Annotated in this window: 50 protein-coding genes (2 of these 50 only partly in view); 23 read left to right on the plus strand and 27 right to left on the minus strand. The window is 69.0% G+C overall.

All coding sequences use genetic code 11. From position 1 onward, the window contains the following. The 3 genes from rsmA to AB3X08_RS17675 form a co-directional block, all read left to right on the plus strand. Positions 1-174, plus strand: partial view of a 16S rRNA (adenine(1518)-N(6)/adenine(1519)-N(6))-dimethyltransferase RsmA gene (gene rsmA, locus AB3X08_RS17665; RefSeq protein WP_369934065.1) — the end only. 621 nt of this gene lie to the left of the window's left edge; the window shows 174 of its 795 coding nt (coding positions 622-795); its start codon lies beyond the left edge, outside the window; the stop codon is at positions 172-174. A 214-nt stretch (positions 175-388) separates the two neighbouring features. Next, positions 389-772: a Co2+/Mg2+ efflux protein ApaG gene (apaG, locus tag AB3X08_RS17670; RefSeq protein WP_145705570.1), complete on the plus strand. Its 384-nt coding sequence runs from the start codon at positions 389-391 to the stop codon at positions 770-772. Positions 773-782: 10 nt separating this feature from the next. Beyond that, entirely contained in the window at positions 783-1,709 is a 927-nt protein-coding gene (locus AB3X08_RS17675) for a symmetrical bis(5'-nucleosyl)-tetraphosphatase (protein ID WP_369934066.1), read from the plus strand. Between the two features lie 266 nt (positions 1,710-1,975). Here the strand turns inward: AB3X08_RS17675 and AB3X08_RS17680 are convergent, their stop codons facing one another. The 8 genes from AB3X08_RS17680 to AB3X08_RS17715 form a co-directional block, all read right to left on the minus strand. Beyond that, positions 1,976-2,476, minus strand: coding sequence for a dihydrofolate reductase (locus AB3X08_RS17680; RefSeq protein ID WP_369938564.1), 501 nt, complete (start codon positions 2,474-2,476; stop codon positions 1,976-1,978). A 101-nt stretch (positions 2,477-2,577) separates the two neighbouring features. Then, positions 2,578-3,372 carry a thymidylate synthase gene (locus AB3X08_RS17685; RefSeq protein WP_369934067.1) on the minus strand — a complete coding sequence of 265 codons (795 nt, stop codon included), beginning with the start codon at positions 3,370-3,372 and terminating at the stop codon, positions 2,578-2,580. Beyond that, positions 3,369-4,250, minus strand: coding sequence for a prolipoprotein diacylglyceryl transferase (lgt, locus tag AB3X08_RS17690; RefSeq protein WP_369934068.1), 882 nt, complete (start codon positions 4,248-4,250; stop codon positions 3,369-3,371). Before lgt ends, AB3X08_RS17685 begins: the two co-directional genes overlap by 4 nt. 142 nt (positions 4,251-4,392) lie before the next feature. Continuing rightward, the gene (locus AB3X08_RS17695; RefSeq protein ID WP_369934069.1) at positions 4,393-4,884 is read right to left on the minus strand and encodes a TPM domain-containing protein; all 492 of its coding nucleotides are present in this window, start codon (positions 4,882-4,884) and stop codon (positions 4,393-4,395) included. Further along, positions 4,884-5,843, minus strand: a complete 960-nt coding sequence (locus AB3X08_RS17700) for a TPM domain-containing protein (protein WP_369934070.1) — start codon at positions 5,841-5,843, stop codon at positions 4,884-4,886. Before AB3X08_RS17700 ends, AB3X08_RS17695 begins: the two co-directional genes overlap by 1 nt. A gap of 184 nt (positions 5,844-6,027) precedes the next feature. Beyond that, on the minus strand, positions 6,028-6,675 hold the full coding sequence (locus AB3X08_RS17705) for a LemA family protein (protein WP_369934071.1): 648 nt from the start codon (positions 6,673-6,675) through the stop codon (positions 6,028-6,030). A 76-nt stretch (positions 6,676-6,751) separates the two neighbouring features. Next, positions 6,752-7,501: a TerC family protein gene (locus AB3X08_RS17710; protein WP_369934072.1), complete on the minus strand. Its 750-nt coding sequence runs from the start codon at positions 7,499-7,501 to the stop codon at positions 6,752-6,754. Positions 7,502-7,540: 39 nt separating this feature from the next. Further along, entirely contained in the window at positions 7,541-7,921 is a 381-nt protein-coding gene (locus AB3X08_RS17715) for a diacylglycerol kinase (protein WP_184413675.1), read from the minus strand. A gap of 202 nt (positions 7,922-8,123) precedes the next feature. Here AB3X08_RS17715 and AB3X08_RS17720 point away from each other — a divergent pair, with 202 nt between their 5' ends. From AB3X08_RS17720 to AB3X08_RS17745, 6 genes are all read left to right on the plus strand, one after another. Next, positions 8,124-8,834: an SGNH/GDSL hydrolase family protein gene (locus AB3X08_RS17720; protein WP_369934073.1), complete on the plus strand. Its 711-nt coding sequence runs from the start codon at positions 8,124-8,126 to the stop codon at positions 8,832-8,834. 81 nt (positions 8,835-8,915) lie between these two features. Further along, the gene (locus AB3X08_RS17725; RefSeq protein ID WP_369934074.1) at positions 8,916-9,602 is read left to right on the plus strand and encodes a response regulator transcription factor; all 687 of its coding nucleotides are present in this window, start codon (positions 8,916-8,918) and stop codon (positions 9,600-9,602) included. Continuing rightward, positions 9,580-11,052 (plus strand): HAMP domain-containing sensor histidine kinase, encoded by a 1,473-nt coding sequence (locus AB3X08_RS17730; protein ID WP_369934075.1) that lies wholly within the window; start codon positions 9,580-9,582, stop codon positions 11,050-11,052. The genes AB3X08_RS17725 and AB3X08_RS17730 overlap by 23 nt, the downstream gene beginning before the upstream one ends. 136 nt (positions 11,053-11,188) lie before the next feature. Further along, positions 11,189-14,401 (plus strand): efflux RND transporter permease subunit, encoded by a 3,213-nt coding sequence (locus AB3X08_RS17735; RefSeq protein WP_369934076.1) that lies wholly within the window; start codon positions 11,189-11,191, stop codon positions 14,399-14,401. Beyond that, the gene (locus tag AB3X08_RS17740; protein WP_369934077.1) at positions 14,391-15,563 is read left to right on the plus strand and encodes an efflux RND transporter periplasmic adaptor subunit; all 1,173 of its coding nucleotides are present in this window, start codon (positions 14,391-14,393) and stop codon (positions 15,561-15,563) included. The genes AB3X08_RS17735 and AB3X08_RS17740 overlap by 11 nt, the downstream gene beginning before the upstream one ends. Then, complete coding sequence (locus tag AB3X08_RS17745; protein WP_369934078.1) at positions 15,550-16,989, plus strand: efflux transporter outer membrane subunit; 1,440 nt, start codon at positions 15,550-15,552, stop codon at positions 16,987-16,989. Before AB3X08_RS17740 ends, AB3X08_RS17745 begins: the two co-directional genes overlap by 14 nt. Positions 16,990-17,093: 104 nt before the next feature. Here the strand turns inward: AB3X08_RS17745 and AB3X08_RS17750 are convergent, their stop codons facing one another. The 3 genes from AB3X08_RS17750 to AB3X08_RS17760 form a co-directional block, all read right to left on the minus strand. Further along, a complete protein-coding gene (locus AB3X08_RS17750) occupies positions 17,094-18,374 on the minus strand; it encodes a sensor histidine kinase (protein ID WP_369934079.1) in 1,281 nt (426 codons plus the stop codon). 107 nt (positions 18,375-18,481) lie between these two features. Continuing rightward, the gene (locus AB3X08_RS17755) at positions 18,482-19,195 is read right to left on the minus strand and encodes a response regulator transcription factor (protein ID WP_003481607.1); all 714 of its coding nucleotides are present in this window, start codon (positions 19,193-19,195) and stop codon (positions 18,482-18,484) included. Positions 19,196-19,287: 92 nt separating this feature from the next. Further along, positions 19,288-19,953, minus strand: coding sequence for an arylesterase (locus AB3X08_RS17760; RefSeq protein ID WP_369934080.1), 666 nt, complete (start codon positions 19,951-19,953; stop codon positions 19,288-19,290). A gap of 125 nt (positions 19,954-20,078) precedes the next feature. Between AB3X08_RS17760 and AB3X08_RS17765 the strand changes: the two genes are divergently transcribed. The 7 genes from AB3X08_RS17765 (at position 20,079) to AB3X08_RS17795 (ending at position 27,772) form a co-directional block, all read left to right on the plus strand. Then, positions 20,079-20,681, plus strand: a complete 603-nt coding sequence (locus AB3X08_RS17765; RefSeq protein WP_369934081.1) for an ABC transporter ATP-binding protein — start codon at positions 20,079-20,081, stop codon at positions 20,679-20,681. Continuing rightward, positions 20,678-23,161: an ABC transporter permease gene (locus tag AB3X08_RS17770; RefSeq protein WP_369934082.1), complete on the plus strand. Its 2,484-nt coding sequence runs from the start codon at positions 20,678-20,680 to the stop codon at positions 23,159-23,161. Before AB3X08_RS17765 ends, AB3X08_RS17770 begins: the two co-directional genes overlap by 4 nt. Before the next feature lie 264 nt (positions 23,162-23,425). Beyond that, positions 23,426-24,319, plus strand: coding sequence for a TauD/TfdA dioxygenase family protein (locus AB3X08_RS17775; protein WP_369934083.1), 894 nt, complete (start codon positions 23,426-23,428; stop codon positions 24,317-24,319). 66 nt (positions 24,320-24,385) lie between these two features. Further along, on the plus strand, positions 24,386-25,444 hold the full coding sequence (locus AB3X08_RS17780; protein ID WP_369934084.1) for an ABC transporter substrate-binding protein: 1,059 nt from the start codon (positions 24,386-24,388) through the stop codon (positions 25,442-25,444). Between the two features lies 1 nt (position 25,445). Next, a complete protein-coding gene (locus AB3X08_RS17785) occupies positions 25,446-26,330 on the plus strand; it encodes an ABC transporter ATP-binding protein (protein ID WP_369934085.1) in 885 nt (294 codons plus the stop codon). Beyond that, complete coding sequence (locus AB3X08_RS17790; RefSeq protein WP_369934086.1) at positions 26,327-27,196, plus strand: ABC transporter permease; 870 nt, start codon at positions 26,327-26,329, stop codon at positions 27,194-27,196. The genes AB3X08_RS17785 and AB3X08_RS17790 overlap by 4 nt, the downstream gene beginning before the upstream one ends. 144 nt (positions 27,197-27,340) lie before the next feature. Continuing rightward, positions 27,341-27,772, plus strand: coding sequence for an endonuclease (locus AB3X08_RS17795; protein ID WP_369934087.1), 432 nt, complete (start codon positions 27,341-27,343; stop codon positions 27,770-27,772). Between the two features lie 95 nt (positions 27,773-27,867). On the opposite strand, the gene AB3X08_RS17800 is transcribed toward AB3X08_RS17795, so the two are convergent. The 5 genes from AB3X08_RS17800 to AB3X08_RS17820 all read right to left on the minus strand — a co-directional run bounded on the left by AB3X08_RS17800 (position 27,868) and on the right by AB3X08_RS17820 (position 33,209). Further along, positions 27,868-28,797 (minus strand): DUF6607 family protein, encoded by a 930-nt coding sequence (locus tag AB3X08_RS17800; RefSeq protein WP_369934088.1) that lies wholly within the window; start codon positions 28,795-28,797, stop codon positions 27,868-27,870. Between the two features lie 47 nt (positions 28,798-28,844). Next, positions 28,845-29,441, minus strand: a complete 597-nt coding sequence (locus tag AB3X08_RS17805; protein ID WP_369934089.1) for a Hemin transport protein — start codon at positions 29,439-29,441, stop codon at positions 28,845-28,847. A 6-nt stretch (positions 29,442-29,447) separates the two neighbouring features. Beyond that, a complete protein-coding gene (locus AB3X08_RS17810; RefSeq protein WP_369934090.1) occupies positions 29,448-31,676 on the minus strand; it encodes a TonB-dependent hemoglobin/transferrin/lactoferrin family receptor in 2,229 nt (742 codons plus the stop codon). A 170-nt stretch (positions 31,677-31,846) separates the two neighbouring features. Continuing rightward, positions 31,847-32,047, minus strand: a complete 201-nt coding sequence (gene hemP / locus AB3X08_RS17815; RefSeq protein WP_009577197.1) for a hemin uptake protein HemP — start codon at positions 32,045-32,047, stop codon at positions 31,847-31,849. A 190-nt stretch (positions 32,048-32,237) separates the two neighbouring features. Beyond that, complete coding sequence (locus AB3X08_RS17820; protein ID WP_369934091.1) at positions 32,238-33,209, minus strand: aldo/keto reductase; 972 nt, start codon at positions 33,207-33,209, stop codon at positions 32,238-32,240. Positions 33,210-33,448: 239 nt separating this feature from the next. Between AB3X08_RS17820 and AB3X08_RS17825 the strand changes: the two genes are divergently transcribed. The 5 genes from AB3X08_RS17825 to AB3X08_RS17845 all read left to right on the plus strand — a co-directional run bounded on the left by AB3X08_RS17825 (position 33,449) and on the right by AB3X08_RS17845 (position 38,424). Then, positions 33,449-34,747, plus strand: coding sequence for a NupC/NupG family nucleoside CNT transporter (locus AB3X08_RS17825; protein WP_369934092.1), 1,299 nt, complete (start codon positions 33,449-33,451; stop codon positions 34,745-34,747). 46 nt (positions 34,748-34,793) lie between these two features. Next, on the plus strand, positions 34,794-35,747 hold the full coding sequence (locus AB3X08_RS17830; protein ID WP_369938565.1) for a ribokinase: 954 nt from the start codon (positions 34,794-34,796) through the stop codon (positions 35,745-35,747). A gap of 88 nt (positions 35,748-35,835) precedes the next feature. Next, entirely contained in the window at positions 35,836-36,441 is a 606-nt protein-coding gene (locus AB3X08_RS17835) for a DUF4893 domain-containing protein (protein ID WP_369934093.1), read from the plus strand. A 133-nt stretch (positions 36,442-36,574) separates the two neighbouring features. Further along, on the plus strand, positions 36,575-37,573 hold the full coding sequence (dusB, locus tag AB3X08_RS17840; protein WP_369938566.1) for a tRNA dihydrouridine synthase DusB: 999 nt from the start codon (positions 36,575-36,577) through the stop codon (positions 37,571-37,573). 23 nt (positions 37,574-37,596) lie between these two features. After that, positions 37,597-38,424, plus strand: a complete 828-nt coding sequence (locus tag AB3X08_RS17845; protein WP_369934094.1) for a class I SAM-dependent methyltransferase — start codon at positions 37,597-37,599, stop codon at positions 38,422-38,424. A 150-nt stretch (positions 38,425-38,574) separates the two neighbouring features. On the opposite strand, the gene AB3X08_RS17850 is transcribed toward AB3X08_RS17845, so the two are convergent. The 3 genes from AB3X08_RS17850 to AB3X08_RS17860 all read right to left on the minus strand — a co-directional run bounded on the left by AB3X08_RS17850 (position 38,575) and on the right by AB3X08_RS17860 (position 41,628). Beyond that, the gene (locus AB3X08_RS17850; protein WP_369934095.1) at positions 38,575-39,258 is read right to left on the minus strand and encodes a hypothetical protein; all 684 of its coding nucleotides are present in this window, start codon (positions 39,256-39,258) and stop codon (positions 38,575-38,577) included. Between the two features lie 348 nt (positions 39,259-39,606). Further along, positions 39,607-40,680: a metal-dependent hydrolase gene (locus AB3X08_RS17855; protein ID WP_369934096.1), complete on the minus strand. Its 1,074-nt coding sequence runs from the start codon at positions 40,678-40,680 to the stop codon at positions 39,607-39,609. A gap of 294 nt (positions 40,681-40,974) precedes the next feature. Continuing rightward, positions 40,975-41,628: a hypothetical protein gene (locus tag AB3X08_RS17860; protein ID WP_369934097.1), complete on the minus strand. Its 654-nt coding sequence runs from the start codon at positions 41,626-41,628 to the stop codon at positions 40,975-40,977. A 374-nt stretch (positions 41,629-42,002) separates the two neighbouring features. Between AB3X08_RS17860 and AB3X08_RS17865 the strand changes: the two genes are divergently transcribed. After that, entirely contained in the window at positions 42,003-42,389 is a 387-nt protein-coding gene (locus tag AB3X08_RS17865) for a hypothetical protein (RefSeq protein WP_369934098.1), read from the plus strand. Positions 42,390-42,412: 23 nt separating this feature from the next. On the opposite strand, the gene AB3X08_RS17870 is transcribed toward AB3X08_RS17865, so the two are convergent. From AB3X08_RS17870 to AB3X08_RS17880, 3 genes are all read right to left on the minus strand, one after another. Continuing rightward, a complete protein-coding gene (locus AB3X08_RS17870; RefSeq protein ID WP_369934099.1) occupies positions 42,413-44,791 on the minus strand; it encodes a tetratricopeptide repeat protein in 2,379 nt (792 codons plus the stop codon). Positions 44,792-44,997: 206 nt separating this feature from the next. Then, positions 44,998-45,822 (minus strand): UDP-2,3-diacylglucosamine diphosphatase, encoded by an 825-nt coding sequence (locus tag AB3X08_RS17875; protein WP_369934100.1) that lies wholly within the window; start codon positions 45,820-45,822, stop codon positions 44,998-45,000. Further along, the gene (locus AB3X08_RS17880) at positions 45,819-47,537 is read right to left on the minus strand and encodes a lysophospholipid acyltransferase family protein (protein WP_369934101.1); all 1,719 of its coding nucleotides are present in this window, start codon (positions 47,535-47,537) and stop codon (positions 45,819-45,821) included. The genes AB3X08_RS17875 and AB3X08_RS17880 overlap by 4 nt, the downstream gene beginning before the upstream one ends. A 205-nt stretch (positions 47,538-47,742) precedes the next feature. Here AB3X08_RS17880 and metK point away from each other — a divergent pair, with 205 nt between their 5' ends. Next, entirely contained in the window at positions 47,743-48,954 is a 1,212-nt protein-coding gene (gene metK / locus AB3X08_RS17885; RefSeq protein ID WP_369934102.1) for a methionine adenosyltransferase, read from the plus strand. A gap of 239 nt (positions 48,955-49,193) precedes the next feature. Here metK and AB3X08_RS17890 read toward each other — a convergent pair whose 3' ends face one another. From AB3X08_RS17890 to AB3X08_RS17910, 5 genes are all read right to left on the minus strand, one after another. Further along, positions 49,194-50,435, minus strand: coding sequence for a histidine-type phosphatase (locus AB3X08_RS17890; protein WP_369934103.1), 1,242 nt, complete (start codon positions 50,433-50,435; stop codon positions 49,194-49,196). Then, the gene (locus tag AB3X08_RS17895; RefSeq protein WP_369934104.1) at positions 50,432-50,608 is read right to left on the minus strand and encodes a hypothetical protein; all 177 of its coding nucleotides are present in this window, start codon (positions 50,606-50,608) and stop codon (positions 50,432-50,434) included. The genes AB3X08_RS17890 and AB3X08_RS17895 overlap by 4 nt, the downstream gene beginning before the upstream one ends. Positions 50,609-50,735: 127 nt before the next feature. Further along, positions 50,736-53,549, minus strand: a complete 2,814-nt coding sequence (locus tag AB3X08_RS17900; protein WP_369934105.1) for a TonB-dependent receptor — start codon at positions 53,547-53,549, stop codon at positions 50,736-50,738. A 509-nt stretch (positions 53,550-54,058) separates the two neighbouring features. After that, positions 54,059-55,030 (minus strand): IS110 family transposase, encoded by a 972-nt coding sequence (locus AB3X08_RS17905; protein ID WP_369934106.1) that lies wholly within the window; start codon positions 55,028-55,030, stop codon positions 54,059-54,061. A gap of 495 nt (positions 55,031-55,525) precedes the next feature. Further along, positions 55,526-56,869 carry the 3' portion of an esterase/lipase family protein gene (locus AB3X08_RS17910; RefSeq protein WP_369934107.1) on the minus strand. It continues 594 nt past the right edge of the window, so only the last 1,344 of its 1,938 coding nucleotides appear in the window; the start codon falls outside the window, past its right edge; its stop codon occupies positions 55,526-55,528.

The following is a 56,869-nucleotide window of genomic DNA, read 5'->3' on the forward strand; positions in this document are numbered from 1 at the left end:
TTCGCCGACGTGGTGCGCGCGGCGTTCGGGCAGCGTCGCAAGACCTTGCGCAATGCGTTGGGCGGGGTCTGCGATGCGGCCCAGTTCGAGGCCGCCGGGGTACGCCCCGATGCCCGCGCCGAGCAACTGGAGGTCGCCGACTTCGTGCGCCTGGCCAACGTCGCACAGGCCTGAATTTCCTGACCGCGCGTCGCAGCGCGGTCCGCATCTCTTCGCGCCACGCGGCCGCGAGGCACTCACACGAAGGCCGCAGCAACCGCGGATCGCACTGCGCGGCTGGCTGACGACACGCGCACAGCGTGCAGCGGCCGCAACGCGCGCTGCCTGCATGCGCTCGTGGACAGGCCAGCAGTCCATTCCTGTGCCGGCTTTGCTTACACTGTGAGGCATGAACGATGACGCCCCCTATCGGATCGAGGTCGAAGTGTCGCCCCGGTTCCTCGACGACCAATCGGCGCCGGAGGACGGACGCTACGCGTTCGCCTACACGATCCGCATCCACAACCGCGGCCGCGTCGCCGCGCGGCTGATCGCCCGACACTGGGAAATCACCGACGGCAACGGCCGCGTGGAGCGCGTGGACGGCGACGGCGTGGTCGGCGAACAGCCGCGGCTGCGTCCCGGCGAGGACTTCCGCTACACCTCCGGGCTGATGCTGGAAACCGAACACGGCACGATGCGCGGCCACTACGACATGGAAGCCGACGACGGCACCCATTTCGTCGCGCCGGTCGCACCGTTCGTGCTGACCGTGCCGCGGACCCTGCACTGATGGCGCCCGCATGAGCGTTTGGGCCATTGGCGACCTGCAGGGTTGCTACGACATCACCCAGCGGCTGCTGGAAAAGATCCGCTTCGACCCGGCGGTGGACCGGCTTTGGTTCTGCGGCGACCTGGTCAACCGCGGCGGCCAATCGCTGGAAACCCTGCGCCTGGTGCACTCGCTGCGCGAGTGCAGCGTGGTGGTGCTGGGCAACCACGACCTGTCGCTGCTGGCGATCGGCGAACGCAGCCCGGACGAGCAGCGCAAGGTCAATCCGGACCTGCAGCGCATCGTGCTGGCCGAGGACCGCGACGAACTGCTGACCTGGCTGCGCATGCAGAAACTGCTGCACGCCGACCGCGAGCTGGGCTGGATGATGATCCACGCCGGCCTGGCGCCGAAGTGGACCACCACCCTGGCCGAGAAGCATGCGCGCGAAGTCGAGCAGCAGCTGCACGGCAGCGGCTACCGCAAGCTGTTCCGCAACATGTACGGCGATCGCCCGGCCTGGTCGCCGGGGCTGACCGGCTACGACCGCTCGCGCGCGATCATCAACCTGTTCACCCGCGCCCGCTATTGCACCCCGCGCGGGCGCATCGCGATCGAGGAAAAAGGCACCCCGGGCACCCAGGCGCAGGGCCTGTATCCGTGGTTCGAGGTGCCGGGCCGCGCCGAGCGCGACCTGAAGATCGTCTGCGGCCACTGGTCCACGCTGGGCCTGACCATCACCCAGGGCGTGCACGCGATCGACACCGGCGCGGTCTGGGGCGGCAAGCTCACCGCGTTGCGCCTGGACAGCGAAGACCTGCAGGTGGTGCAGGTGCCGGGACGCCCGATCGAAGGGCCGCCGCCGGTGCCGCGCGCGCGGCCGCCGCGGCGCCGCTCGGGCGGCGGGCGCGGCACGGGTGGCGGCGCGGCTGCACCGCCCGCGCCCGCGCAGGACTGACAGCTGGGCGCGGCAGGCAGGCCTGCAGGAGTGCCGCCCATTTCCGATCCACATGCTGCTCTCTGTAGGAGCGGCTTCAGCCGCGACAGGCGCTACCGGTAGTGCCTGTCGCGGCTGAAGCCGCTCCTACAAAAAACAACACCCGGCTGCGGCATTGCGCCAGCCACAAATGCCTCGGGAGTGCCCCAACTGCAGCAATCCTAGCCGCGCAGAAGCTCCACGCTAATGGTCATCGGCACAGCCCCAGACGGCCCCAAACGAATCCGCTACGGCGCGCCGCGCCTGCGCCGGTAGTCGACGAATTCGAATGCCAGCGCATGCCTGGCATCGGCCGCGTGCGCCTGCCGCGCCACGACCTCCCACTGCGCCGGATCGAACGCCGGGAAATGCGCATCGGCGTGCTCGACCACGGTGTCCACATGGGTCAGGTACAGCATCTCGGCATGCGCCAGCGCCAACGCGAAGATGTCGCCGCCGCCGATCACAGCCAGCTCTTCGGCGCCGCCGGTCTGGGCCGTCTCGATCGCCGCCTGCAGCGAAGCGACCGCCTGCATGCCATCGAACGGCACCTGCCCCGAGCGCGTCATCACCAGGTTCAAGCGCCCCGGCAGCGCGCGCCCCAGCGACTGCGCGGTCTTGCGCCCCATCACTACCGGCTTGCCCAGGGTCAGCGCCTTGAAGCGCTTCAGGTCGTCCGGCAGGCGCCACGGCAGGTCGTTGTCGCGGCCGATGGCGTTGGCGCGATCCAGTGCAGCGATCAGGGTCAGCCGCGGCCTGGAACCTGGGATGTGGGACTCGGCCACATCCGTCCCCGCCGCCACTGCCGCGTTTTCCGATTTCCCGTTCCCCATTCCCGACTCCCCGCCGCTCACACCGCCACCGGCGCCTTGATCGCCGGATGCGGGTCGTAGCCCTCGATCGCGATGTCGTCGTAGCTGAAGGCGAACAGGTCGGTGACCGCGGGATTCAGGCGCAGCGTCGGCAACGGCCGCGGCGTGCGCGCCAGCTGTTCGCGCGCCTGTTCGAAGTGGTTCGAATACAGGTGCGCGTCGCCCAGCGTATGCACGAAATCGCCGACGCCCAGGCCGGTGGCCTGCGCCACCATGTGGGTCAACAGCGCGTAGCTGGCGATGTTGAACGGCACGCCGAGGAAGATGTCGCCGCTGCGCTGGTACAGCTGGCAGCTGAGCTTGCCGTCGACCACGTAGAACTGGAACAGGCTGTGGCACGGCATCAACGCCATCTGCGGCAGTTCCGCCACGTTCCAGGCGCTGATCACCAGGCGCCGCGAATCCGGATTGCGCTTGATCTCGTCCACCAGCCATTGCATCTGGTCGATCTCGCTGCCGTCGGCGCCGGTCCAGCGCCGCCACTGCTTGCCGTACACCGGGCCAAGCTCGCCCTGCGCGTCGGCCCATTCATCCCAGATGCTGACCTTGTTGTCCTTGAGGTAGGCGATGTTGGTCTCGCCCTTCAGGAACCACAGCAGCTCGTGCACGATCGAGCGCAGGTGCAGTTTCTTGGTGGTCACCAGCGGGAACCCGGCGTTGAGATCGAAGCGCATCTGCCAGCCGAACACGCTGCGCGTGCCGGTGCCGGTGCGGTCGGATTTCTCCGCGCCGTGCTCGAGCACGTGGCGCAGCAGGTCCAGGTAGGCCTTCATGGCTTGGCCTCCACGGCGACCGGCGCCGGCTGCAACACCGGCGCGCTGCGCGAGCGCCACAGCAGGAACAGGCCGAGCAGGATCAGCGGCGTGCTCAGGATCTGGCCCATGGTCAGCCAATGGAACGCCAGGTAGCCGATCGGCGCATCGGGCACGCGCACGAACTCCACCGCGAAACGGAACACGCCGTACAGCAACGCGAACAGGCCGGACACCGCATAGCGCCGGCGCGGCCGCAGCGAGAACGCCCACAGCAGCGCGAACATCACCAGGCCTTCCAGCACCGCCTCGTACAGCTGCGAGGGATGCCGCGCGAACTTGTCCAGCGCACCCGTGGCGTACTGCGCCTGGATCTGCGCCAGCGGCCAGTCCTGCAGCTCCGGCGTGCGCGGGAAGATCACGCCCCAGCCGGCGTTGGTGAACTTGCCCCACAGCTCGCCGCCGACGAAATTGCCGACGCGGCCGAAGCCCAGGCCCAGCGGCACCAGCGGCGCGACGAAATCCATGGTGTCGAAGAAATGCAGGCGCGACTTGCGCGACCACCAGGCCGCGGCGACCAGCACGCCGATCAAGCCGCCGTGGAAGCTCATGCCGCCGTCCCAGACCTTGAAGATCAGCAGCGGATTGGCGAGGAAATCGCCCAGCGCGTAGAACAGCATGTAGCCGATGCGCCCGCCGAGCACCACCCCGAGCATCGCGTAGAACAGCAGGTCGGAAAACCCGTCCATGTCCACGCCGGGCAGGCGGCCGGCGCGGATGCGCAGCCGGCCCAGCCACCACGCCGAGGCGAAGGCGGCCAGGTACATCAGCCCATACCAGTGCACCTTCACCGGGCCGAGCGAGAAGGCGATGGGATCGATCTGGTGGAGATAGGTCATGCGGGAACGTCGGCCGGAGGGCGGGGGTCGCCTATTCTGCCATCGGCGCCGGTCCTTCCCGTGGTCCTGGTCGACTTGCACTGCACCAGCTTCATCTGCCGCAGGCGTGACCGCATCGGAGCGGGTCTTGCCGCGGCGGCGCTCAATCCAGCAGTTGCGGCATGTTCGGCAGTTCGTTGGACTCGGTCTGGCCCGGCTGCGCGGGGAAATGCGTGGCCAGCAGGGCCGACACCGCCGCCACCCCGGCGATCACCGCCTGCTCGGGCTGGCCGGCGCGCATGTCGCGCTCGATCAGCGCGCAGACCTCGCGCCATTGCGCGGCATCGACGCGCCCGCGCAGGCCACGGTCGGCCACGATCTCGATCCGATGGTCGGCCAGCAGCAGATAGATCAGCACGCCGTTGTTGGCCTCGGTGTCCCAGGTGCGCAATTGCGCGAAGGCCTGCTCGGCGCGCATGCGCGGCGCCATGCCGCGCAGCAGCGCCGCCGGTGCCAGCGCCGATTCGACCGCGAACATCACCTGGCCGCGGTGCAGCCGTTCGCCGTCGGCGATCGCCGCGCCGATGCGCTCCAGGCTGGCGTTGGGAAACAGCGTGCGCGCCGCCGGCGCGAACAGATGGCGGAGCAGGCGCATCACCAGCTCCCCGAGGCGCCACCGCCTCCCGAACTGCCGCCACCACCACCCCAGCCGCCGCCGCCGAAACCGCCGCCGCCCCCTCCGAAACCACCACCACCACCGAAACCGCCGAAGCCGCCCCCGAAACCACCGCCGCCCCAACCGCCACCACCACCGCCGCCGACCGAGCGGCCCGGCGAGATGCCCGACAGCAGCCCCAGCACCAGCCCGATCGCGCCGGTCAGCACGGCGACGAACAGCGACAGGCTCAGCAACAGACCCACGCCGCCGCCGGCGAGCGCCGCCAGCATGCCGCGCAACAGCCGCGGCGCCCGTGCGAACAGCAGTTGCGCGACGAAGGCAGCGAACAGGCCGCCGAAGAACCCGAGCGGCAGCCTGCCGCCGGACCCCGATTCGGCCGCGTGCGTGCTCACCGGCGGCGGCAACTGTTCGCCGTCGATCAGCTTGACCAGCATCGCGGTGGCGTCGGCGATGCCGCCGCTGTAGTCGCCGGCGCGAAACCGCGGCGCCAGGTACTCCTGGATGATGCGGTTGGCGGTGGCGTCGGGAATCGCGCCTTCCAGGCCATAGCCGGGCTGGATGCGCACGCGCCGGTCGTTCTTGGCCACCACCAGCAGCACGCCGTCGTCCACGCCCTTGCGGCCGAGCTGCCACTGGTCGAACACCCGCTGGGTGTATTGCTCGACGCTCTCCGGCGCGGTGCTCGGCACCACCAGCACCTGCAGCTGACTTCCCTTGCGCTGTTGCAACTGCACCGCCTGACGGTCCAGTTCCAGGCGCTGCGCCGGCGTCAGCGTGCCGGTGGTGTCGATGACCGGCGCGTCCAGCGGCGGGATCGGCGCCTCGCTGGCCGCCTGTGCCCAGGCCAGCAGCGGCACCAGCGCCAGCAGCAGCACGCCGATCCAGGCACGCCGGCCGCGGCGCGCAGGCTGCTGACAGGTGATCGCATCGCTCATTGCAGACTCCTGCCGACGCACTCGCGCGGCGGCATCGAAGGAAGGAAACCGCGGCGGCGGCATGCGCCGCGACGCGGCCGGCCGCGCTGGACCGACAACGCGGCTGCAGCGCCTGTGCGCCGGCCCCGGGACAGGCCAGCGCGTCGCGACCGCATCGCCGGCGCCGCTGCGGACTGCAGCGCGCTTACTGCGCCGGTGCCGGCTGCGGCGACTGCTGAGGTTGCGTCTGGGACTGCGGCGGCGCCGGCTGGCCACCGAAATTCACCGCCGGCGCCTCGGAGATCTGCGCCTCGTTGGCCACGGAGAAGTTCGGTTTTTCCTTGTAGCCGAAGATCTTCGAGGTGATCACCTGCGGGAAGGAGAGGATGTAAGCGTTGTAATCCTCCACCGCCTTGATGTAGCGGCCGCGGGCCACGGTGATGCGGTTCTCGGTGCCTTCCAGTTGCGCCTGCAGGTCGCGGAACGACTGGTCGGACTTGAGGTTCGGATAGTTCTCGGTGACCACCAGCAGCCGCGACAGCGCACCGGACAGCTCGCCCTGCGCCTGCTGGAACTGCTGCAGCGAGGCCGCGTCGTCGGCATTGACCTGGACCTGGCCGACCCGCGCGCGCGCATTGGTCACGTCGGTCAGCACCTGCCGCTCCTGGTCGGCATAGCCCTTGACCGTATTGACCAGGTTCGGGATCAGGTCGGCGCGGCGCTTGTATTGGTTCAGCACCTCGGACCAGCCGGCTTTGACCGCCTGGTCCTTCTGCTGGATCGTGTTGTAGCCGCAGCCGGACAACAGCGCCACCAATGTGGCGAGGAACAACGAGCGGGACAACAGGCGCATGGCGCTCTCCGGGATGAAGACAGGGCGCAGCTTGCCACGCCCCCCGTGAAAACGCAGCCGCGCCGGGGTCAGCCGTTCACCACTTGCCGGCGCCGGGCACGTCGTGCGCAGCGGCGCGGCGGCGCATCAGCAGGTTCAGCCATTCCACCAGCACCGAGAAGCCCATCGCCGCGTAGATGTAGGGCTTGGGCACGTGCACGTCCAGCCCGTCCAGGATCAGCACCACGCCGATCATCAGGATGAAGGCCAGCGCCAGCATCTTCACCGTCGGATTGGCGTCGATGAAGCGGCCCAGCGGGTTGGCCGCCAGCAACATCACCGCCACCGCCAGCAGCACCGCCGCGATCATCACCGGAATGTGCTGGGCCATGCCGACCGCGGTGATCACCGAGTCCAGCGAGAACACGATGTCGATCACCGCGATCTGCGCGATCACCATCCAGAACACGCCCGAGGCCTTGCTGGTGGTGGGATCGGCGTCTTCGCCGCCGGTGATCATCTCGCGGATCTCCATCGTGCCCTTCACCAGCAGGAACACGCCGCCGACGATCAGCACCAGGTCGCGCACCGAGATGCCCATGCCGCCGACGCTGAACAGTTCGCCCTGCATCCGCGCCAGGAACGCCAGCGACACCAGCAGCGCGATACGGGTCAGGCACGCCACCGCGATGCCGAACTTGCGCGCGGCCGGGCGTTGCGCTTCCGGCAGCTTGCCCACCGCGATGGAGATGAACACCAGGTTGTCGATGCCCAGCACGATTTCCAACGCGCTCAGCGTCAGCAGCGTCAGCCAGGTGTTGGGATCGGCGAGAAACTCGAAAGCCATGGGGTCAAATCCTTCAACGGTAAAAAAGACGGGCGGACGTCACAGCACGCGCGGCAGCAGGATCAGGCCCCAGCACAGCACGACATTGACCAGCATCAGCAGCACCGCCGCCGAGCCCATGTCCTTGGCGCGGCCGGCCAGTTCGTGGTGCTCCGGGCCATACCGCTCGATCACCGCCTCGATCGCGGAATTGAGCAGTTCCACCGCCAGCACCAGCAGCAGCGAGCCGATCATCAGCGCCTGCTGCACCGGCCCTTGCCCCAGCCACAGCGCCAGCGGCGCCAGCAGCACGAACAGGCACGCTTCCAGCCGGAACGAGGACTCGTGCAGCCAGGCCGCGCGCAGCCCCTGGTACGACCAGCGCAGCGCCATCAGCATCCGGCGCGGTCCGCGCGGCAGGTGTCCGAATTGGTCGGCCATGGATCAGGCCCAGCCTGCGGAACGGGGACGCGACGGCAGCGGCCGGAAAAGAACGGTCATGGGCAATGGCGAAGCGGGCTAGGCCCCGATTTTGCCACAAGCCCCCGTTCGCCGCTGAAATGAACCGCCGCATGCGTCCGATTTGCCTGCCTCGCCGTGCGTGCGGCACCATCGCCGCTCTGTCGTGTCCAGGAGACGCACCATGTCCCGTTCGCCGCTGCGCACCGCGCTGCTCGCCACCTGCCTGTTCCTGCTGGGCCTGCATTCGGCCCTGGCGCTCACGCCGGCCGCCGCACCGAAGATTCCCGAACAGGTCTCCAATGCGGACTGGGAACAGGACATGCAGCGCTTCGCCCAGGCCGACGCCGCGCATCCGCCCAAGCCCGGCGGCGTGCTGTTCGTCGGCAGTTCCTCGATCCGCTTCTGGACCTCGCTGGCCAGCGATTTCCCCGGCACCGACACGCTCAACCGCGGCTTCGGCGGCTCGGAGATCCGCGACAGCACCTGGTATGCCGACCGCATCGTGGTGCCGTACCGGCCGCGCCTGGTGGTGTTCTACGCTGGCGACAACGACCTCAACAGCGGCCGCAGCCCGCAGCAGCTGCGCGACGACTTCAAGGCCTTCGTGGCGCGGGTGCGCCGCGACCTGCCGAATACCCGCATCGCCTACATCTCGATCAAGCCGAGCCCGGCGCGCGCGGCGCTGCTGCCGCAGGTGGCGCAAGCCAATGCGCTGATCCGCAAGGCCGCCGCCGGGCTGAAGCAGGTGGACTTCATCGACGTGTACACGCCGATGCTCGGCACCGACGGGCAACCGCGCGCCGCCCTGTTCGGCCCCGACCATCTGCACATGAATGCGGCCGGCTACGCGCTGTGGCGCGACATCGTGCGGCCCTATCTGCAGCGCAAGTAGGCAATCGCGCCCGCCCGGCCGCCCGAACGGCTACCCTTGGCGGGCGTTTTCCGTCGTTCCCCCAGCGTGGAGTTGCACAGGATGCCCAGGGCCCTGGTCATCGAAGACGATGAGGTGACCGCCCGCGACATCGTCGCGGAACTCGGCGCGCATGGCTTCACCGCGGTATGGATCGCCAACGGCCGCGACGGCCTGCAGCACGCGCTGGCCGACGGCTACGACATCATCACCCTGGACCGCATGCTGCCGGGCATGGACGGCATCGACGTCGTCTCCGAACTGCGCAAGCGCGCGGTGGAAACGCCGGTGCTGATGATCAGTGCGCTGTCGGAGGTGGACGAGCGCGTGCGCGGCCTGCGTGCCGGCGGCGACGACTACCTGACCAAGCCGTTTTCGCCCGACGAACTCGCCGCACGCGCCGAAGTGCTGCTGCGCCGCCGTCGCAGCGCGACCGCCACGCCGGAAACCCGCCTGCGCGTGGCCGACCTGGAACTGGACCTGGTCCGCCACAACGCCTTGCGCAACGGCCAGCCGCTGGCGCTGCTGCCCACCGAATTCCGCCTGCTCGAATTCCTGATGCGCAACGCCGGCCAGGTGGTGACCCGGCAGATGATCTTCGAGCACGTGTGGGGCTTCCATTTCGATCCCGGCACCAACGTGATCGATGTCCATCTCGGCCGCCTGCGCCGCAAGATCGACGGCAACGGCCAGCCGCCGCTCATCCGTACGATGCGCGGCTCGGGGTATGTGCTTGCGCCCGCTGACTGACGCCTGGCGTTCGGCCACCTCGCGGCTGATCCTCATCTATGGGGCGCTGTTCGCGGTCTGGTGCATCGTGCTGCTCGGCGTGGTGCAGTGGGAGTCCTCGCGCTACCTGTCGAACGTGATCGACCAGATGCTGGCCGCGCGCATCCATTACCTGGAGAACACCGACCCCGGGCGCCTGGCCGACACCGTGGCCGCGGCCAGTGCCATCGACATCCAGGGCTTCATGTGGGTGGGCCTGTTCGACGCCCAAGGACGCCGCATCGCCGGCAACATCGACGCGATCCCCCAGGGCATGGCCGAGGACGGGACGGTCAGCCCCATCGAGGCCAGCCTGATCGACGCCGGCCACGGCAGCCAGACCCGCGCGCGTGGCATCGCCCGGCAGTTGCCGGACGGCCGGCGCCTGGTGGTGGCCAAGGAAAGCAACGTCATCGACGGACTCAGCGGGATCATCGGTCGCGGGCTGCTGTGGGGCCTGTCGCTGACCCTGCTGCCCGGCGTGCTCGGCGGCATCCTCATCGCGCGCGGACCGGCGCGGCGCATCCGCGCCATCCAGCAGGCCATGGACCCCATCCGCGAAGGCGACCTCAGCGTGCGCCTGCCGGTGTCCCGCGGCGGCGACGAGGTGGACCTGCTCGCGGCCACGGTGAACCAGGCGCTCGGCGAGATCGAGCGCCTGCTCGGCGAGGTGAAGGGCGTCACCGACAACATCGCCCACGACCTGCGCACGCCGCTCACCCGCATGCGCACGCGCCTGTACCGCTTGCAGCAACAGTTCGCCGGCCGCCCCGAAGGCGAGCAACTGGACGATTGCGTCGGCGAGATCGACACCGTGCTGACCCGGTTCCGCGCGCTGCTGCGGGTCTCGGAGCTGGAAGACCGCCAGCGCAGCGCCTGCTTCGCGACGGTGGACCTCGGCGCCCTGCTGAACGGTGTCCATGAGTTCTACGCACCGCTGGCCGAGGACCGCGGACAGGCCTTCGCACTGGCGCTGGCGCCACTGCCGGCCGTGCGCGGCGACCCGCATCTGCTGTTCGAGGCACTGGCCAACCTGGTCGGCAACGCGATCAAATTCACGCCCGATGGCGGGACGATCCGCCTGATCGCGTTCACCGACCAGGCCGGCAACGCCCGCATCGACGTCGTCGACAGTGGACCCGGCATTCCGCCGGAAGAGCGCGAGGCCGTCTTCCGCCGGTTCTACCGCAGCGACCAGACGCGCTCCAAACCCGGTTGCGGACTGGGGCTGGCGATCGTCAACGCCATCGTGCGCCTGCATGGCTATGCGCTGCATGTGGGCGGCGACACGCATGGGGCGGTGTTCTCGGTGCTGTGTCCGGCCGCGGCCACGCCACCGGACGGGGGCGCGGCCGTGTCCGGCCGGCCCAAGCAGGCCAACCTCGGCGCGCCGGGCGAGAGCGCGCCGGAGGCGCGCCCAGCGGCGCCGTGATCGGCGCGCAAGCCCTTGCGTCATCGCGTTTTTTCCCCCGCCGCATGCGCGTCTAAATAAATCTTAACTACGCCCAGCGAAGGTCCGGGAGCAGAATTCGCCGCGATGCAACATTCGCGCACGGAATCCCTCCTTCATGATTGGCATCGTCCGGATCGCCCTGACGCGACCGTATACCTTCATCGTCCTCGCCCTGCTGATCCTGATCGTGGGGCCGCTGGCCGCGTTGCGCACGCCCACGGACATCTTTCCCGACATCAAGATCCCGGTGATCGCCGTGGTCTGGCAGTACAACGGCCTGCCGCCCGAGCAGATGGCCGGGCGCGTATCCTCGCCGTTCGAGCGCGTGCTCACCACCACGGTGAACGACGTCGAGCACATCGAGGCCAACTCGATCCAGGGCTTCGGCATCGTCAAGATCTTCTTCCAGCCGGGCGCGGACATCCGCACCGCCAACGCGCAGGTCACCGCCGTCGCGCAGACCATGCTGCGCCAGTTGCCGCAAGGCACCACGCCGCCGCTGATCCTCAACTACAACGCCTCCACGGTGCCGATCATCCAGCTGGCGCTGTCGGGCGAAGGCCTCACCGAACAGAACCTGGCCGACCTCGGCCTCAACATCATCCGTCCGCAGCTCACCTCGGTGGCCGGCGCGGCGATCCCGTATCCGTTCGGCGGCAAGACCCGCCAGGTGCAGATCGATATCGATCCGCCGGCGCTGCTGGCGCGCGGGCTGTCGGCGCAGGACGTGGCCAACGCCCTGGCCGCGCAGAACCTCATCACCCCGGTGGGGACGCAGAAGATCGGCAGGTACGAATACACGCTGCAACTGAACAACTCGCCGTCCGACATCGAGGAACTGGGCAACCTGCCGGTGAAGGTGGTCGACGGCGCCACGGTGTTCATCCGCGACGTGGCCCACGTGCGCGACGGTGCGCCGCCGCAGACCAACATCGTGCACGTCGGCGGCGACCGTTCGGTGCTGATGACGGTGCTGAAGAACGGCTCGGCGTCGACGCTGGCGATCATCGCCGGGGTCAAGCAGCGGGTGGCCGCGATGAAGGACGCCTTGCCGGCCGACCTCAAGATCGTGCCCATCGGCGACCAGTCGCTGTTCGTCAGCGGCGCCATCGAGGGTGTCGCGCGCGAGGGCGTGATCGCCGCCGCGCTGACCAGCCTGATGATCCTGTTGTTCCTCGGCAGCTGGCGTTCGACGCTGATCATCGCCACCTCGATCCCGCTGGCGATCCTCAGCTCGATCGCCGCGCTGTCGGCGATCGGCGAGACGCTGAACATCATGACCCTGGGCGGTCTCGCGCTGGCGGTGGGCATCCTCGTGGACGACGCCACGGTGACCATCGAGAACATCAACTGGCATCTGGAGCAGGGCAAGGACGTGGAGACCGCGATCCTGGACGGTGCGGCGCAGATCGTGACGCCGGCCTTCGTCTCGCTGTTGTGCATCTGCATCGTGTTCGTGCCGATGTTCTTCCTGCAGGGCGTCGCGCGCTTCCTGTTCGTGCCGATGGCCGAGGCGGTGATGTTCGCGATGATCGCCTCGTTCGTCCTGTCGCGCACGCTGGTGCCGACGCTGGCCAAATACCTGCTGCACCCGCATGCGGCGCATACCGACCTGCACGGCGACGGCCATGGCCAAGCGCCTTCGCGCAATCCGCTGGTGCGCTTCCAGCGCGGTTTCGAGAAACGTTTCGAAGCATTGCGGGCCGGCTACCACGGCTTGCTGGAAACCGCGCTGGTGCGGCGCAGGATCTTCGTGCCGGGCTTCGTGGCCTTCGTCGCGCTGTCGTTCCTGCTGGTGCCGATGCTGGGCCGCAACTTCTTTCCCTCGGTGGATTCGGGGCAGATCCTGATGCACGTGCGGGCGCCGGTCGGCACGCGGGTGGAGGAGACCGCACGCCTGTTCGCCAACGTGACCGGCGCGGTGCGCACGCTGATTCCGAAGGAGCAGCTCGGCAGCGTCGTCGACAACATCGGCCTGTCGTCCTCGGGCATCAACAACGCCTACAACAACACCGGCACCATCGGCTCGCAGGATGGCGACATCCAGATCACGCTCAACGAGGGCCATGCGCCCACCGCCGACTACGTGCGCAACCTGCGCCAGACCCTGCCGCGGCAGTTTCCCGGTGTGGTGTTCTCGTTCCCGCCGGCCGACATCATCAGCCAGATCCTGAACTTCGGGTCGCCGGCGCCGGTGGACCTGCAGATCCGCGGCCCGAACCTGGCGGCCAATTTCGCCTACGCCAACCGCCTGCTGCGCGAGATCCGCCGCGTGCCGGGCGTGGTGGACGCGCGCATCCAGCAGTCGCAGAGCAGCCCCGGTTTCAACGTGAACGTGGACCGCAGCCTTGCGCAACAAGTCGGCATCACCGAGCGCGACGTCACCAGCAGCCTGGGCGTGAACCTGGCCGGCTCCAGCCAGATCGCGCCGACCTTCTGGCTCAATCCGCAGAACGGCGTGTCGTATCCGATCGTGATGCAGACCCCGCAGTACAGCCTCGACAGCCTGCCCGGCCTGCAGAACGTGCCGATCAGCCCCAGCTCGGGCGGCGGCGGCGCGCAGATCCTCGGCGGGCTGGCGACGGTATCGCGAACCGCGACCAACGCGGTGGTCAGCCAGTACAACATCAATTCGATGGTGCAGATCTTCGCCGCCACCCAGGACCGCGACCTCGGCGCGGTCGCCGCCGATATCCAGAAGATCGTCGACGCCAACCAGAAGTTCCTGCCCAAGGCGTCCAGCACCGCGCTGCTCGGCCAGGTCCAGACGATGAACAGCGCGTTCTCCGGGCTGATCTTCGGCCTGCTCGGCGCGATCGTGCTGATCTACCTGTTGATCGTGGTGAACTTCCAGTCGTGGAGCGATCCGTTCGTGATCGTGACCGCATTGCCCGCGGCGATCGCCGGCATCGTGTGGATGCTGTTCGCCACGCATACCGCGCTGTCGGTGCCCGCGCTGACCGGCGCCATCATGTGCATGGGCGTGGCCACGGCCAACGCGATCCTGGTGGTGAGCTTCTGCCGCGAGCGCCTGGCTGAGCACGGCGACGCGGCCAAGGCCGCGCTCGAGGGCGGCTTCGTCCGCTTCCGTCCCGTGCTCATGACCGCCCTGGCGATGATCATCGGCATGGCGCCGATGGCGCTGGGCATGGGCGAAGGCGGCGAGCAGAACGCACCGCTGGGCCGCGCCGTCATCGGCGGCCTGATTTTCGCCACCACGGCCACGCTGTTCTTCGTGCCGATCGTCTTCAGCATGATCCACAGCCGTCGCGCCCATCCGTCATCCGCCCCGGCGAACGCCTCCGGAGAGTCCTTGCATGTCGCCTGATACCCCGCATCCCCGGCCACTGCGCCGCCTCCGCCTGGTCGGCGTCATCGCGCTGATCGTGATCCTGGCCATCGTCGTCGCAGGCGTCGCCACGCGCGTCAACGACGCACGCACGCTGCGCGTGTGGACCGACGACCAGGCCATGCCGACCGTGCAACTGGTGACGCCGGAAGCGGGCCAGGGCGACAACGCACTCAATCTCCCGGGCCGCCTGCAGGCGTATGCGCGCGCACCGATCTACGCCCGCACCAGCGGCTACCTGAAATGGTGGAAGGCCGACATCGGCAGCAAGGTGAAGGCCGGCGACGTGCTCGCCGAGATCGAAACCCCCGACCTGGACCAGCAACTGCTGCAGGCCAGGGCCGACCTGGCCAGCGCCCGCGCCAACGCGGCGCTGGCGCAGACCACCGCCAAGCGCTGGCAGGCCATGGGCAATTCCGACTCGGTGTCCAGGCAGGAAGTGGACGAGAAGAGCGGCGACTATGCGGCCAAGCGCGCGCTCGAACAGGCCGCGCAGGCCAATGTCGAACGCATCCAGGCACTGAAGGGCTTCGCCAAGCTGGTGGCGCCGTTCGACGGCACCGTCACCGCGCGCGAGACCGATGTCGGCGCGCTGGTCAACGCCGGCGGCGGCGGCCAGGAACTGTTCGTGGTGTCGGACACGCGCAAGCTGCGCATGTACGTGAACGTGCCGCAGAACTATGCGCCATCGGTGCGTGCCGGCACCCACGTGACGCTGACGGTGCCGGAGTATCCGGGCCAGAGCTTCGCCGGCGTCGTCGACAGGTCGTCGGAGGCGATCAACGCCGCATCCGGCACCACGCTTGTGCAGGTGGCCGTGGACAACCAGGACGGCAAGCTGCTGCCTGGCGGCTATGCCAGCGTCACCTTCGCGCTTGCGGCCAACGCCACGCTGCTGCGCGTGCCGGCCAGCGCGCTGGTGTTCGACGACAAGGGCCTGCGCGTGGCGGTGGTCGATGCGCACGACAAGGTGGCGTTCAAGACCGTGACCATCGCCCGCGACTTCGGCAAGACGGTGCAGCTCGGCTCGGGCGTCGCCGCCGGCGACCGCCTGATCGAAAGCCCGCCGGATGGCCTGGCCGAAGGCGACCGCGTGCGCATCAGTGCGCCCAAGCCGGCAGGCGACCATGCAAAGGTCTGATCGCCGACGCGCACGGCTCGCCGCGACCGCGGCGCTGGCGGCGCTGGGCCTGGCGGCCTGCTCGCTTGCGCCCACTTACCGGGCGCCCGAGGTGCCGGTGGCGGCGCAGTACAGCGATACCGATTCGCCGTGGGTGCAAGCGCAACCCGCCGATGGCATCGACCGCGACGGCTGGTGGAAGGTCTATGGCGACGAACGGCTCGACCAGTTGCAGGCGCGCCTGCTGGCGAACAACGCCACGCTGGCCGCCGCGCTCGCCCATTACCAGCAGGCCGAGGCGTTCGCCAAGCAGGCCCGTGCCGGCTACTTCCCGACCCTGGGCCTGGACGGCAGCGCGGTGCGCAACCGCCAATCGGACACGCGCCCGCTGCGCGGCGCCACCTCGCCGGCCTACTACGACGCGTACACCATCGGTGCCCAGTTCGACTACGAAGTGGACCTGTGGGGCCGCGTGCGCGACACCGTCGCCGCTGGTCAAGCGCAGCAGGCCGCTTCCGCTGCAGATCTCGCCCAGGCGCGGCTGAGCCTGCAGGCGCAGCTTGCCGACAGCTACCTGCAGCTCAACGGCGACGACCGCCAGATCCAGGCGTTGAGCGAGAGCATCGACGCGTTCGACAAGGCCCTGCAGCTCACCCAGTCGCGTCATGCCGGGGGGATCGCCTCGGCCCTGGACGTGGCGCGCGCGCAGACGCAGTTGTCCAACGCCAGGTCGCAACGCACCCAGGCGCAGGCGCAACGCGCGCTGGTGCTGCATGCCATCGCGGCGCTGGTCGGCGATTCCGCGTCCAGCTTCCAGCTCGCGGCCGACACCGCGCAGGTGCCGGTGCCGACGATCCCGCTGCAGGTGCCTTCGACGCTGTTGCAGCGTCGCCCAGACATCGCCGCCGCGGAGCGGCGCACCGCAGCGGCGAACGCGCAGGTCGGCATCGCGCGCGCCGCGTTCTTCCCGCAACTGACCATCGACGGGCAAGGCGGTTGGCAGAGCGATCGCTGGGGCGGCATCGCCACCGCGCCCAACCGGTTCTGGGCCATCGGCCCCAGCCTGCTGCTGAACGTGTTCGATGGAGGCCGCCGCAAGGCGGGGGTGAAAGCGGCGCAGGCCGCGACCGCCGAGGCCGGCGCGAAGTACCGCGAGGTGGTGCTCACTGCCTTTGCCCAGGTCGAGGACAACCTCACCCTGCTGCGCGACCTGGGCACGGCGCTGACCGATCAGCGCGCGGCGGCCGATGCCGCGCAGCGTTCGGTCCAGTTGTCGCTCAATCATTACCGCGAGGGCGCCGTCGGCTACCTCGATGTGGTGCAGGCGCAGACGGCCGAACTCGATGCGCGGCGCAGCGTCATCGATCTGGAGACCCGGCAGTTGCGCGCCAGCGTCGCGCTGATCCGCGCGTTGGGGGGCGGATGGGAGGCCGGCGAGAAAACCTGACGGGGCGTCGATCGCGACCGGGGCATCCGCACCTGGCGTCGGTGTGAGCCTGAAGCGGCGATCGTCTCAGCCAGCGCGCTGACGGTGGCTCGCGCCACCGCCGCTCACTTGGCCGGATCGAAGCGCACGGTGGCGGTGGTCCCGCCGCCTTCGGCGCTTTCCAGCCCGATCCGCCAGCCGAAGCGCTCGCACAGCCGGCGCACGATCGACAGGCCCAGCCCGGTGCCCTGCGGGCGGTCGGGTTCGGCGCGGAAGAACGGCTCGAACGCGCGCTGCAGCGCTTCGCTGGACATGCCGATGCCGGTATCGCGGATGCTGATCCGGTCGTTGCCGATCTCGACCTCGATCGTGCCGGCATCGGTATAGCTGCAGGCGTTGCGCAGCAGATTGCTGACCACCACGTGCAGCACCCGCGGCGGCGCGTGCAGGCGGGCGGGCGCGAGCACGCTGACGGTCAGCGTCACCGGCTTGCCGGTCAACAGTTCGCGTGCGTTCTCGGCCTCGTACTCGACCACCTCGGCGACGTCGAAGGTCTCGCTCTGCGGCACCACGTCCGCCTCGCGCGCCAGGATCAGGAAGGCGTCGATCACCGCCTCCATGTCGCGGCCGGCGCGCTGGATGCGCTGCAGGCTGCGGCCCAGCCGCGGCGGCAGGTCGGGATCGGTCATCGCGATGTCGCTGGCGACGCGGATCACCGTCAGCGGCGTGCGCAGCTCGTGGCTGGCGTCGCGGGTGAAGTTGCGCTCGCGCGAGACGTGGTCGGTGACGCGCAAGGCCAGCGCATGCAGCGCGGCGGCCAGCTGCCGCGATTCGCCCTGCACGTCGGCAGGCAGGTTCTCCGGCGCCAGGTCGGCGGTGGATGGATGCCGCGGATCCCATTGCGACACGCGCCGCGCCAGCCAGTTCACCGGCGACAACAGGCGCCGCGAGGCGCGATGGGTCAGCCATCCGACCGCCACCACCGCGATCAGCGTCAACAGCGCCGGCACGATGCCGAACCAGAACGCCAGACGCTGCGCCTGCGCGCGCAGGAACACCAGGTACAGGCGCCCAGCCTTGGTCTCGTCGACCAGCACCATCTCGCCGCCGGGGCGGTGTTCGTGCAAGCCGGGCGCGAGGCCGCGCAGACTCGCCGGCAACGCCGCATCCGTTTGCCCGGCCGGCAGCAGATAACCGCGCAAGGTGTGGCTGTTCGGCGGCGGCTGCGAGGGAAATTGCGCGTGCAGGCGCCAGTAATGCTCGGCTTCCTGGCGCATCACCGATCCGACCAGCGAGTGCTGCACCACCGCCACGACCACATAGCTGCCCAAGGCCACGATGCAGCCAGCGAACAGGATCCGGGCGATCAGGGCAAGGCGGATTTTGCGCGGCAACCCGTGCGGCATTACTGCTTCCGTTTTTTTTGCCGCGATTATAGAAAGGCGAATCGCGTATCCGCCGTGCAGGCAGGCCCCGTTTCCGGGGTCTGCCTGCTAACGGAAACCGGTACCGCTCAGCTCATCGGCTGGGCGATGTCGGCGATGCGGTAGCCGGCGCTCTGCACGGTGTGCAGCAGCGGCCGGTCGAACGGCTTGTCGATGATCTTGCGCAGGTTGTACAGATGGCTGCGCAGGGTGTCCGAATCGGGCAGGCCGTTGCCCCAGATCTCGCGCTCGATCTCCTGGCGGGTGACCACGCGCGGCGATTCGCGCATCAGGATGGTCAGCAGGCGCAGGCCGATCGGCGACAGCTGCAGCTCGGTGCCGGCGCGGGTGGCACGCATGCTCACCGGATCCAGCACCAGGTCGGCCACCTTCAGCACTTCCGAGCCGACCTGGCGGCGTTCGCGGCGGATCAGCGCACGCAGCCGCGCTTCCAGTTCCTGGATCGCGAACGGCTTGGTCAGGTAATCGTCGGCGCCGAAGCCCAGGCCGGTGAGCTTGTCGTCGAGCGTGTCGCGCGCGGTCAGCATCAGCACCGGCGTGGACTTGCGTGCGTCGTTGCGCAAACGGCGACACACTTCGATGCCGTCCAGGCGTGGCAGCATCAGGTCCAGCACCACCACGTCGTAACTGTTCTCCGCCGCCAGGCGATACCCATCCAGGCCGTCGCAGGCGTAATCCACTTCGAATCCGCGGCCTTCCAGGTATTCGCCAATCATTTCGGAAATGTTGCGGTTGTCCTCGACGACCAGAACGAGTCCGGAGGTTTCCTTGGTCTGACGCATAGAGCTTCCTCAGTCTTCAGCTTTGTGAAACATGCCGGAAGCCGGGTGGTGACCGCGTGAAGAACGCTTCATGTGCCTGAGCGGCATAAAAATCACCCACCGATCAAGGGTTTGAGCTTGGGCCACACGTTGTCCAGGACCTTTGGCTGGCCGGCGGCGGTGGGGTGCAGGCCGTCGTCCTGCATCAGCGCCGGGTTCAGCGCCACGCCTTCCAGCAGGAACGGCAGCAGCCCGGTCTGGTATTGCTTGGCCAGGTCGGCGTAGACCGCGCGCAGCCGCTGCCGGTAGGCTGGCCCGTAGTTGGGCGGCACGTCGATCCCCAGCAACAGCACCTTCGCGCCGGCGTTACGGCTGAGCACGATCATCTTCTCCAGATTGCCGCGCAGCTCCGCCGGGGTCAGCCCGCGCAGCGCGTCGTTGCCGCCGAGTTCGATCACCACCACCGACGGCCGGTGTTTCTGCAGCAGCGCCGGCAGCCGAGTCAGCGCGCCGGACGAGGTCTCGCCGCTGATGCTGGCATTGACTACGGCCGGTGGCGCCTGCATCTGTTGTTGCAGGCGGCGCTCCAGCAGCGCCACCCAGCCGGACTGGACCGGGATGTTGTGCGCAGCGCTGAGGCTGTCGCCGACCACCAGCACCGGCCCCGTCGCACCTTTGGCACAGGCGATGGCGGGCAGCAGCAGACACCATGCCAGACAGGCCAGGAGCCAGGCGCTACGCGTCCAGGCAGGCGTTCCTTTCGTATCGTTGCCACGCATCCGGAGATTTCCTCATCGACAGTCTGGCCCCCACTCCCCGCACCGGCATCGCGATCGACGTACGCGATGTCGGCAAATCCGTCAGCGGACCGGAGGGCACGGTCCACATTCTCGACAACGTCGGATTGACCATCGGTGAAGGCGACAGCGTCGCCATCGTCGGCGCCTCCGGTTCCGGCAAGACCACCCTGCTCGGTTTGCTCGCCGGGCTGGACCTGCCGACGCGCGGCGAGATCGTGCTCGCCGGACAGTCGCTCAACGCGCTGGACGAGGAAGCGCGCGCTGCCTTGCGCGCGCGCGAAGTCGGTTTCGTGTTCCAGAGCTTCCACCTGCTGCCGTCGCTGACCGCCGCGGAAAACATCGCGTTGCCGCTGGAACTGGCCGGGCGCGAGGACCCGGCGCGGGTCAGTGAGGTGCTGGAAGCCGTCGGCCTGACGGCGCGGGCGCGGCACTACCCGCGGCAGCTGTCCGGCGGCGAGCAGCAGCGCGTGGCGCTGGCGCGCGCCTTCGTGGCGCGGCCGCGGATCCTGTTCGCCGACGAACCCACCGGCAGCCTCGACCAGGCCACCGGCCAGCAGATCAGCGATCTGCTGTTCGCGCTCAACGCCGGCAGCGACACCACCCTGGTCCTGGTCACCCACGACCTGCGCCTGGCGCAGCGGTGCGAACACCGCTACCGGCTCGACCGCGGGCGCCTGCGCCAGGCCGAAGCGGTGGCCGACGCATGAACGTGCTGCGCCATGCCGCACGCGCGCTGCGCCGCGAGCTGTTCGCCGGCGACCTGCTGACCGTGTTCGCCGCGCTGGTGCTGGGCGTGGCGGTGATGACCGCGGTCGGCACCCTGGTCGATCGCGTCACCCTGGCGCTGACCGGCAGCGCCGCCGAGGTGATCGGCGGCGACCTCGGCGTCACCGGGCGCCAGGACATCCCCGCGGCGTTCGCCGACGAGGCGCAGCGCCGCGGGCTGCGCCACACCCGCCTGGTCAGCTTCCCCAGCGTGCTGTTCCATGGCGAGGCCAGCCAGATGGCCAACATCAAGGCGGTCGACGTCGGCTATCCGTTGCGCGGTGAACTGCTGGTCGCACGCGATACCGCCGGCGCCGGCAGCGAGCGCGCCGGCCCGCCGCCGCGCGGCCAGGCCTACGCCGATCCGCGCCTGCTCGAAGCGCTGGGGCTGAAGCTCGGCGACGAGCTGGAATTCGGCGCCGGCACGGTGCGCGTGACCCGGGTGCTGCGTGCCGAGCCGGATGCGTCCGGCGAACTGATGCAGCTGTCGCCGCCGCTGCTGGTCAACCGCGCCGACGTCGATGCCGCCGGCCTGCTCGGCCCCGGCAGCCGTGCCTCGTACCGGCTGATGTTCGCCGGCGCGCCCGGCGAGATCGCCGCGCTGCGCGAATGGCTGGCCCCGCGCGCCAAGGCGTTCCGCCTGGTCGGCATCGAGGACACCCAGCGCGGCGTGCGCGGCGCATTCGACCGTGCCGGCCGGTTCCTGGCGCTGACCGCGTTGCTGGCGGTGCTGCTGGCCGGCGTCGCCACCGCGCTGGCGGCCAACCGCTTCGCGCTGCGCCGCATCGACAGCGTGGCCGTGCTGCGCTGCCTGGGCGCGCGCCAGCGCGACATCCTCGGCGCACTGGCGCTGCAGTTGCTGTTGCTGGCGATTCCCGCCTGCGCGCTCGGCGTAGGCCTGGGCATGCTGGCGCAGATCGGCCTGGTCGAAGCGCTGGGCAGCCTGATCCCGAACCGGCTGCCGCTGCCGCAGGCGACCCCGGCGCTGGCCGGCGCCGGCATCGGCCTGTTGCTGCTGCTCGGCTTCGGCCTGCCGCCGCTGCTGCGGCTGCGCGACGTGCCGCCGATGCGCGTGCTCAACCGCAGCTTCGCCGCGCTGCCGCCGACCTCGCTGCTGGTCTACGCCGCCGCGCTGGTCGCCACCGTGGTGCTGGCGGTGTACGCCACCGGCGACGGCGTGCTCGCGGCCTGGGTGCTGGGCGGGCTGACCCTGCTGGCCGCGCTCGCCGCGGCGGTCGGCGGCCTGTTGCTGGCGCTGTTGCGGCGGCTGCAGTCGCGCCTGCGCGGCCCCTGGAAGCTGGGCCTGGCCGCGCTGACCCGGCGCCGCGCGCTGAGCGTGGTGCAACTGGTCGGGCTGTCGCTGTCGCTGTGCGCGCTGCTGCTGCTGGCGGTGATCGGCCCGGGCCTGCTCGGGCAGTGGCGCGACCGGCTGCCGGCGGACACGCCGAACTACTTCCTGATGAACATCCAGCCCGACCAGGCCGAGCACGTGCTCGGCACGCTGCGCGGGCTCGGCGTCGGCGACGCGACGGTGGAGCCGTTCAGCACCGGCAAGCTGGTGGCGATCAACGGCAAGCCGCCGCAGCGCCAGGAGCAGGGACCGCAGGACGACGGCGATGGCACCGACCGGCCGATCAATTTCTCCTGGCGGCACGAATTCCCCGCCGCCAACCGGCTGCTGTCCGGCCGTTTCTGGGCCGCCGACAGCACCGCGGCCGAGGCCTCGGTGGAGGAAGGCTGGGCGCAGCGCTACGGGCTCAAGCTCGGCGACCGCATCACCCTGCTGCTCGGCGAGCAGCAGCGCAGCTTCACCGTGACCAGCATACGTAAGGCCGACTGGGATTCGTTCCGGGTCAACTTCTTCCTGCTGCTCAATGCCGGTGCGGTGCAGGACGCGCCGTACAACCTGATCTCCGCGTTCCACCTGCCGCGCGGTTCCGCCGCACAGCTGAGCGGCCTCAGCCGCACCTATCCGAACGTGTCGCTGCTGGACATCGACGCGATCCTGGGACGGGTGCGCGAGGTGATCGACCAGGTGGCGCAGGCGGTGCAGTTGGTGATGGGCTTCAGCCTGCTGGCCGGCGTGCTGGTGTTGCTGGCAGCGCTGCAGGCCACCGCCGGCGAACGCCGCTACGACAGCGCAGTGCTGCGCACGTTGGGCGCGCGCCGCGGCCAGCTGCGCGGCGCGGTGCTGGTGGAATTCGGCGCGCTCGGCCTGCTCGCGGCGATTCTGGCGGTCGGCGCGGCCGCGGGGATCGGCGTGGTGGTGGCGAAGCAGGCGTTCCAGCTGACGCTGTCGCCGCCATGGCCGGCGCTGCTGCTGGGCGGAGTCGCCGGCGTACTGCTGAGCCTGCTCGCCGGCTGGTCGGGCACGCGCCGCATCCTGCGCACGCCGCCGGCGCTGGCGCTGCGCGAGACCTGAGCGCGGCGCAACCGGCATGCACGCCCGCGGCAAGACGCGGGCGTCGCCGACGCGTGCTCGACGCCATCGGCGACACACACCGCCGACGGCAATTGGCGGACCACGACGAATCCCCAATCCCCAATCCCGGCACCACACATATGCCGGTTGCGTATAAGCACCATCCGAATGGTTGCTTCAGCGCACGCCCGACCCTGCCTACAGTGCAATCGATGCCGCGTGCCGTGCGCGCGGCGCTGCATCTTTCGCAGACGAGGGCAGACGATGGCGCGCGCATCCACCGCAACACGGCCGGCCCCGGCGACGTCGGCGGTCCGCATCGAACCGTTCGCCGCGCCGCTGGGCGCGCAGGTGCTGGGACTGGATCTGACCCGGCCGCTGGATACGGCCAAGTTCGCGCTGTTGCATCGCGCGCATCTGCACTACCACGTGCTGGTGTTTCGCGATCAGCGCATCACGCCCGCGCAGCAGGTGGCCTTCAGCCGCCGCTTCGGACCGCTGCAGATCCATGTGCTGCGCCAGTTCCAGTTGCCCGAGCAGCCGGAGGTGCTGGTGGTGTCCAACATCAAGGAGAACGGCCAGCCGATCGGGCTGGGCGACGCCGGGCACTACTGGCACTCGGACCTGTCGTACAAGCCGACGCCGAGCCTGGGTTCGATGCTGCTGGCGCAGGAGCTACCGGCCGAAGGCGGCGACACCCTGTTCGCCAACCAGCACCTGGCCTGGGACACGCTGCCGCCCGCCCTGCAGCGCGCCGTCGATGGCCGCCTGGCCGAGCACAGTTACCTGGCCAAATACGAGGAACTGCGCGCGCGCAATCCGTGGCGCCCGCCGCTGAGCCAGGCGCAGATCGACGAGGTGGCGCCGGTGCAGCATCCGATCGTGCGCACCCATCCGGAAACCGGGCGCCGCGCGCTGTTCGTCAGCGAGCACTTCACCACCCGCATCGTCGGCCTGCCGCAGGACGAAAGCGATGCGCTGCTGCAGGCGCTGTTCGCGCACAGCAGCGCCGATCCGCTGGTCTACCGGCATCGCTGGCAGGCGCACGACATGGTGTTCTGGGACAACCGCTCGGTCACCCACCTGGCCGGCGGCACTCCGGACCATCTGCGCCGGCGCCTGCACCGCACCACCATCGAGGGCGACGTGCCGTTCTAGGCCGACGCCAGCGCCGGCACGGCGCACTGCCCCGCCACTCCGCCCCTCCCCGCAACGGAGCGACGCATGACCGCTTTCGATTCACCTGCTTTCCCGGCAACCGCGCCGCGCGACGCCGCGTCGCGGCGGCTGCGCTGGTTCGCCGCCACGCTGTTCGCCATCGCGCTGCTGCACGGCCCGCCCGCGCACGCCGAAGGCCGGCTGCGCATCGCCAAGCAGTACGGCATCGTCTACCTGCTGCTGGACGTGGCCCAGCAGCAGAAGCTGATCGAGAAGCACGGCAAGGCCGCCGGCATCGACATCGAGGTCGAAACGCTGCAGCTGTCCGGCGGCGCCGCCGCCAACGATGCGCTGCTGTCCGGCTCGATCGATGTGGCCGGCGCCGGCGTCGGCCCGCTGTTCACGCTGTGGGACCGCACCCGCGGCCGCCAGAACGTGCGCGGCGTGGCCTCGCTGGGCAACTTCCCCTATTACCTGATCAGCAACGATCCGCGGATCAAGACCCTGGACGACTTCGGCCCGCGCGACCGCATCGCCGTGCCGGCGGTCGGCGTGTCGGTGCAATCGCGCCTGCTGCAGCACGCCTCCGCGCAGCGCTGGGGCGAGAAGGCCTACAACCGGCTGGATACGCAGCAGGTGGCGGTGCCGCATCCCGACGCCGCCGCGGCGATCATCCGCGGCGGCACCGAGATCACCGCGCACTTCGCCAGTCCGCCGTTCCAGGAACAGGAACTGGCGCGCAATCCGAAGGCGCACATCGTGCTGGATTCGTACGCGATCGAGGGCGGCCCGACCTCGGCCACGGTGCTGTACGCCACCGAGAAATTCCGCCGCGACAATCCCAAGACCTACCAGGCCTTCGTCGCCGCGCTGGCCGAGGCGGCCAGCTTCGTGCAGCGCCAGCCGGAACAGGCGGCGGACCTGTTCGTGCGCGCCAACGGCGGCAAGATCGATCGTGCGTTGGTGCTGCGCATCCTCAAGGACCCGAAGGTGCAGTTCAAGACCGCACCGCAGAACACGCTCAAGCTCGGCCAGTTCCTGTACCGGATCGGCGCGATCAAGCAGGCGCCCGGCACGGTCAAGGACTATTTCTTCGACAGCGCGCAAGTCGCCGGAGGCAGCTGAGATGAGCGCATTCGCACTGGCGCCGGCGCCGCTGCTGCAGGTCGAGCGGGTCAGCCTGGAATACGCCACCGGGCAGCGTGTGGTGCGCGCCACGCATCAGGTCAGCTTCGACGTGTACGCCGGCGACCGGCTGGTGCTGCTCGGCCCGTCGGGCTGCGGCAAATCGACCCTGCTCAAGGCCATCGCCGGCTTCGTCGCGCCCAGCGAGGGACAGATCCGCCTGGATGGGCAGGCGCTGCGCGCGCCGGGGCCGGACCGGGTGGTGGTGTTCCAGGAATTCGACCAGTTGGCGCCATGGAAGACGGTGCGCCAGAACGTGGCCTTCGGCCTGCGTGCGGCGCGCAAGCTGGGCCGGCGCGAAGCGGCCGAGCGCGCGGACCATTACCTGCAGAAGGTCGGCTTGTCCGCGTTCGCCGACGCCTATCCGCATACCCTCTCCGGCGGGATGAAGCAGCGCGTGGCGATCGCGCGGGCGCTGGCGATGCAGCCGCGCGTGCTGCTGATGGACGAACCATTCGCCGCGCTCGATGCGCTGACCCGCCAGCGCATGCAGGAACAGGTGCTGGAACTGTGGGACGAGTTGCGCTTCACCCTGCTGTTCGTGACCCATTCGATCGACGAGGCCTTGCTGGTCGGCAACCGCGTGGTGCTGCTGTCGCCGCATCCGGGCCAGGTCCGCGCCGAACTCAACAGCCATGGCTTCGGCCCGGCCAGTGTCGGCAGTTCGCCGTTCCAGCAGGCCGCGCAACGCATCCACCGGCTGCTGTTCGACCCGCCCGGCGGCTCCGGCACCGACACCAGCGATGCCGATACCGACGCCGCTGCCGGCGCCAGCAACGTGGCGCCGTTGCGCAGACGCGCGGCACTGCGCGAGGTCGCGCCGTGAGCGCCGCCGCGCCGCTGCGGCCGCCGATTCGCGCCGAGTACGAACGCCCAGTGGTCGCCTACGTCGCGACCGCAGCGACACTGGCGCCGCCGCCGCGGCGGTTGCCGGACTGGCTGCGCCAGGCGCTGATCCTGCTCGCCCTGGCCGGGCTGTGGGAAGCGGCCGCGTACTGGCTCGACGACGACCTGCTGCTGCCGGGCTTCGTGCAGACCGCACGCGCGTTCGCCGACGGGCTGTGGTCGGGCGAATTGCTCGGCCGCGTCGGCGCCTCGCTGCGCATGCTGGCGCAAGGCTATGCGCTGGGCGTGGCGTTGGCCTTCGCGCTGACCGCGCTGGCGGCCTCGACCCGGATCGGCCGCGACCTGCTGGGCACGCTGACCGCGATGTTCAATCCGCTGCCGGCGATCGCCCTGCTGCCGCTGGCCATGCTGTGGTTCGGCCTGGGCAACGGCAGCCTGGTGTTCGTGCTGGTGCATGCGGTGCTGTGGCCGCTGGCGCTGAACACCTATGCCGGCTTCCAGGGCGTGCCGGAGACCTTGCGCATGGCCGGGCGCAACTACGGGTTGCGCGGGCTGCGCTACGTCGTCGCGATCCTGGTGCCGGCCGCGCTGCCGGCGATCCTGTCCGGCCTGAAGATCGCCTGGGCCTTCGCCTGGCGCACGCTGATCGCCGCCGAGCTGGTGTTCGGCGCCACCTCCGGCCAGGGCGGTCTTGGCTGGTACATCTTCCAGAACCGCAACGAGCTGTACACCGACCGCGTGTTCGCCGGGCTGGCGATGGTGATCCTGCTCGGCCTGCTGGTGGAAGGCGCCGGTTTCCGCGTGCTGGAACGGCTCACCGTGCACCGCTGGGGCATGCAGCGCTGAGTGGCGGGCAACGCGCGCCCATTCCATGCAGCGCGCGCCGGACTTGACGGCCGCCCCGGCCTTGGCCGAGCATCGCGGCGACTGCCGCTGCCGCTTCGTGCGCAGCTCGGCCCGCGCCCGGTCAGCATCGCGAGCACGAGGACCATGCCGGCAAGCGACAGTCCACCGCACAGCGCGTCCGCCCCAGCGAGCGAGGTCGCCGCACGCAACGGCGTGCCATACCTGGCCTGCATCCTGGCCGAGACCCGCAGCGGCCCCTACTACATCGCCACCGCACCGACGCCGCAGGCGCTCGATGGCTTGGGCAGGACGCTGCGCGCACGCAACAACGTGCGCGGTCAAACGGAGGATCCGGTCGCGATCCTTGCGGTATGGTACGAGGAATGCGAGAACGAAGTGGCCGCCTTGCTGCGTGCCGCCGAGATCTCACGGCTCAGCCATTGCTGGCAGCGCGGCCTGATCGAATCGTTCAATCCGCAGTGGCTCGACCTCAGCGGGCTGTCGGTCGGGTTTCCATGGATCTTCACCCTGCCCGAGCGCAAGGGATCGAGCTACCACCTGGTGACCGACCTGTAGCCCTGCGTCGCAGCGCGATGCCCGCGCCGGACGAAAAAAGGGAAGGCGCCAGTCCCGGCCGCCTTCCCACCCTGGCACTGCGTCGGCTGCGGCGTTCAACGCTCGGCGGGCGCCGGCTCCACCCACTGCGCGAACACCGCGTCGATCCTGGCGTCGGCCACCGGCTTGCCCTGCTGCACCGCGTCGGCCTGCTCGAACAGCGGCACGATCATCGCCATGCCGTCGAGCTTGGTCTTCAGGTGCACGCCCGGCGGCTTGCCCAGGAAGGCATCCCAGTGCGCGCGCACCCTGGCCCAATAGCCCTGCGTCGCCTTCCAGTAGGCGTAGGCCGGCTTGAAGTCGACCTCGTCGGTCTTGACGTAGTCGTTGAAGCCGAATTCGCGCGCGATCGGCTGCTGGCTGCCGTCGGGCTTGCGCAGCACCTTGGTGTTGAACTGCTCGTGGGTCCAGCCGGCGGGAGTCAGCGTGTGCCGGTTGATCACCGCCAGCGCGTTGTAGTCGCTGCGCCTGGTGTATTCGCGGCGCGGCAACGGACGCCAGCTCAGGTCGCTGGTCCAGGTCGGGTGGCCGTCGGCGTAGTCCCAGCGGCCGGTGCCGCAGTAGCGCGGCGCATCGCTGACTTCGTACACGCACTGGGTCCACGCGCCGCGGGTCGCGGCCGCGGCCAGCGGGCGCACCTGCCAGGTCTGGTCGGCGCTGAACTCGAAGCGCTGCGGCGCTTCGTAGTTCCAGTCCTGGCGCCAGTGCTTGGTCACGTGGCCGCTCTTGCTGTCGACCAGCAGATGCTGCAGCACCACCTTGCGCGGGCTGTCCTCGACCACAATCACCACTTCGTTGGCGCCGCTGCGCATCGCCGGCGCACGCTCGTAGCCGGGCTTGAGCAGCACGGTCTCGTCGAAGGCGAAATCCACCATGTACTCGCCTTGCATCGCCAGGATGCTGGCGCGGTCGCGTTGCGGATCGGCGTCCTGGGCGTGGGCCAGGCCGGTGGCGGCGAGCAGGAGCAGCAGAAGCGGTGATTTCATCGTGGTGATCGGTCGCGGTAGCTGAGGAAAAAAGGAGAAAACGCGCCCTACAGGCGCAGCAGCGGCCACGGCCGTTGCGGATCGTGGCGCGCGCTCGTCGGGCCGGCGCGGGCGCAGCAGCAGTCGTCGACCAGCACTTCGCCCTCGGCCGCTTCCAGCCGCGCGATGCGCCGGGCGATGCTGGCGCCCAGCGGCGACACGCTGGCGACGCTGGCCGCCAGTTCGCCGTCGCTCGCATGCAGGCGCAGCGCCCGCGCGCGCCAGCTGTCGCCGCTCAGGCGGCCGGCCACGCGCCGCCACAGGCGCTCGCCGACGCCGGCATCGGCGCTGCCGCTGTGCACGGCGGGCAACATGGACAGCAAGGCGTCCCAGGCGACGAAATCGCTGTCCGGCAACAGGTACAGGCGCCAGCAGCAGCGCCCCTGGCGATCGTAGAAGCACAGGCTTTCGCGCAATCCATCGCTGTCCACGCCGAGCTGTGCGCCGACACGCAGCGCATGGTTCCAGCCCATCAGTTCGGTGCCGAGCTGCGCGCGGTACAGGCACAGCACGGTGCCCAGCGCCGCCAGCTGCGCCGGGCGCGGCAGCGGCGCGGATGCGGCGATCCGGGTCGTGTCGGTGGTCGCTGGCGCCGCCTTGCCCATGCGCCGCTACCAGTCCAGCGCCAGGCTGACCGAAACGCTGCGTCCGGCGCCGGTGTAGCGGTCCAGTACCGCGCTGCTGGTCGGCGTCGCGCTGGGCAGGGTGTTCCAGTCGATGTAGCGGCGATCGGCCAGGTTGAACACGCCGACGTTGAGGCGCGCGCCGGGGGTGAAGTTCCAGTGCGCCAGCAGGTCCAGCGTCGCGTAACCGGACGGCGTGTAGTACGTCGGCGACGCCGGACGTTTCTTCTTCGCCACGAAGGTGCCGACCAGTTGCGTGCCCCAGGTCTGGCGGTCGTAGGCGAGGCCGAGCACGCCGCGCAGCGGATCGATCGAATTCAGCGGCGTGGCGTCGGTCTTGTTGTCGCCGCGCGCATAGGCGGCGCTGGAATGCAGCGACCAGCCGGCCCAGCGCGCGGACAGCGCGCCGAAATCGACGCCGGCCTTGGCCTCCACGCCCTTGATCACCACGTGATCGACGTTGCGCGACTGGTACAGCATCAGGCCGTCGGCGTTGTAGCCGACGAAGCTGTAGGACTCGATGAAGTCGCGGTAGTCGTTGTAGTAGCCGCTCACCCCGACATAGCCCGCCGCCGCGGTGTAGCGCAGGCCCAGTTCGGCGCCCTTGCTGGTCTCAGGTTTCAGGTCCGGATTGGCGATGGCGGTGTAGCCGAACTGCAGGTTGGTGAAACCGATGTTGACGTCGTTGTACGGTGGCGCGCGGAAGCCGTGCGCGTAGTTGGCGTACAGCGACCACGCATCGTCGATGCGCCAGATCGCGCCGAGCTTGGGCGAGACGTTGCTGTCGGTGACCTTCTCCACGGCCACGCCGGGGTTGTCGGTGGCGAAGATCGCATCGACCTTTGGCGACAGCCGGTAGTAGTCCACGCGCAGGCCCGGGATCAGGCTGAAGCGGCCGTCGGCCAGGCGTATCTCGTCCTGCAGGTAGGCGCCGGCCTTGGTGGTCTCGGTGACCGGGAAATCGCGCACCGGGAAGGTCTCCACACCTACCGTCTTGCTGATCGCGCCGGTGCTCAGGTTCTGCGCGTAGCCGTCGCGCTTTTCGTGGGTATCGCTCCACGACAGCTCGATGCCGTAGCTGACATCGTGGACCACGCTTCCCTGGTCCACCTGCTTGTGCAGGTTGGCCTGCAGCCCGTACAGGCGCTGGTCGAAGTCGTGCTCCATGTGCCGCAGGGTATTGTTGCTGCGGCGTTCGTCGGTGCGTTGCAGGCTCTCGCTGTCCTGCCGGTACAGCTGCCACTGCAGGTCGTCGGCGAGCAGCGTGTCGAGCTGGTCCACTTCGTGGGTCAGCGACACGCGCGCGCGGGTCTGATGGTCGCGGCCGCGCTGCGACAGGATGCTGGAAGTGACGTTGCTCAGCGCATCGATGCTGGAATAGTCCTCGTTGCCTTCCACGGTCAGCTTGAAGCGCTGGTTCGCGCTCGGCGCGTACACCAGCTTGCTGAGCAGGCTGCGGCCGTCGCTGCTGAGCGGATTGGGCGCGGTGCGCGCCGCACCGGTGCTGCGGTTGTCGCCCTGGGTCTCGCTCTGCTGGCCCTGGCGATGGCTGACCGCGGCCATGCCGCTCCAGCGCTCGCCGCCCAACGCGACCAGCGCGCCGGCGAACAGGCCGTCCCATTCGCTCTCGTAGCCGAACTTCAGGCCCACGTAGCTGTTCTTGCCCGGCGCCAGATAGTCGGCCGGATCCTTGGTCACGTAGGCGACCACGCCGCCGAGCGCGTCGGAGCCGTACAGCGAGCTGGCCGGTCCGCGCACGATCTCGACGCGCTTGAGCGTCTCCATGTCGACGAAGTTGCGGTTGGCGTTGAGATAGCTGCCGAAGCTGAAGGTATCCGCGACCGGGATGCCGTCGGTGAGCATCAGCACGCGGTTGCCGTCCAGGCCGCGGATGCGGACGCCGCCGATGCCGCTGAAGCGGCCGCTGTTGCCGGTGACCGAGACGCCGGGGCTGTAGCGCAGCAGGTCCTTCAGGTCGTAGACCAGTTCCTGGTCCATCTGCGCGCGGTCGATCACGTCGACGCTGCTGGGGACATCGACGATGGCGCGCTGGGTGCGGGTGGCGGTGACCTGCAGGCGGTCGAAATCGCGCGGCGTGGCGGAACTGGCGGAACCGGCGGTGTCTGCGGTGTCTGCAGCGGCGTCGGCGGAAGCGGCATGCGCGCAGGCAGCCAGCGCCAGCCACAGCGCGCCGGTGAGCGGAGCGGTACGGATCATGGAAGTCATCGGTGGTCGCGAAAAAGTCCCGGCCACGCCGGCACGAGCCGGCGCAAGGGCCGAGGAGAGAAACGGTCGCGACTGCGGGCGGCCGCAGCGGACCCATCGGGTCCGTCCAGGTGGCGGCAGTGTCGAGCGGGTGGGCTGGCCGCGCTGCGCGGCCGGCCGGCTTACTTGGTCAGGATCAGCTTGTCGTTGCTGGTATGGCGCAGGCGATAGACGCGGTCGCCATGCTGGATCAGCACTTCGCGGCGCCCCTTCAGCAGCGCTTCGCTGCTGATCGTCTCTTCGACCGGGACCGCGCGCGGCAGCGCACGCTCGCGCAGGCTCAGGGTTTCGGGGTGACGCAACAGGACGGGTTGAGCGGTCATGGTCGGGTTCCGTACTCAGGGGTCGATACGGATGATAATGATTCTCAATAATTAAGCAAGAGCCGTTCTCGTTTGTGGCGATTCAAGCTGCAAATAGGAAAACCGACTTTGACAGCCTAGGCAAATCAATCATGGCGCGCGGCTCGCGCGCCGTACCCCCACCCGCCTTCCGCGCCGAAGGCGGCGCGGCTCAGGCCACCGCCGCCTCGACCTGCGTCCACCACGCCGCGTCGTCGCGCGCGGCCAGCTGCAGCGCGTCGAAGTTCTGCAGCAACTGCGCGACACGGCTGGCGCCGAGGATCACCGTGGACACGTGCGGGTTGCGCAGGCACCAGGCGATCGCCAGCGCCGCCGGCGCCACGCCTTCGGCGGCGGCCAGCGCGGTGAAGCGGCGCGCGCGCTCCACGCGGCGCTGCGCCGGCGGCCCGATCACCTCCTCCTGCAGCCAGGCATTGCTGGCCTGGCCCAGGCGCGAGGCCGGGTCGATGCCGTCGTTGTACTTGCCGGTCAGCAGGCCCGAGGCCAGCGGCGACCAGATCGTGGTGCCCAGGCCGAGTTCGGCGTACAGCGGCGCGTATTCCTGCTCCACGCGCTGGCGGTGCAGCAGGTTGTACTGCGGCTGCTCCATCGACGGTCCCTGCAGGCCCAGCGCCTGCGCCACCTGCGCCGCCTCGCGGATGCGCTCGGCAGGCCATTCGGAGGTGCCCCAGTACAGCACCTTGCCTTGCCGGATCAGCGCGTCCATCGCGCGCACGGTTTCCTCCACCGGCGTGTCGGCATCGGGACGATGGCAGTAGTACAGATCCAGATAGTCCACCCGCAGCCGCTTCAGCGCGGCATGGCAGGCGTCGGTGACGTGCTTGCGCGACAGCCCGCGCTGGGTCGGGCGCGGTGCGTCGACCGCGCCGAAGTACACCTTGCTGGACACGCAATAGCCATCGCGCGGCAGCCGCAGGTCGGCGATCACATCGCCCATCACCTGCTCGGCGCGGCCGCGCGCGTAGACCTCGGCGTTGTCGAAGAAGTTGACGCCATGGTCCCAGGCGGCGGCGATCAGGTTGCGCGCTTCGTCGCGGCCGATCTGTCCGCCGAAGTTGATCCAGGCGCCGAACGACAGCGCCGACAGTTGCAGCCCGGTGGCACCGAGGCGACGGTAATGCATGGCAACTCCTCCTGCTGAGCGAACCCGCGGCGCGGCCGGCGGGTGGCCGCACAGTGTAGCGGCGGCGCAGCAGGGCCCGTCGGCCTACACCCGTCGACGGTAGCAGCGCGCGCCTACTCTTCCGATCCCCACTCCCCACTCCCCACTCCCAAATCCCCGACTGAACACAGCTCGCCTTGCCGCCCGTCCCCCCCTGCACTACGCTCCCCCTCTTTGGTCCGGCGATCCAGGGGAAGCAGATGGTCGAGGGTTTGGGGAGGATCGGCTTCGGCCTGTTCGGGTTGGCGGTGTTGATCGGGATCACCTGGTTGTTCTCGAACAACAAGCGCGCCGTGGATTGGAAGCTGGTCGCGACCGGCCTGATCCTGCAGATCGGCTTCGCCTCGCTGGTGCTGCTGGTGCCGGGCGGGCGCGAGGTCTTCAACTGGTTGGGACAGCTGTTCGTGAAGGTGCTGAGCTTCGTCAACGAAGGCTCCAACTTCATCTTCGGCAGCCTGATGAACACCACCAGCAACGGTTTCATCTTCGCCTTCCAGGTGTTGCCGACGATCATCTTCTTCTCCGCGCTGATGGGCGTGCTCTACCACCTGGGGGTGATGCAGGCGGTGGTGCGGGTGATGGCCTGGGCGATCACCAAGGTGATGCGCGTGTCCGGCGCGGAAACCACCAGCGTCTGCGCCAGCGTGTTCATCGGCCAGACCGAGGCGCCGCTGACGGTACGCCCATACATTCCGAAGATGACCGAGTCCGAGCTGCTGACGATGATGATCGGCGGCATGGCGCACATCGCCGGCGGCGTACTGGCGGCCTATGTGGGCATGCTCGGCGGCAGCGATCCGGCGCAGCAGGCGTTCTACGCCAAGCACCTGCTGGCGGCGAGCATCATGGCCGCGCCGGCGACGCTGGTGGTGGCCAAGCTGCTGATCCCGGAGACCGGCACGCCGCTGACCCGCGGCACGGTCAAGATGGAAGTGGAGAAGACCACTAGCAACATCATCGACGCGGCCGCCGCCGGGGCCGGCGACGGCCTGCGCCTGGCGCTGAACATCGGTGCGATGCTGCTGGCGTTCATCGCGCTGATCGCGCTGGTCAACGCACCGCTGACCTGGATCGGCGAGGCCACCGGCCTGGCCGCGGCGATCGGCCGCCCGACCAACCTGGCGACCATCTTCGGCTACCTGCTGGCGCCGATCGCCTGGGTCATCGGCACGCCGTGGGCGGACGCGACCACGGTCGGCTCGCTGATCGGGCAGAAGGTCGTGATCAACGAGTTCGTCGCCTATACCGAGCTGTCGAAGATCGTGAAGGGCGAGGTCCCTGGCATGCGGCTGAGCGAGGAGGGCCGGCTGATCGCCACCTACGCGCTGTGCGGCTTCGCCAACTTCAGTTCGATCGCGATCCAGATCGGCGGCATCGGCGGGCTGGCCCCGGAGCGGCGCCAGGACCTGGCGCGGTTCGGCCTGCGCGCGGTGCTCGGCGGTTCCATCGCCACCTTCATGACCGCCACCATCGCCGGCGTGCTGTCGCACTTCGGCTGATGCGCTTTCCCTTTCCCCAGTACTTGTTGAGAAGCAGCACATGCCTATGAGTTCGGTCATCGTCGTCGGTTCGTTCAATGTGGACCACGTCTGGCGCTGCGAAACCCTGCCCGCCCCCGGCGCCACCATCGCCGGCCGCTACAGCACCGGCCCCGGCGGCAAGGGCTTCAACCAGGCGGTGGCGGCGGCGCGCGCCGGCGCCCGCACCACCTTCGTGTGCGCGCTCGGCGACGATGCCGGCGGCGCGATGGCGCGTGCGCTGGCGGCGCAGGACGGCATCGCGCTGGCCGCCGAGGCCAGTGCCGAGCCGACCGGCACCGGCGGCATCTACGTCGACGGCCACGGCCGCAACACCATCGTCATCGGCGCCGGCGCCAACGCCGCATTGAGCCTGGACTTCGTGCAGGCGCAGCGCGGGCTGCTGAGCTCGGCGCGGGTGCTGCTGGCGCAGCTGGAATCGCCGATCGAGACCATCGAGGCGACCCTGGCGCTGGCCCGCGAGAGCGGCCTGACCACCGTGCTCAACGCCGCGCCGGCGAATGCGCAGACCAGCATCGGCCTGCTCAAGCTGGCCGACGTGCTGACCCCGAACGAAACCGAGTTCGCCGCGCTGCTGACGCGCCATGTCGGCGAGCGCGTGGATGCCGACGACGTCGCCGCCACCGATGGCGGCAGCCTGCACGCGCTGTGCCGCAAGCTGCTGCCGGGCGGCACCGTGGTGGTGACGCTGGGCGCTGTGGGCGCGTTCATCTCGCATCCCGAAGAGCGCCAGCGCGGCGACACGCAGCCGTACTACCGCATCGGCGCCGAAGCGGCGCACACCGTGGACACCACCGGCGCCGGCGATGCGTTCAACGGCGCGCTGGCGGCTTCGCTGGCGCAATCGCCGAACGCCGCCTTCGCCACCCATGTGCGTTTCGCCAACCATTACGCGGCGCGTTCGACCGAAGCCGAAGGCGCCGCCGCGGCGATGCCGCGGCTGGTGCCCGACGCCGGTTGAGCCATCCGCTGCGCAGGCAGCGGCGTTCCTGGATCACACAACACCGCCCGGCGTCGTGCCGGGCCTGCATCACGACAAGGAGTTTTCGATGCCGCGTTTTTTCGCCACCTCGTGCGGCGCGCTGTGCGCGCTGCTTGCCCCACTGTCCGCCTTCGCCGCGCAACCGTGCGACTGGAACAGCACTGCCGTGGACGCCGACCGCGCCGCGGTGACCGTCTCCGCGAGCAGTCTGCAACAGGCGATCGCGCCGCACTACGACGATGCCGACCAGGAAGACGGCGCGGCACTGGCGCGCACCTTGCTGCAGCGCGCGCAGTCGCCGCAACTGCCGGGCAAGCTGGAAGGCCGCTGGAAGGTGCGCTCGATCCAGGTCGACCAGCGCTTCGCCTATGCCTACCCCTACTTCAAGGCCGAGATCGCGCGCGATGCCTGCGGCTACCGTTTCAGCAAGACCAGCGGCTCGCAGCGCCGCAGCGGTACGCTGTATCCGCTGGCCAAGGACAGCCGCGAGTTCGCGTTTCTCGGCGCCAGCACGGTCAACGACGATCCGCAGGGCCACTACGCGCCCGGCAATGTCTCGGACGGCACCAACGGCAACAGCGTCGGGCGTCTGGTGGCGCTGGGTCCGGACGAACTGCTGCTGATCCTGGACGGCACCGCCAAGGGCTTCGAGCTGTACCAGCTGATCCGCTGAGACGCACGCGGCGGATCGCGTTCGCGCGCGATCGGGTCGGCGACCTGGCCGCCCTGCCTCGACCAGGCCGGCATGAATGTCCCGCCGCAGCGCCCGAGTTGGCAGCGGCCGCGACGGCGGCGACAATGGCCGCATGCGCATCGGCCCCTACACGATCGAACCGAAGGTGATCCTGGCGCCGATGGCCGGGGTCACCGACAAGCCGTTCCGGCTGTTGTGCAAGCGTCTGGGCGCCGGCCTGGCGGTCTCGGAGATGACCATTTCCGACCCGCGCTTCTGGCAGACCCGCAAGTCGCTGCAGCGCATGGACCACGCCGGCGAGCCGGACCCGGTCAGCGTGCAGATCGCCGGCACCGAACCGCAACAGCTGGCCGAGGCGGCGCGCTACAACGCCGACCACGGCGCGCAGCTGATCGACATCAACATGGGCTGCCCGGCGAAAAAGGTGTGCAACGCCTGGGCCGGCTCGGCGCTGATGCGCGACGAGGCGCTGGTGGCGCGCATCCTCAGCGCCGTGGTGAAGGCCTCGCCGGTGCCGGTGACGCTGAAGATCCGCACCGGCTGGGATTGCGACCACCGCAACGGCCCGGCCATCGCGCGCGTCGCCGAGGACTGCGGCATCGCCGCGCTGGCCGTGCACGGGCGCACCCGCGACCAGCATTACACCGGCCAGGCCGAATACGCGACCATCGCTCAGATCAAGGCGATGCTGCGCATTCCGGTGATCGCCAACGGCGACATCGACTCGCCGCACAAGGCCGCGCAGGTGCTGGCCGCGACCGGCGCCGACGCGGTGATGGTCGGCCGTGCGGCGCAGGGCCGGCCGTGGATCTTCGGCGAGATCGCGCACTACCTGGCGACCGGCGAACTGCTGCCGGCGCCATCGCTGCAGTTCGTGCGCGACACCCTGCTCGGCCATCTGCAGGCGCTGCACGCGTTCTACGGCGAGGCGCAGGGCGTGCGCATCGCGCGCAAGCACCTGGGCTGGTACGCCAAGGACCGGCCCGAGAACGCCGCGTTCCGCGCCGTGGTCAACCGTGCCGAGAGCGCACAGGCGCAACTGGCGTTGACCGCCGAGTACTTCGATGCACTGATCGCCGGCGTGCCACCGACCTTGTCCGCTGCCGCCTGACGTCTTTTTCCTGGAGCAACGCCATGGACTCGTCTGCCGATACCCCGACCTATCTGCACGGCTATTCCGACACCGAACAGGCGCGCCTGCTGAAACAGGCGCGGCTGCTCGAGGCCACCTTGTTCAACCAGATCGACTACACCGGCGCGCGGCGCCTGCTGGAAGTGGGCAGCGGCGTCGGCGCGCAGACCGAAGTCCTGCTGCGGCGCTTCCCCGAGCTGCACGTCACCGGCATCGATCTGAGCGAGGCGCAGTTGCAGGCCGCGCGCGACAACCTGCAGCGCATGCCCTGGTGCCAGGACCGCTACACGCTGCAGCAGGCCGACGCCGGCGACCTGCCGTTCCAGCCGCGCAGTTTCGATGCGGCGTTCCTGTGCTGGGTGCTGGAACACGTGCCGTCGCCGGCGCGGGTGCTCAGCGAAGTGCGGCGCGTGCTGGCGCCGGGTTCGCCGGTATACGTGACCGAGGTGATGAACGCCTCGTTCCTGCTGCACCCGTACTCGCCGAACGTGTGGCGCTACTGGATGGCGTTCAACGACTTCCAGTACGACCATGGGGGCGACCCGTTCGTCGGCGCCAAGCTCGGCAACCTGCTGCTGGCCGGCGGTTATCGCGACGTCAGCACCGAGATCAAGACCCTGCACCTGGACAACCGCGAGCCGGCGCGGCGCAAGACCATGATCGGGTTCTGGGAGGAAGTGCTGCTGTCGGCGGCCGAACGGCTGCTGCAGGCTGGCGCGGTGGACGAAGAGACCGTGGCCGGCATGCGCCGGGAGATGGCACAGGTGCAGAGCGATCCGGACGCGGTGTTCTTCTATTCGTTCGTGCAGGCGCGCGCCACGGTCTATTGAACCGCGCTCACGGCGCCGCTGGCCTGCACACCAAATAGCGGCGACATGTCCGCATTCTCGGTGTGTCTGCTAGACAAAGGCGTCCCTCAGCGGGAACGCCTTTGTTTATTTCATCTGCAATACCTAAAGCAAGATCATGAAGAAGATTTTTTAGTTTGCGTAGAGTGGGAAATATCCCTCTGAAACGAGGATGTTAAAGGTTAGATAGGAGACAGCAGACGCCGATACGCTGTTACCAATGGCAAAGTAACCCGCAGTATCACTCAGCGTGACAATCGACCAGCCCTTTTTCGGGTCCGGAGACGCAGCGTATTTCGATGTGGTGCCGGCGACAAATTTGGACCAGTAGCGCGCGGAGTGTCTGACCACGCTCAGGCCGCCCAGAACCAGCGCGCCGTTCTTCGACTTGGGATCGAGCCACGCGATGCCTTCCCGCTCCAACTCCTCCAATTGCATCGCTGCCGCGTCCAGGTCCTGGGCGTTCTGCGCGATCTGGTCCATTCGCACGATGAACGAGAACTCGTAGGCACTGAGCTGTTGGCGCAGCCCGGCCAGGTTTTCGGTCATTGGCCGGGTCGGGTCGATTGCATCCACCATGGGCTTGTGCGTAGCGATGAAGCGCTCCAGCGGCATGCCAGGGTTGTAGCCGCACTTCTCGACCAGGACGGCGAGGGCCTCGTCGGGCGAGGCGTTCGTCTCCATCAGGCAGCTCAGGTACATGTTGTGCTGAATGCCCGCCTGGTCCATCGGGTTCTCGGCCGCCAGCACGGGGGCGGCGCCGAAGGCACTGCCGACCAGGAGGATGGCGGTTGCGACAAAGCGCTTTTTATTCATGCGTGTTCTCATGCAATGAGTGGAGAGAGGGCGGCCCAGGTCTCCCGACTTTCACGCGGAGGACCCATGCGAGCGACCACCACCGCATCGGCACATGGCGCGATGCGACGGTTTCAGGCTAGGCGGGTCTGCGACCAGGCACGAGGGCGAAACCGGGTCGCTACGGGAGCGAACCGGGCCGAATTGGCGAACCCGGTGGCACCGCCAGCGCATCGCGGCGACGCGGCCCTGGCCTGCGACAGGAATGCCACGCTCGAAGAATCAACGCCTTACGCCGTTTCATTCCCGATCCATACCCACGGATGCGCTGGAATCGGCTGCGTCACGCCACGGTCTATCGAGCCGCGCTCAACGCGCCGCTGCAGGCGCCTGCGCGCCGACCGGCGCGGGCGACGCCGGTTCGACCCAGATCCGCTGCCACATCCGCGCCAACGCTGCGCGGATCTGCCCACGCGCCGCCGGCGCCCGGTACGCGGCCTGCAATTGCCGCGGCGCGATCGCCTCCCAGCCGTTGCCGTGCTGCCGCGCCACCGCGAAGTTGAAGTTGTAGTCCGGCTCCAGGCCCATGCGCAGATCGCTGAGCACCAGTTCGCCATCCTTGACCTGGGCGCGCATGAAGCCACGGTTGAACCAGGCCAGCCGCTGCACCGCCGGCAGCGCGCGCACTTCGCCCAGCGCCTGGGTGTTGGAGGCATAGCCCTGGAAACGCATCGGCCCGTGGTCGGCGACCAGCGAGCGTTCGCCGATCACGTAACCGCTGGGCGTCATCGCCACCACCCGCCACAGCAACGTGTTGAACGGCATCGGCACCGAGAACCGCGGCGCATGCTGCAGGCCCATCGCCGCCAGCGCACGGTCGGCCTCGCGATCGACCAGGTGCTTGGCCAGCAACGACCAGCCCAGATAGGCGCTGCTCAGCACCAGCCCGGCCAGCAGCGCGTGCTGCGCCACGGGCCGGGCGCGCGCCCACCAGGCGATGGCGCAGGCCAGGATCAGCCACAGCGTGTAGGCGGGATCGATGATGAACACACTCGACCACATCGCCGGCGGCGGCCGCAGCGGCCACCACAGCTGGGTGCCGTAGACGGTGAACGCGTCCAGCAGCGGATGGGTGATCAGCCCCAACTGGATCGCCCAGAACCAGCGCCGTGGCGCTTCGGCCACCCGCCCGTGGCCGAGGCGGCGGAACAGCCACCAGATCAACCAGCCGAGCACGGGCAGCACGAACAGCGAATGGCTGAAGCTGCGGTGCACCGTCATCAGCGTCACCGGGTCGCGGGTCAGCGGCAGCAGGAACAGCGAATCGAGGTCCGGCACGGTGCCGAGCGCGGCGCCGGCGAGCAAGGCGGCACGGCGATGCGCGGCGGGAGCGATGGCGGCGGCGATGGCGCCGCCGAGTACGATCTGGGTGAGGGAGTCCATCGGCCGATGCTAGCAGGCACGATCGTCGCGGCCATGCGTGGGCTTGGCGCCAGGTGTGGCCACGCCGCTGACCGTCATGGTCCGTCGCGACGGAAGGGGCTTGCGCCGCGCTAGCTGGATGCATTGCAGGACGGCTTCAGCCCCGACTGCCCGGTTCGGAGTCGGTAGATCACTGCATCTTCCTTGGCCTTTCCTTGGAGTCGCTCCTGCGGCGACACGCGCCATCGTGGTGGGCCCAACGAGGAAAGGTGTCCCCGCCGGGACACCTTTCCCTTGCGACATGCGTTGCCCGGATCAGAACCCTTCGAAGAGCAGGGTATAGACATTGCTGGAGGTGGTGGCCGCCGTGCCGACGTTCTCATTGGAGAGGAAAAAGCCAGCCACGTCCCCCGCGATGACGCCCAGCCATTTCCAGAACCGTCCCTTGGACATGGTGCCGCTCTCGGCCGCATGCTCCGCCCAGTAGCGCGTGGAGTGCCTGGCCACACTCAGCCCGCCCAGGATCAGCGCGCCGTTCTTCGACTTGTGATCGAGCCGCTCGATGGCCTCCTTCTCCAGTTGCTCGAACTGCACCGCCGCCGCATCCAGATCTTCGGCGTTCTCAACGATCTGGTCGATCCGCACGATGAACGAGAATTCGTAGGCACTGAACTGTTGGCGCAGCCCGGCCAGGTTTTCCGCGAATGGCCGCGTCGGGTCGACCGAATCGACGATGGGCTGTTGCGTGGCGATGAACCGCTCCAGCGGCATGTTGGGGTCGTAACCGCACTTCTTGACCAGAACGGTCAGGGCATCGCCGGGAGAGGTCTTCAGGTCCATCAGGCAGCCGAGGTACATGTTGTGCTGGATGCCGGCCTGGTCCACGGGATTCTCGGCCGCCAGCGCGGGGGCACCGAAGGCACTGCCGGCCAGAAGCGCGGCGGTTGCGGCAAGGAGTTTCTTCTTCATGAGCGTTCTCTTGCAAGGGATGGATTGGGGCGGCCCGGATCTTCCGACCTGCCTACGGTGGCCGTCGGGCGATGTGACCACCACCGCCGCATCGGCACGCGGCTCGGTGCGGCGGTTCCAGGCTAGGCAGGCCCGCGGCGGCGCACGAGGGCGAAGCCGGGTCGCCATAGGAACGAACCGGGTCCAATCGGCGAACCCAGGGCCGGCATCAGGCCGTCGCGGCCGCGCGTCTGCCGGCCTGCGCGCGGGCGCCGCCGTCCACAAATCAATTGGTTAGGCGGATTTATTCCCGGTCTATACCCGCGAGCGCGCTGGTACCCGCGTCGCCGCGCCTCTTACGCTGCAGGTCCCGTTTCTCCTGTTCCGAGGCTCCGATGCTTGCCTTCCGTTCCGCCATCCATGCCGCCATCGTCGCAGCCCTCTTGGCATTGCCCCTGGCCGCCCACGCCCACGACACGCTGCCGCCCGACTGGTGCCTGGAGGAGGACCAGGAACCGGAGGTCGTGGTGAAGTTCGATTTCGACGGCGGGCAATTGCGCCAGGTGATGGACAAGTGCGGCGTGGTCGACAGCCACGAGCCGTATACGAATGCGCTGAATACCATCGGCGCCTATTGCGACGTCGTGGCACCGTCGCGATCGGCCAAGCCCATCGTCCTTGGCCCCAGCACCTTCCTGGCCCGCGACCACCACACCGCGTACCGCATGGAGCAGGGCCTGAAGGGCGCTTGCGTGGTGTGCCCGGCCAGGCGCGGACGCTGAGGGCCGGTAAGCGGGGCGCGCCGTCAGACGAGCGCGTCCCGGCGGGTATAGGCCAGCACCGCGTCGACCCGGCACTGCAGCGCGGCGCGCGTGTCCGCCGACAACCCGTCGCAGTGCGTGAGCACGAAATAGGCCGAACGCAGCACATCCCGCCAGCGCGGGTTATGCGGCAACTTGGAGACCGCCAGGTAGCGCTCCATCGCGCGTGCGCGCAGGCGGCCGTCGTCGATGTTCACGCGCCAGATCCGGCTGCGCTCGGCCAGTTCCAGCCGGCCTGTCCCGGTGGCCCGTTCCCAGGCGTCGATGACCGCCAGCATGAGTTCGACCAGCGTACGCCGGAACGCATCGCGCGCCGCAGGCGCGGCGGCGCCCTCCTCCTGCTCCGCGGCCTGCCCGGTGTCCGCGGCCGCATCGCTGCCGCGTTCCTGCAGGGCAAGGACGACAAGGCCGTCGCCTCCCGGCCAGGGTGTGAGCGTCGCGATCAGCGAGCCACCGTGCTGGGCGAGGAACTCGATGCGCTGCCCCGCGCTGTCCTCCATCCGCTCCAGCGCCGACTGCAGCGCGGGACGATCGGCGGCAGCCACGAAGGCGGACACCGCCTGTCCCACAGGCTCGGCATCGTCCGCGCCGCCGAGCCGAAGGCGCCCGCTGCGATTGGCGACCAGTACCTGTCCTTCGGCATCGAGCAGGCATACCGCATCCTCGCGGCTGTCGAGCAGTGCCTGCAGAAGGCTGCGATCCTCGGCCAACGCGTCCGCCTCGCGCCGATAGCGGGCAAGCTCCTCCTCGTGGCGGACCCGCCGTGCAGCGTCCAGCAGGCGGTCGCGTTGCCGGCGCCGCTGCAGCAGCAGCCACGCGCCGAGCGCTGCCGCGACGCCGGACACCAGTGCGAGCCAGAGCAGCAGCGTGCGTTGCCGCAGCTGGGCCTCGCGCAGGCGGTTCTGGCTTTCCAGCAGGGCGATGGTTCGCTGCTGTTCCGCGGTTTCGAAGCGGATCCGCAACCAGTCCAGCTGGCGGTCGTGCTGCGCGCGTACCAGCGCGGTGGCTTCCGCGTTCGCGCGCCGCAGCGTGGCGGTGGCGGCCACGGCATCGCCCGTGCTTTCCTGCAGACCCGCCAGTTCCTCCAGCAGCGACACCCGCACCGGATCGCCGCTGGCGGCCGATGCCAGCGCCTCGCGCAGGCGCACCGCGGTGGCGGCGGCGTTGCCTTCGAGCCGTGTGGTCCGCGCCATCTGCAGTTGCAGCGCCGAAGGCAGCGGCAACTGCCACGCCTCGGCCAACGCCAGCGCACTGGAACTCCAGCGCCGCGCCTGCGGCACGTCGCCCAACGCCAATGCCGCGCGGATCAGACCGTCATGAACCCGCAGCTCATAGACCCGACGGCCTTTCTCGCGGTAGACAGCCAGTGCCTCCTGCAGCCACGCCAGCGCCTGGTGCGTGTCGCCGCTGTCGAGCGCCAGCTCGGCCATGGTTTCCTGCACATGCGCTGCCTCGATGGAATCGCCCTTCGCGCGGTTGGCGGCGAGCGCATCGCGGTAATAGCCCATCGCGGTGTCGGGCTCGCGCAATTCGCGATACACGTCGGCGATGTTGGTGAGCACGGACGCCGCGGCACCACCCTGGGCGCGCTGGATCCCGAGGCTGGTCGTCAGGTTGCGCAGGGCGCCGTGAAAATCGCCGAGACGGCGCAGCGCTGCGCCTACATTGTTCAGATCGCGCGCCTCCGCCCCACGATCGCCGATCGCCCTGGACAGGGTGGCCGCGCACTTGAACCGCTCGAGCGCCTGCGGAATGCGTTCGCGGCGAAAATCGAGAATGCCGCGGCGGCGGGTGAGTTCGTAGCGCAAGTGCTCGTCGCCGCCTTCGCCGATGTTGGCGTCTGCGCAGTCCAGCGCCTGTTCGGCGGCCTCGAAACGGCCGCTGTCCAGGCGGTCCTGGGCTTGTGCGAACAACGCTTTCACCTGCCCGTCGCCCGCCGCTCCCAAAGGCGGAAGTCCCGCATGTTGGACGCACAGCACCGAGTCCGGAAGTGTGCGGGCCGGCTTGGCATCCGTGCAGCCGTACACCGTGTTTCGCGCGATCGAGGTGCCGCTCGCCACGAGCAGAATGAACGTGCACAACCGTCGCAGGTTTTCCGGATGTCGGGCAGCGACGCCGGAATGGGCTGGCGCGATCGGACTCATCCAGTCCCACGCGGATTGCAACGACCAGCCGGACTGCTCCTTCCCTGGCTTCACTTTCTCCATGACCCCCGACGTGATCGAGATGCGACAAGCTTGCGCGGCGCCGTCGGTCGGCGCGACCACCAGGCTCGATCGCGGCGTCCCGCCCGGCTTGCCGCTCCGACGGAACGCAGTAGACCCGATGAGACGCGTGCCGATCAAGCGCACGCCGCGTTTCACGAACGCGACGCGTCGATCATGGGATGTACGGCACGCAGTGATGCGCCGCTTCCCTCAGCGCAAATGAGGAGCGTCGCATCCGGCGGTCATCGCGGGCGACGCTGGTCGCGGACGCAAACGCTAAGCACAAGCCATGCGCAGGCACGGACGCATGGCCTGCCGGAGCGCTTACCTGACAATGCGCCGTATCGCGCGAATCGCCGGAGTCAGGCCGCCCGCGGCCAGGCGCTGTCCAGCGGCAACCGCAGGCGCGGCGGCAGTTCGGTCAGCACTTCGTCGCGGTGCGAGAGCAGACGCAGGGTACCGTCGGCCTCTTCGGCGAGCGCGGTGAGGCTCTCGACCCAGTCGCCGTCGTTGGCGTAGACGAGGCCGGCGCGTTCGAACAGGCCGGCGCGGTGCACGTGGCCGCAGACCACGCCATCCAGGCCGCGGCGGCGCGCGTCGTCCAGGCCGGCGTCGACGAAGCGCTCGATGTAGCGCTCGGCGGCGCTGCTCTGGCGCTTCAGGTAGTCGGCCAGCGACCAGTAGCGCATGCCGAAGCGGCGGCGCACGCGGTTGGTCAGCTGGTTGCCGGTGAGGATGCGGTAGTACAGCCAGTCGCCGAACTTTTCCTGCAGGCCGCCGAACTGGGTGACCGCGTCGTAGTCGTCGCCATGCACCACCAGCAACCGGCGCCCGTCGGCGGTCACGTGCACCGCGCGCCGGCGCACCTGCATCGCCGGCAGCGCCAGGCCGCAGAAGCGGCGGATCGGGCGGTCGTGGTTGCCGGGCACGTAGATCAGTTCGGTGCCGCTGCGCGCCAATGCGTGCAGCGCATCGATCACGCGCTGGTGCGCAGCGCCCCACACCGCGCGGCGCTGCGCCATCCACCAGAAATCGACGATGTCGCCGACCAGGTACAGCTGCCTGCACTGCAGGCCGCCGAGGAAATCGGCCAGCTCGCGCGCATGGCAGTGCGGTGCGCCCAGGTGCACGTCGGACACGAACACCGCCCGGCGCGGGGGCGGCGACAAGCTGCTCACTTTGTTCATGCCATCACCTCAGCTTCGCTACGTGGCCGTTCCAGGTAACGCACGCGCTTCTTGCTGCGGATGCGCTGCAGATCCAGTTCGATCAGGCCATCGACGGCGTCGTTGAACGCCGGATCGACGCCGAAGGCGAGGAAGCGCGCGCCGCCCGGCTCGCACAGCTCGGTGTACTGCTTGTAGAGCATCGGCACCGCCGCGCCGAGCGCGTCCAGGTTGCCCTTGAGCACCTTGAACGCGGTGTCCGCGTCCAGCGCGTCGAACGCCGGCGGCGCCTGCGAGTAATCGAACGGCCGCGCCGAAGCGGCTTCGCCACGCGCATCGCCGTAGTAGTGCGCGTAGTAGGCCACGATCTGCTCGCGCGCCTGCCGCGGCAGCGCCGCGCTGATCGAAACCGCACCGTACAGGTAGCGCACCTGCGGATAGTCGCGCAGGTAGGCGCCGATGCCCTGCCACAGGTAGTCGATGCTGCGGCTGCCCCAGTAGTCGGGCACCACGAAGCTGCGGCCCAGTTCCATGCCGGCGGCGATGCGCGGCAGCAGCGCTTCGCCGTAGCGGAACAGCCCGGCGGTGTAGAAGCCGGCCAGGCCGCGCTCGGCCAGTACCGGCGCGCCACGGGCCACGCGGTAGGCGCCGACCACGCGCGCGGCGGCGCTGTCCCACAGCACGATGTGCTCGTACCAGGTGTCGTAGTCGTCCAGGTCCAGGCGCCGGCCGGTGCCCTCGCCGACCGCGCGGAAGGTCAGTTCGCGCAGGCGGCCGATCTCGCGCAGCAACGCCGAGCCGGCACGCAGCCGGCCCACGCGGATCTGCTTGCCGTCCACGGTCTGGCCCAGGCTGCGCAGCGCGGCGAGTTCGGCCGCCACCGCGGCCGGATCTTCCGCGGCGACCAGGGGTTCCTCGCTGGGCGCGGGCGCGTCGGTGCCGGCGCGGCCCAGCGCATACAGCTCGCGACGCAGGCCGCGCATCAGCTCGGCATCGGACTGGCCCTGCGGCAGCGCGCGGGCGCGGCCCAGGCTCAGCGCGATGCGCCGCTCGCGGCGGGCGAACATCTCCCGCGCCAGCAGCGCGGTGCCGGCCGGCTTGAACAGCGCCGAGGCGCCGTAGAACAACGCCGAGTTGCGCGCATGGATGCGCACCGGCAGCACCGGGGTGGCGGTGCGCAGCGCGAAGCGGGTGAAGCCGCGGCGCCAGCGCCCGTCGGCCACCCCGCCCCAGCCCAGCCGCGACACTTCGCCGGCCGGGAACACGATCACGCATTGCTCCTGCTCCAACGCCTGTTCGATCGCGCGCACGCTGGCCGGCGATGGCGCGCCGCCGAGGATGCGCACCGGCAGCAGCAGCTCGCGCAGGCCTTCCAGCGCCCACAGGAAGTCGTTGGCGACGATCTTCACGTCGCGCCGCACCTGGCCCACGCAATCCAGCAGCGCCAGTGCGTCCAGCGCGCCGGACGGATGGTTGGCGACGATCAGCAGCCGCCCGCGCGCCGGGATGCACTCGGCGGGGGTCGGCGCGACCACGTAGCGCGCCTGCAGGAAATCCAGCCCGGCCTGGACCAGGGCGAAGCCGCGCAGCTCGTGGCTGGCGTCCAGGAAGGCGTCCAGCGCGTCCAGGCCCGACCACTTCTGCAGGCCGCGCAGCAGCGGCCGCACCAGTCGCGAACGGCGCCCGGCGAACCAGTGCGGGTAGCGATCCTGCAGACGACGTTCGAGTGCGAGCACGGCAAGCCCCCTTGCTGACTGCGCACAGCTTCGGCCCCGGCGGCGACACCGATCTTGCAATATGACTACGGCAAAGTGACGCCCGCGCTCCCGCCGGCTGACCGGTTAACCTTGCCCAACGGTGGCGGGCCCACAATGCACAGCACCGCGCGCCCGTGTATCATGCGCGTCCATCTTTTCATCCGAATACAAGGATATAGCCGCGATGTCCAGCTATCTCTTCACCTCCGAGTCGGTCTCCGAAGGCCACCCGGACAAGATCGCCGACCAGATTTCCGATGCCGTGCTCGACGCGATCCTGACCCAGGACAAGCGCGCGCGCGTGGCCTGCGAAACGCTGGTCAAGACCGGCGTGGCGATCGTCGCCGGCGAAATCACCACCAGCGCCTGGATCGACCTGGAAGCGCTGACCCGCAAGGTGATCCTGGACATCGGCTACAACAGCTCCGAGGTCGGCTTCGACGGCGAGACCTGCGGCGTGCTCAATCTGATCGGCAAGCAGTCGCCGGACATCAACCAGGGCGTGGACCGCAAGAAGCCGGAAGAACAGGGCGCTGGCGACCAGGGCCTGATGTTCGGCTACGCCACCCGCGAGACCGACAGCTTCATGCCGGCGGCGATCCACCTGTCGCACCGCCTGGTCGAGCAGCAGGCCAAGATCCGCAAGAAGAAGAACTCGCCGCTGGCGTGGCTGCGCCCGGACGCCAAGAGCCAGGTCACCCTGCGCTACGAAGACGGCGTGGCGACTGCGATCGACGCGGTGGTGCTGTCCACCCAGCACGATCCGGACATCAAGCAGAAGCACCTGGTCGAAGCCGTGCGCGAGGAAATCCTCAAGCCGGTGCTGCCGGCCAAGTGGCTGCACAAGGGCACCAAGTTCCACATCAACCCGACCGGCAAGTTCGTGATCGGCGGGCCGGTGGGCGACTGCGGCCTGACCGGGCGCAAGATCATCGTCGACACCTACGGCGGCTGGGCGCGCCACGGCGGCGGCGCGTTCTCCGGCAAGGACCCGTCCAAGGTCGACCGTTCCGCGGCCTACGCGGCGCGCTACGTGGCCAAGAACGTGGTCGCCGCCGGGCTGGCCGACCGCTGCGAAGTGCAGGTCTCCTACGCCATCGGCGTGGCCGAGCCGACCTCGATCTCGGTCACCACCTTCGGCACCGGCAAGATCGCCGACGACCAGATCGAGAAGCTGATCCGCAAGCATTTCGACCTGCGTCCGTTCGGCATCATCCAGATGCTCGACCTGATCCACCCGATGTACCAGCAGACCGCCTCGTACGGCCACTTCGGCCGCACCCCGAAGGCGTTCACCTACACCGACGGCACCGGCGCACAGCACAACGCCACGGCGTTCTCGTGGGAAAAGACCGACCGCGCCGATGCTCTGCGCGCGGACGCGAAGCTGAAGTAAGCCGGCGCTGCGACGCTTGCACGAAAACGGGCCGCACTGCGGCCCGTTTTTTTTGGTTGGTCCCGGCAATCCGCTTCCTGTAGGAGCGGCTTCAGCCGCGACCGGGCATCACCGGAAATCCCCGGTCGCGGCTGAAGCCGCTCCTACAAAAAGCGGTGGCGACCGCGCGATATGCCCTCGCCCAATCCGCCTCATGCCGGCGTCGGCGCAACATACGCACCTGCCGCAGCGGCGCCGACTCAGCCGCGCCGCTGCAACGCGTCCTGCATCACCTTCTGAAACTGCGGCAACGTGCACAGCTGGGTCTTGGCATCGCTGCAGCCGGGCACATGCAGGGTCTGCAACAGCGGCGGCCTGCGCAGGCTCAGCGGGGTCAGCGCGCGCAGCTGGTCCAGCGATTGCGCCTGGTAGCGCAGGCGCACGTAGCGCTGGCCGCTGCGCACGTCGCGCAGTTGCTCGAGCACCAGCGCGCCGCCCGGCGGCGAATCGTCCTGGCCGAAGCCGGGCAGATGGAAGTGCAGATCGAGCAAGCCGCTGAGCGCGGCGATGTGGGTATCGCTGGCGACCAGCACGCTCACCTTGGCCGCGTCCGCCACGCCCAGCGTGTCCAGCACCCGCCGCGCCAGCGGCGCGCCGGCGCGCGCGGCCATGTACTGCGGCCTTGCGTAGATCTCGAACAGCAGCGCATGCAGCCGCGACACCGCGCCGATGCGTGCACGGGTGGCGCGGCCCCAGCCGACCTGGTCCAGCGGCAGGCCTTCGGCATATTGCAGGATGAACACCTCGGCAGTGCCGGAGGTCAGGTCCAGCGGGCCGTGCAGGGCGATGCCGCGACCACTGCCGCTGGCGCTCAGCGACGAGGGCATCTGCGCGAAATCGCAGTCCTTCGCGCTGCAGCCGAGGATCGTCTGCATCGTGCGCAGTTCCTTGGCATAGGGCGCGAGCACCGCGCCCGGACCGCCGGTCTGGCGCTGGATCGACGCCACCGCGGCATCGGCATCGAAGTCCACCGCACCGGCCTCGACCGGACGGAACAGCGGATCGTCGCTGCCTTGCGCCTGGTGCCCGGCCTGCAGTCCGCAGCCGGGGGCCAGCGCCTCGGCCAGGATCTGCGCGCTGGCGATGGTGCGCTGGTCGGTGTTGGCGTAGACGCTGACCGTGCCATCGGCAGGACAGCCGGTAGCCGGCAGCACGCCGTCGCGGACCAGCCATTGCCGGGTGTAGTCGCCGCTCAACCGCACGGCCACGCAGCCATGCGCGGTGAGCAGGCTCGCCGGCGTGGTCCACACCGGCCATGGACGGTCGGCCAATGCCGCTGCCGCGGCCTCGCCGTCCAGCGGGGCGCGCACGCCGTGGCGAAACAGCATCACGACCTGCTCGAGCTGCAGTTTCGGCGCGGGCGCTTCGCGTGCAGGCCGCGCCTGCGCGCCGGCGGTCGCCGCCAGCGCCATCCACAGCATCCAACGCATCCGCTTGCTCATCGTCGATCCAAAAAAGGGGAAAAGAAACCGATCGCCGCACGGCACGCAGCGTCGTGCATGCCGATCCGATCGCAGCGCGCGTCCACGGCGATGGCGAGTCGGTCGCCAAGCCGCTGCGGGGAAAGCGTACCGGCGGCGTCATCGCCGCCGACGCGCTGCGTATCCAGCACCAAGACCAGCTGCGCACGCCGGCCGCCATGCGCCCGCGCCACGCATCGAGCGCCGGCACGCATGCCGACGCGCGTCGCGGCAACAGGCCGCGACGCGCGAGGGAAGCCGGCCGGCGCGCGGGCTGCCGGCTCAGAACGTGTACTTCACGGTCAGCAGGCTGGTGCGCCCGGCATCGACGATGTCCGAGATCGCGGTGCTGTTGTGGCCGACGTGCGCCCAGTAGCTCAGGCGATTGGTCAGATTGGCTACCGACAGATCCGCGCGCAAATGCTCGTTCACCGCGTAGCCCACATGCAGATCGACGCGGGTGATCGGTTTCACCCACAGATCGTCCCAGCTGGCGCCCTGGTCCAGATAGTCGTAGACCGACACGTATTCGCCCGAGTAGTGGTAGCTCAGGTTCACCGACAGCGGCCCCTTCTCGTAGAACAGCTCGGCATTGGCCATCAGGTCCGGCGCGTTCTGGATGCGTTCGTCGCGGAAGCCGGTCATGCCCAGGTCGACGCGGGTGGACTGGCGGGTGACGTTGGCGCCGATGCCGAAGCCGTCCAGCGGCGCCGGCATGCCCTGCAGGGTCTGCCGCACGGCCGCTTCCACGCCCAGCACCTTGCCGTCGCCGCCGTTCTGCGGACGCACGTAGCGCACCCCGGTGGCGTCGGTGCTGGTGCCGGCATTGGCCGCATCCGAGCCGTTCTCGTAGATGTAGTCGGTCAGGCGCTTGTAGTAGCCGGCCAGCATCGCGTGGCCGCCGACGCCGTTGTCCCATTCGCCGGAGACGTCGACGTTGAGCGCCTTGATCGGCTTCAGGTCGGGATTGCCTTCGGTGATGGTGGTGACGCCGTCGCTGGACACGCTGTAGTTGGCGCCGCCGCCGAGCTGCACGAACGCCGGGCGCGTGTAGCTGGTCCACACCGCGGCGCGGTACACCGCGTTGGCGTCGCCGGGACGATAGTTCAGGAACACGCTGGGCAGCGGCTCGTCGTAAGTGGTGTGGTTGTTCTGGAAGTAGCCGGCCAGCTCGTTGCCGCTGCTGTCCTTGGGCATGGTCCAGTAGGTGTTGCGGATGCTGGTCTGTTCGAAGCGCAGGCCGGGGATGATCTCCAGGTCGCCGGTCTTGAACGTGGCCATCGCATACCCCGCCGCCACCGCCTCGGTGCCGCGCATCGTCGCGCAGTTCTGGTTGTTGATCGCCAGGCTGCCGCAGGTATCGAAACTGCCCGCGGTCAGGTACTGGGCGATCGAGGCCTTCAGCGCCGCGTTGCTCAGCTTGACCGTCGGGTAGTCGTACTTGCCGGGATACACCGAATCGTAGCTGCCGTTGACCAGACCGGTGTTCTCGAGCAGAGTGCCGTCGGTGAACTTGGCGGTGGTCCAGTCGCGTGAGGTGTATTCGCGCGAGCTGTCCACGTACTTCACGCCGAACTGCAGGCTGCTGAGCGCGCCTTGGTCGAAGTCGTAGCGCGCGTCGAACTTGGCGCCGCCCTTCTTCTGCCCGCTGTAGGACTTGGTCAGCTGGCCGTGGCGGCGCGCGTACAGGCTGCCGATGTCGTCGGCCTGGCTCTGCATCGCGGTGGTCAGCTGCGGCACCGGGAAGCCTTCGCTGTCGTAGCTGATGAAGCTGTTGGCGCCGTACGGGAACTGGGTGGAGCTGTACTGGTCCACGCGCGCGGAGACTTCGATGTGGTCCGGGCGATCGTTGTCGCCGTAGCTGTAGAACAGGTTCGGCGACAGCGTCCAGTTGCCGAGCTGCTTGTCGGCGCCGAACTGGAAGGTGGCGATGTCGGCCACTTCCGGGTTGGTCTCGTACCAGTAGCGCACCGCGACGCGGTTGATCTGCGGCTGGTAGAGGCCGGTGCTGCCGATCTGGGTGTAGCTGACGCTGGCCGGCACGAACTGCGTGTAGCCGGTGTTCTGCTCGGTCTTGGCGTAGGCATAGGTCGCCCGTGCGTACACCTGCAGGCTCGGATCCACATGCCAGTCGAAGGAGACGTTGCCGCCGTAGCGCTTGGTGTCGCCGCCGGAATAGCCGATGTTGGTGCCGGTGGACTGCAAGGCGTCTTCCGGGTCGTAGCCGGCGGCCAGCGCGCCCTTGGCGGTGGTGCGGGAGAACGCCCACGAGCCGTCGTTGCGCGCGGCCGACGCGCTGGCCACTTCGCTGTTCACGTAGTGACGCTCGTCGTAGTAGGCGCTGGCGTAGAGGCCGAACTGGTGTTCGCTGCCGAACTTGGCGTGGAACTCGCCGGCCGCGCCCTTGCCCAGGCCACTCTCGTCGTAGTCGCGGGCGCGGCTTTCCATGCGCCCGCTGGCGGTGATGCTGCCGCCGATCGCATCGCTGTAGTCGAAGCCGCTCGGGGTGCGGTAGTCGATGGTGCCGCCGATCGCGTCGCCGTCCATCGCCGCGGTGGAGGTCTTGTTCAACACGATGGTCTGCAGGCCGGAGGGCGGCAGCAGGCTCAGCTGCACGCTGCGGCTGTACGGCATGCCCTGGGCGACGTTGACGCCGTTGATCAGGTTGACGTTGTATTCGGCATTGAGGCCGCGCACCGAGGCGAACATGCCTTCGCCGCGCGCGGCGCCGTCGACGCCGCCGAAATACGACTGCCCGGTGTTGACCACGTTGACGCCCGGCAGCAGGCCCAGCGCCTCGGCGATGTTGTGCACGGCGGTGTACTTCAGGTCGTCGGCCGACAGCACGTTGGCCGTGTTGCCCGCCGCCATCTGCATGTCGGCGGCGGTGTAACGGTTCGCCGCGACGGTCACGGTCGACAGGGTCTGCGCATTGCCCTTGGCGGCGGCCGGCGCGTTGTCGTCGCCGGCGTCGTTCTGCGCCTGCTGCTGCGCGAGGTCTTCGGCATGGGCGGCGGCGGCGAGGGCCAGGCTCAGCGCCAGGGCGATGAATCCGGCAAGCCGGTGCGGCCTGGCGCGGTGCGATGCATGGTTCATGGACATTCCATCAAGACGTGGGTGGTGATCCGGCACGCGACGATCCGCGGCCGGAGAAGGGCAAAGCGCTGCCCGTATCGCCGGCGTGCGAGCCGGCAACTGGGCGGACATCTGGGGGAGGTTCCGTGTCGGAGCTGGGCCGTGCGAACTGACGGCCCGTTAACAACTGCGGCGCATTGTGTGCGCGAATGTTTTCAGATGCGTGACGGAGTTCATAGGTGAACGGAAGCGCGACACATCGGTGATGCGTACGCCTGCGTATCGCAAGCGCGCATGCGGCGGTCGCACTTTTTTGCTCCCGGCATCTGGCTTACCCGACCTTCGCTGCAGGAGCGACTTCGGCCGCGACGGCTTTGCCGATCATGCGCGTCGCGACCGAAGGGCACATCGAATAACTTCAGCTTGGAAACTGCATGTTGCGCGTGGCGATGGCATCGCGTTTTTCCTGTCGCGGCTGAAGCCGCTCCTACAAGAGCACGGCGCGCCTGTTGTAGATACCGTCTTCCGGCCTAACAGGCAATGGCCTTTTGAGGATCGAAGGGTGTGCGTGATTTGAGCACGCCATAGGCGATGTGCAGTAGCTTGCGCATGGCGGCGCAGATGATCTGCTTGTTGGCCTTGCCGCGTTGTCGCATGCGCTGCTTCAGCGCACGGACGACCGGATTGTGGGTCATGGCGACCAAGGCCGGCAGGAACAGGCCAGCACGCAGGCGCGAGGAGCCAGTGCGGGAGATGCAGACCTGCCCCTGGCGCTTGCCGGACTCTTGCAGGCGTGGGTTGAGCCCGGCAAAGGCGGTCACCGCCGAAGCGCGGGCGAAGCGGTCCACGTTGCCAAGTTCGGCCAGCATCAAGGCCGCGCTGGTGTCGGCGATTCCGTCGATGCTCACCAGCAACTCGCGCTGCCCGCGCAAGGTGGGATCCTGGTCGATATGATCGTCGATGGCGCGTTCGATCTGCGCGATGCGCGCCTGCAACTGGCCGATGTTCTCCAGGATCGAGTCGCGCACCACCAGTGTAGCCACGTCCAGGCGGTTGCGCTCCATCTGCAGCATCTGCAGCAGGTCGTCCCGACGCCGCACCAGCGCCTTGAGCTGCTTGAGCGCCGGCGGATCGGGCTGCCAGCGCCGCAGCGACTCCCGGTGACGCAGGCCATAGCTGGCGATCAGCTTGGCATCGCTGCGGTCGGTCTTGACCCGGGTCAGCTGGCTGCGTGCATACAGCGCCATCTGCGCCGGGTTGAGCACGCACACGCGATAGCCCTCCCCATGGACAAACTCGGCCAGCGCCTCGTGATAGGTGCCGGTGGCTTCCATGACGATCCAGCTGTCCGGCTGCGCATGGGTCCGCAACCACGCATGCAGGGCGTGGAAGCCCTTCGGATCGTTGGGTAGCTTGGCCTTGGTGCGGTACTTGCCGTTGGCCAGGTCGATGGCCAGGTCGAAACTGCGTTTGGCGACGTCGATGCCGACGACTGGGGACATGAGAATTCCTCCGTCGGATGGGGATCACGATCATCGCTGCGCCCGGTCCTGCCTTGTGGATGCGAGTTCACGCCGAGGGCGGACTCTGGATACCGTTCGGACACCGTGGGCCAGCATGTGGAGGGCGGGAGCCGATCTACAGCACAAGCTCGAAGCTTCAGGAGCGACTGGACTTCCCGCACCTCCTCCGATGATCAGTCGGAAGACATAACGTCCTAACGGCGTCATGTCCAGATACAAGGAGCGGCTTCAGCCGCGACAGAAGAACGAAGTGGCCATGATGCCAAGGCATCGATGGAAAACGCACCAACTCCGCAAGTTCCATCGCCAATGCGCCTTTGCCACTTCACGGCATCTCGAATGCTCGATGCCGCAACCCGCAGGCAGTGCGCACCGGCCGCTCGCGAGTGCATCGACTGCATTTCGGGGGTATTCGAGGCGCCTGAAGCCGCCTACAGCGGCACTCCGACCGCACGCACTATCGACTCCGCCGCATCACTCCGCTGCGATCTGCGCATGCAGGATGCGGCGGATCTCCAGGATCGCCTGCGGCGTCTCCTGCACGCTGTGGCCGGAGGTGATCACCAGTTCCGATTCGGCGCCATCCAGATGCGCGCTGCGGTACGGCACCAGGCCATCGTTGGCGTCGGCCAGCGCCATCGCCGGGTTGCGCCGGGCGATGATCGAGTTGTAGCGCACGGCCGGCGAAATCGGCAACGCGGCGGCCGCACGCACGAACGGATCGGTATCGCGCAGATTGTCGATGCCGTTGGGCAGGCGCCGCGGCGCGCCATCCTGGCCGCCCATGTCCTGCATCACCTCGGTGAAGCGCTGCAGCAAGGCCACCGGCAAGCGAATCAGGCCGCCGACCAGACGCCCGATGCTGCCTTCGGCGATCGGGGTGCCACGGTGCGGCGCGGCGATGAAGATCGCGCGATCCACCTGCGGCAGCGGCGCGAAGCGCAACAGCGGCTGCAGGCGCTCGCGTATCCGCGCGCCGCGTTCGCCGCTCAGGTCGCGGCCGGCGAGCAAGTCGTTCCAGATGCGATCGCCGGAGTCGCTGACCAGCAATCGCGCGATCACCCCGCCCATGCTGTGGCCGATCAGCACCATGTGCCGCGAAGCCGGCGCCTGCCCCTGCGGATCGAAATCGTGCAGGGTCTGCTGCAGCAAGGTTGCGATCTGCGCGCGGTTCCAGGCGATCGGCATGTTGGTCGGGTAGTAGACCTGCCAGATCTGGTAGTGGCGGCGCAGTTGCTCGTCGCCCATGATCTCGTTGGCGACGTTGACCCAGGCCTCGGGGCTGCTGCCCAAGCCGTGCAGCATCAGCACGATGCGCCGGTTCGGGTCGTAGGGCTGCATCAGGTACAGATGCGGCTGCTCGATGCCGTGCGCGCGCCCCAGCATCGAGCGCAACGACTGCTTGGCGAAACCCGAGCGGGCCAACCACAGGCCGTAGGCGGCGGTGAAATTGGCCGCCAGCGGCAGGCGCTGGCCATGCACGACGACCTCGTTGTCGCGATACGGATCGTAGGGCGCGATCACCACGCTGCGGGTGTCCAGCACCTGCGCCAGGCTGTCGCCGTCGAAGCGCAGCAACACGGTGGTCGGCGCGTACGACAGTTCGCTGTAGCTGGCGGTGTCGGCGGTCCGTCCTGACTGCGCGGCCGCCATGATCGCGGTCGGATCGCCGACCTGCGCCGGCGACACTTCCGCCACCAGTTCGGCGCCGAAGCCATCGCGGCGATAGGTGCTGCGCAGGCCGTCGAAGCGCAGCGAGGCGGCAGGCACCATCGCGTTCGGCCGCGCCACTCCGCCCGGCAGGCGGAAGCTGTCCAG

Origin of the sequence: Xanthomonas sp. DAR 34887 (genome assembly GCF_041245805.1) — a bacterium.
GTDB classification, from domain to species: Bacteria; Pseudomonadota; Gammaproteobacteria; order Xanthomonadales; family Xanthomonadaceae; genus Xanthomonas_A; species Xanthomonas_A tesorieronis.

Bases quoted from the DNA above. Each gene is read 5' to 3' on its own strand.
- apaG (WP_145705570.1), top strand. From the start codon at position 389: ATGAACGATGACGCCCCCTATCGGATCGAGGTCGAAGTGTCGCCCCGG.
- AB3X08_RS17675 (WP_369934066.1), top strand. From the start codon at position 783: ATGAGCGTTTGGGCCATTGGCGACCTGCAGGGTTGCTACGACATCACC.
- AB3X08_RS17685 (WP_369934067.1), bottom strand. From the start codon at position 3,372: ATGAAGGCCTACCTGGACCTGCTGCGCCACGTGCTCGAGCACGGCGCG.
- lgt (WP_369934068.1), bottom strand. From the start codon at position 4,250: ATGACCTATCTCCACCAGATCGATCCCATCGCCTTCTCGCTCGGCCCG.
- AB3X08_RS17695 (WP_369934069.1), bottom strand. From the start codon at position 4,884: ATGCGCCTGCTCCGCCATCTGTTCGCGCCGGCGGCGCGCACGCTGTTT.
- AB3X08_RS17700 (WP_369934070.1), bottom strand. From the start codon at position 5,843: ATGAGCGATGCGATCACCTGTCAGCAGCCTGCGCGCCGCGGCCGGCGT.
- AB3X08_RS17705 (WP_369934071.1), bottom strand. From the start codon at position 6,675: ATGCGCCTGTTGTCCCGCTCGTTGTTCCTCGCCACATTGGTGGCGCTG.
- AB3X08_RS17710 (WP_369934072.1), bottom strand. From the start codon at position 7,501: ATGGCTTTCGAGTTTCTCGCCGATCCCAACACCTGGCTGACGCTGCTG.
- AB3X08_RS17715 (WP_184413675.1), bottom strand. From the start codon at position 7,921: ATGGCCGACCAATTCGGACACCTGCCGCGCGGACCGCGCCGGATGCTG.
- AB3X08_RS17720 (WP_369934073.1), top strand. From the start codon at position 8,124: ATGTCCCGTTCGCCGCTGCGCACCGCGCTGCTCGCCACCTGCCTGTTC.
- AB3X08_RS17725 (WP_369934074.1), top strand. From the start codon at position 8,916: ATGCCCAGGGCCCTGGTCATCGAAGACGATGAGGTGACCGCCCGCGAC.
- AB3X08_RS17730 (WP_369934075.1), top strand. From the start codon at position 9,580: ATGTGCTTGCGCCCGCTGACTGACGCCTGGCGTTCGGCCACCTCGCGG.
- AB3X08_RS17735 (WP_369934076.1), top strand. From the start codon at position 11,189: ATGATTGGCATCGTCCGGATCGCCCTGACGCGACCGTATACCTTCATC.
- AB3X08_RS17740 (WP_369934077.1), top strand. From the start codon at position 14,391: ATGTCGCCTGATACCCCGCATCCCCGGCCACTGCGCCGCCTCCGCCTG.
- AB3X08_RS17745 (WP_369934078.1), top strand. From the start codon at position 15,550: ATGCAAAGGTCTGATCGCCGACGCGCACGGCTCGCCGCGACCGCGGCG.
- AB3X08_RS17750 (WP_369934079.1), bottom strand. From the start codon at position 18,374: ATGCCGCACGGGTTGCCGCGCAAAATCCGCCTTGCCCTGATCGCCCGG.
- AB3X08_RS17755 (WP_003481607.1), bottom strand. From the start codon at position 19,195: ATGCGTCAGACCAAGGAAACCTCCGGACTCGTTCTGGTCGTCGAGGAC.
- AB3X08_RS17760 (WP_369934080.1), bottom strand. From the start codon at position 19,953: ATGCGTGGCAACGATACGAAAGGAACGCCTGCCTGGACGCGTAGCGCC.
- AB3X08_RS17770 (WP_369934082.1), top strand. From the start codon at position 20,678: ATGAACGTGCTGCGCCATGCCGCACGCGCGCTGCGCCGCGAGCTGTTC.
- AB3X08_RS17775 (WP_369934083.1), top strand. From the start codon at position 23,426: ATGGCGCGCGCATCCACCGCAACACGGCCGGCCCCGGCGACGTCGGCG.
- AB3X08_RS17780 (WP_369934084.1), top strand. From the start codon at position 24,386: ATGACCGCTTTCGATTCACCTGCTTTCCCGGCAACCGCGCCGCGCGAC.
- AB3X08_RS17785 (WP_369934085.1), top strand. From the start codon at position 25,446: ATGAGCGCATTCGCACTGGCGCCGGCGCCGCTGCTGCAGGTCGAGCGG.
- AB3X08_RS17795 (WP_369934087.1), top strand. From the start codon at position 27,341: ATGCCGGCAAGCGACAGTCCACCGCACAGCGCGTCCGCCCCAGCGAGC.
- AB3X08_RS17800 (WP_369934088.1), bottom strand. From the start codon at position 28,797: ATGAAATCACCGCTTCTGCTGCTCCTGCTCGCCGCCACCGGCCTGGCC.
- AB3X08_RS17805 (WP_369934089.1), bottom strand. From the start codon at position 29,441: ATGGGCAAGGCGGCGCCAGCGACCACCGACACGACCCGGATCGCCGCA.
- AB3X08_RS17810 (WP_369934090.1), bottom strand. From the start codon at position 31,676: ATGATCCGTACCGCTCCGCTCACCGGCGCGCTGTGGCTGGCGCTGGCT.
- hemP (WP_009577197.1), bottom strand. From the start codon at position 32,047: ATGACCGCTCAACCCGTCCTGTTGCGTCACCCCGAAACCCTGAGCCTG.
- AB3X08_RS17820 (WP_369934091.1), bottom strand. From the start codon at position 33,209: ATGCATTACCGTCGCCTCGGTGCCACCGGGCTGCAACTGTCGGCGCTG.
- AB3X08_RS17825 (WP_369934092.1), top strand. From the start codon at position 33,449: ATGGTCGAGGGTTTGGGGAGGATCGGCTTCGGCCTGTTCGGGTTGGCG.
- AB3X08_RS17830 (WP_369938565.1), top strand. From the start codon at position 34,794: ATGAGTTCGGTCATCGTCGTCGGTTCGTTCAATGTGGACCACGTCTGG.
- AB3X08_RS17835 (WP_369934093.1), top strand. From the start codon at position 35,836: ATGCCGCGTTTTTTCGCCACCTCGTGCGGCGCGCTGTGCGCGCTGCTT.
- dusB (WP_369938566.1), top strand. From the start codon at position 36,575: ATGCGCATCGGCCCCTACACGATCGAACCGAAGGTGATCCTGGCGCCG.
- AB3X08_RS17845 (WP_369934094.1), top strand. From the start codon at position 37,597: ATGGACTCGTCTGCCGATACCCCGACCTATCTGCACGGCTATTCCGAC.
- AB3X08_RS17850 (WP_369934095.1), bottom strand. From the start codon at position 39,258: ATGAATAAAAAGCGCTTTGTCGCAACCGCCATCCTCCTGGTCGGCAGT.
- AB3X08_RS17855 (WP_369934096.1), bottom strand. From the start codon at position 40,680: ATGGACTCCCTCACCCAGATCGTACTCGGCGGCGCCATCGCCGCCGCC.
- AB3X08_RS17860 (WP_369934097.1), bottom strand. From the start codon at position 41,628: ATGAAGAAGAAACTCCTTGCCGCAACCGCCGCGCTTCTGGCCGGCAGT.
- AB3X08_RS17865 (WP_369934098.1), top strand. From the start codon at position 42,003: ATGCTTGCCTTCCGTTCCGCCATCCATGCCGCCATCGTCGCAGCCCTC.
- AB3X08_RS17875 (WP_369934100.1), bottom strand. From the start codon at position 45,822: ATGAACAAAGTGAGCAGCTTGTCGCCGCCCCCGCGCCGGGCGGTGTTC.
- metK (WP_369934102.1), top strand. From the start codon at position 47,743: ATGTCCAGCTATCTCTTCACCTCCGAGTCGGTCTCCGAAGGCCACCCG.
- AB3X08_RS17890 (WP_369934103.1), bottom strand. From the start codon at position 50,435: ATGAGCAAGCGGATGCGTTGGATGCTGTGGATGGCGCTGGCGGCGACC.
- AB3X08_RS17900 (WP_369934105.1), bottom strand. From the start codon at position 53,549: ATGAACCATGCATCGCACCGCGCCAGGCCGCACCGGCTTGCCGGATTC.
- AB3X08_RS17905 (WP_369934106.1), bottom strand. From the start codon at position 55,030: ATGTCCCCAGTCGTCGGCATCGACGTCGCCAAACGCAGTTTCGACCTG.